General features: G+C 63.3%; 53 protein-coding genes and 1 rRNA gene (1 of these 54 running past the window's edge). 14 read left to right on the plus strand and 40 right to left on the minus strand.

The features are described from left to right. The 6 genes from EDF61_RS00005 to argH all read right to left on the minus strand — a co-directional run. Positions 1-79, minus strand: a 16S ribosomal RNA gene (locus tag EDF61_RS00005); the annotation flags it as partial. A gap of 522 nt (positions 80-601) precedes the next feature. Beyond that, positions 602-1921, minus strand: coding sequence for a tyrosine--tRNA ligase (tyrS, locus tag EDF61_RS00010; protein ID WP_105658122.1), 1320 nt, complete (start codon positions 1919-1921; stop codon positions 602-604). Between the two features lie 190 nt (positions 1922-2111). Further along, positions 2112-4394 carry a HelD family protein gene (locus EDF61_RS00015; RefSeq protein WP_105658123.1) on the minus strand — a complete coding sequence of 761 codons (2283 nt, stop codon included), beginning with the start codon at positions 4392-4394 and terminating at the stop codon, positions 2112-2114. A 248-nt stretch (positions 4395-4642) separates the two neighbouring features. Then, entirely contained in the window at positions 4643-5182 is a 540-nt protein-coding gene (locus EDF61_RS00020; protein ID WP_105658124.1) for an adenine phosphoribosyltransferase, read from the minus strand. A gap of 105 nt (positions 5183-5287) precedes the next feature. Beyond that, complete coding sequence (locus EDF61_RS00025) at positions 5288-6028, minus strand: maleylpyruvate isomerase family mycothiol-dependent enzyme (RefSeq protein ID WP_105658125.1); 741 nt, start codon at positions 6026-6028, stop codon at positions 5288-5290. 119 nt (positions 6029-6147) lie between these two features. Next, positions 6148-7563 carry an argininosuccinate lyase gene (argH, locus tag EDF61_RS00030; protein WP_105658126.1) on the minus strand — a complete coding sequence of 472 codons (1416 nt, stop codon included), beginning with the start codon at positions 7561-7563 and terminating at the stop codon, positions 6148-6150. Positions 7564-7815: 252 nt separating this feature from the next. On the opposite strand from argH, the gene EDF61_RS00035 reads away from it, so the two are divergent. Beyond that, the gene (locus EDF61_RS00035; protein ID WP_105658127.1) at positions 7816-8367 is read left to right on the plus strand and encodes a macro domain-containing protein; all 552 of its coding nucleotides are present in this window, start codon (positions 7816-7818) and stop codon (positions 8365-8367) included. Between the two features lie 80 nt (positions 8368-8447). Here EDF61_RS00035 and EDF61_RS00040 read toward each other — a convergent pair whose 3' ends face one another. From EDF61_RS00040 to argC, 7 genes are all read right to left on the minus strand, one after another. After that, positions 8448-10301 (minus strand): HNH endonuclease signature motif containing protein, encoded by a 1854-nt coding sequence (locus tag EDF61_RS00040; protein WP_133832935.1) that lies wholly within the window; start codon positions 10299-10301, stop codon positions 8448-8450. A 99-nt stretch (positions 10302-10400) separates the two neighbouring features. After that, entirely contained in the window at positions 10401-10904 is a 504-nt protein-coding gene (locus EDF61_RS00045) for an arginine repressor (RefSeq protein ID WP_105658129.1), read from the minus strand. Between the two features lies 1 nt (position 10905). Then, positions 10906-11865, minus strand: coding sequence for an ornithine carbamoyltransferase (gene argF / locus EDF61_RS00050; RefSeq protein WP_105658130.1), 960 nt, complete (start codon positions 11863-11865; stop codon positions 10906-10908). A 52-nt stretch (positions 11866-11917) separates the two neighbouring features. After that, positions 11918-13177 (minus strand): acetylornithine transaminase, encoded by a 1260-nt coding sequence (locus EDF61_RS00055; protein ID WP_208294207.1) that lies wholly within the window; start codon positions 13175-13177, stop codon positions 11918-11920. Continuing rightward, entirely contained in the window at positions 13174-14109 is a 936-nt protein-coding gene (argB, locus tag EDF61_RS00060; protein WP_105658132.1) for an acetylglutamate kinase, read from the minus strand. Before argB ends, EDF61_RS00055 begins: the two co-directional genes overlap by 4 nt. 21 nt (positions 14110-14130) lie before the next feature. Further along, positions 14131-15345 carry a bifunctional glutamate N-acetyltransferase/amino-acid acetyltransferase ArgJ gene (gene argJ, locus EDF61_RS00065; RefSeq protein WP_105658133.1) on the minus strand — a complete coding sequence of 405 codons (1215 nt, stop codon included), beginning with the start codon at positions 15343-15345 and terminating at the stop codon, positions 14131-14133. Then, a complete protein-coding gene (gene argC, locus EDF61_RS00070) occupies positions 15342-16373 on the minus strand; it encodes an N-acetyl-gamma-glutamyl-phosphate reductase (RefSeq protein WP_133832936.1) in 1032 nt (343 codons plus the stop codon). Before argC ends, argJ begins: the two co-directional genes overlap by 4 nt. A gap of 181 nt (positions 16374-16554) precedes the next feature. Here argC and EDF61_RS00075 point away from each other — a divergent pair, with 181 nt between their 5' ends. The 4 genes from EDF61_RS00075 to ppk2 all read left to right on the plus strand — a co-directional run bounded on the left by EDF61_RS00075 (position 16555) and on the right by ppk2 (position 24046). After that, positions 16555-17523, plus strand: coding sequence for a quinone oxidoreductase family protein (locus EDF61_RS00075; protein WP_208294208.1), 969 nt, complete (start codon positions 16555-16557; stop codon positions 17521-17523). Between the two features lie 244 nt (positions 17524-17767). Then, a complete protein-coding gene (locus EDF61_RS00080) occupies positions 17768-21703 on the plus strand; it encodes a Pls/PosA family non-ribosomal peptide synthetase (RefSeq protein WP_133832937.1) in 3936 nt (1311 codons plus the stop codon). Between the two features lie 13 nt (positions 21704-21716). Then, positions 21717-23018 carry a M1 family metallopeptidase gene (locus EDF61_RS00085; protein ID WP_133832938.1) on the plus strand — a complete coding sequence of 434 codons (1302 nt, stop codon included), beginning with the start codon at positions 21717-21719 and terminating at the stop codon, positions 23016-23018. A gap of 131 nt (positions 23019-23149) precedes the next feature. Then, the gene (ppk2, locus tag EDF61_RS00090; RefSeq protein WP_105658137.1) at positions 23150-24046 is read left to right on the plus strand and encodes a polyphosphate kinase 2; all 897 of its coding nucleotides are present in this window, start codon (positions 23150-23152) and stop codon (positions 24044-24046) included. 22 nt (positions 24047-24068) lie between these two features. Here ppk2 and EDF61_RS00095 read toward each other — a convergent pair whose 3' ends face one another. Together EDF61_RS00095 and EDF61_RS00100 are read right to left on the minus strand one after the other, a co-directional pair. Further along, complete coding sequence (locus tag EDF61_RS00095; RefSeq protein ID WP_105658138.1) at positions 24069-24749, minus strand: 4'-phosphopantetheinyl transferase family protein; 681 nt, start codon at positions 24747-24749, stop codon at positions 24069-24071. Continuing rightward, positions 24749-26263 (minus strand): DUF5129 domain-containing protein, encoded by a 1515-nt coding sequence (locus EDF61_RS00100; protein WP_166650644.1) that lies wholly within the window; start codon positions 26261-26263, stop codon positions 24749-24751. The genes EDF61_RS00095 and EDF61_RS00100 overlap by 1 nt, the downstream gene beginning before the upstream one ends. 294 nt (positions 26264-26557) lie before the next feature. Here EDF61_RS00100 and EDF61_RS00105 point away from each other — a divergent pair, with 294 nt between their 5' ends. Further along, on the plus strand, positions 26558-27079 hold the full coding sequence (locus EDF61_RS00105) for a phosphoribosyltransferase (RefSeq protein WP_105658140.1): 522 nt from the start codon (positions 26558-26560) through the stop codon (positions 27077-27079). A 60-nt stretch (positions 27080-27139) separates the two neighbouring features. Here EDF61_RS00105 and EDF61_RS00110 read toward each other — a convergent pair whose 3' ends face one another. Further along, positions 27140-27613 (minus strand): GNAT family N-acetyltransferase, encoded by a 474-nt coding sequence (locus tag EDF61_RS00110; RefSeq protein WP_133832940.1) that lies wholly within the window; start codon positions 27611-27613, stop codon positions 27140-27142. Positions 27614-27732: 119 nt separating this feature from the next. On the opposite strand from EDF61_RS00110, the gene EDF61_RS00115 reads away from it, so the two are divergent. Then, on the plus strand, positions 27733-28716 hold the full coding sequence (locus tag EDF61_RS00115) for a GNAT family N-acetyltransferase (RefSeq protein WP_133832941.1): 984 nt from the start codon (positions 27733-27735) through the stop codon (positions 28714-28716). On the opposite strand, the gene EDF61_RS00120 is transcribed toward EDF61_RS00115, so the two are convergent. Further along, positions 28705-29412, minus strand: coding sequence for a hypothetical protein (locus EDF61_RS00120; protein ID WP_133832942.1), 708 nt, complete (start codon positions 29410-29412; stop codon positions 28705-28707). The genes EDF61_RS00115 and EDF61_RS00120 overlap by 12 nt on opposite strands. Positions 29413-29539: 127 nt before the next feature. Here EDF61_RS00120 and EDF61_RS00125 point away from each other — a divergent pair, with 127 nt between their 5' ends. From EDF61_RS00125 to EDF61_RS00135, 3 genes are all read left to right on the plus strand, one after another. After that, a complete protein-coding gene (locus EDF61_RS00125) occupies positions 29540-29812 on the plus strand; it encodes a hypothetical protein (RefSeq protein ID WP_133832943.1) in 273 nt (90 codons plus the stop codon). Positions 29813-29856: 44 nt separating this feature from the next. Continuing rightward, positions 29857-30444, plus strand: a complete 588-nt coding sequence (locus tag EDF61_RS00130; protein ID WP_133832944.1) for a hypothetical protein — start codon at positions 29857-29859, stop codon at positions 30442-30444. Between the two features lie 81 nt (positions 30445-30525). Further along, positions 30526-31008, plus strand: a complete 483-nt coding sequence (locus tag EDF61_RS00135; RefSeq protein ID WP_133832945.1) for a GNAT family N-acetyltransferase — start codon at positions 30526-30528, stop codon at positions 31006-31008. Here EDF61_RS00135 and EDF61_RS00140 read toward each other — a convergent pair. The 9 genes from EDF61_RS00140 to infC form a co-directional block, all read right to left on the minus strand. Further along, complete coding sequence (locus EDF61_RS00140) at positions 31005-31214, minus strand: hypothetical protein (RefSeq protein ID WP_105658142.1); 210 nt, start codon at positions 31212-31214, stop codon at positions 31005-31007. The two genes, EDF61_RS00135 and EDF61_RS00140, sit on opposite strands and share 4 nt — an antisense overlap. Positions 31215-31367: 153 nt before the next feature. Further along, complete coding sequence (gene pheT / locus EDF61_RS00145; protein WP_133832946.1) at positions 31368-33911, minus strand: phenylalanine--tRNA ligase subunit beta; 2544 nt, start codon at positions 33909-33911, stop codon at positions 31368-31370. A 3-nt stretch (positions 33912-33914) separates the two neighbouring features. Next, positions 33915-34994, minus strand: coding sequence for a phenylalanine--tRNA ligase subunit alpha (gene pheS, locus EDF61_RS00150; protein WP_105661889.1), 1080 nt, complete (start codon positions 34992-34994; stop codon positions 33915-33917). A gap of 142 nt (positions 34995-35136) precedes the next feature. Then, positions 35137-35778 (minus strand): LppM family (lipo)protein, encoded by a 642-nt coding sequence (locus EDF61_RS00155; RefSeq protein WP_133832947.1) that lies wholly within the window; start codon positions 35776-35778, stop codon positions 35137-35139. A 72-nt stretch (positions 35779-35850) separates the two neighbouring features. Continuing rightward, on the minus strand, positions 35851-36291 hold the full coding sequence (locus EDF61_RS00160; RefSeq protein WP_133832948.1) for a (deoxy)nucleoside triphosphate pyrophosphohydrolase: 441 nt from the start codon (positions 36289-36291) through the stop codon (positions 35851-35853). After that, a complete protein-coding gene (locus tag EDF61_RS00165; protein ID WP_133832949.1) occupies positions 36281-37195 on the minus strand; it encodes a TrmH family RNA methyltransferase in 915 nt (304 codons plus the stop codon). Before EDF61_RS00165 ends, EDF61_RS00160 begins: the two co-directional genes overlap by 11 nt. Positions 37196-37306: 111 nt before the next feature. Beyond that, entirely contained in the window at positions 37307-37957 is a 651-nt protein-coding gene (gene rplT, locus EDF61_RS00170) for a 50S ribosomal protein L20, sunset domain variant (RefSeq protein ID WP_105658148.1), read from the minus strand. Between the two features lie 104 nt (positions 37958-38061). After that, positions 38062-38256 (minus strand): 50S ribosomal protein L35, encoded by a 195-nt coding sequence (rpmI, locus tag EDF61_RS00175; RefSeq protein ID WP_013348480.1) that lies wholly within the window; start codon positions 38254-38256, stop codon positions 38062-38064. Between the two features lie 165 nt (positions 38257-38421). Continuing rightward, positions 38422-39072 carry a translation initiation factor IF-3 gene (gene infC, locus EDF61_RS00180; protein ID WP_388023856.1) on the minus strand — a complete coding sequence of 217 codons (651 nt, stop codon included), beginning with the start codon at positions 39070-39072 and terminating at the stop codon, positions 38422-38424. 330 nt (positions 39073-39402) lie between these two features. Between infC and EDF61_RS00185 the strand changes: the two genes are divergently transcribed. Next, on the plus strand, positions 39403-39768 hold the full coding sequence (locus EDF61_RS00185; protein ID WP_133832950.1) for a DUF1844 domain-containing protein: 366 nt from the start codon (positions 39403-39405) through the stop codon (positions 39766-39768). Positions 39769-39866: 98 nt separating this feature from the next. Continuing rightward, positions 39867-40418 carry a GNAT family N-acetyltransferase gene (locus EDF61_RS00190; RefSeq protein ID WP_105658150.1) on the plus strand — a complete coding sequence of 184 codons (552 nt, stop codon included), beginning with the start codon at positions 39867-39869 and terminating at the stop codon, positions 40416-40418. Here EDF61_RS00190 and EDF61_RS00195 read toward each other — a convergent pair. From EDF61_RS00195 to EDF61_RS00225, 8 genes are all read right to left on the minus strand, one after another. After that, on the minus strand, positions 40415-41752 hold the full coding sequence (locus tag EDF61_RS00195; RefSeq protein WP_105658151.1) for an MFS transporter: 1338 nt from the start codon (positions 41750-41752) through the stop codon (positions 40415-40417). The genes EDF61_RS00190 and EDF61_RS00195 overlap by 4 nt on opposite strands. A gap of 41 nt (positions 41753-41793) precedes the next feature. Further along, entirely contained in the window at positions 41794-42675 is an 882-nt protein-coding gene (locus EDF61_RS00200; protein WP_105658152.1) for an SseB family protein, read from the minus strand. 221 nt (positions 42676-42896) lie between these two features. Further along, positions 42897-43634, minus strand: a complete 738-nt coding sequence (gene priA, locus EDF61_RS00205) for a bifunctional 1-(5-phosphoribosyl)-5-((5-phosphoribosylamino)methylideneamino)imidazole-4-carboxamide isomerase/phosphoribosylanthranilate isomerase PriA (protein ID WP_105658153.1) — start codon at positions 43632-43634, stop codon at positions 42897-42899. A 27-nt stretch (positions 43635-43661) separates the two neighbouring features. Continuing rightward, positions 43662-43811, minus strand: coding sequence for a CG2302 family histidine operon protein (locus EDF61_RS18670; RefSeq protein ID WP_166650645.1), 150 nt, complete (start codon positions 43809-43811; stop codon positions 43662-43664). 2 nt (positions 43812-43813) lie between these two features. Then, a complete protein-coding gene (gene hisH / locus EDF61_RS00210) occupies positions 43814-44449 on the minus strand; it encodes an imidazole glycerol phosphate synthase subunit HisH (RefSeq protein WP_105658154.1) in 636 nt (211 codons plus the stop codon). After that, positions 44450-45070 (minus strand): imidazoleglycerol-phosphate dehydratase HisB, encoded by a 621-nt coding sequence (gene hisB, locus EDF61_RS00215; protein WP_013348471.1) that lies wholly within the window; start codon positions 45068-45070, stop codon positions 44450-44452. It abuts the gene before it with no gap. 22 nt (positions 45071-45092) lie between these two features. Next, entirely contained in the window at positions 45093-46199 is a 1107-nt protein-coding gene (locus EDF61_RS00220) for a histidinol-phosphate transaminase (protein WP_105658155.1), read from the minus strand. An 81-nt stretch (positions 46200-46280) separates the two neighbouring features. Beyond that, the gene (locus tag EDF61_RS00225; RefSeq protein WP_105658156.1) at positions 46281-46634 is read right to left on the minus strand and encodes a LysM peptidoglycan-binding domain-containing protein; all 354 of its coding nucleotides are present in this window, start codon (positions 46632-46634) and stop codon (positions 46281-46283) included. Between the two features lie 258 nt (positions 46635-46892). Here EDF61_RS00225 and lexA point away from each other — a divergent pair, with 258 nt between their 5' ends. Further along, positions 46893-47612, plus strand: a complete 720-nt coding sequence (gene lexA / locus EDF61_RS00230) for a transcriptional repressor LexA (RefSeq protein ID WP_133832951.1) — start codon at positions 46893-46895, stop codon at positions 47610-47612. Between the two features lie 56 nt (positions 47613-47668). Here the strand turns inward: lexA and EDF61_RS00235 are convergent, their stop codons facing one another. The 3 genes from EDF61_RS00235 to hflX form a co-directional block, all read right to left on the minus strand. Beyond that, positions 47669-48748, minus strand: a complete 1080-nt coding sequence (locus EDF61_RS00235; protein ID WP_133832952.1) for a glycoside hydrolase family 76 protein — start codon at positions 48746-48748, stop codon at positions 47669-47671. Between the two features lie 105 nt (positions 48749-48853). After that, positions 48854-50851 carry an ATP-dependent DNA helicase gene (locus EDF61_RS00240; protein WP_105658159.1) on the minus strand — a complete coding sequence of 666 codons (1998 nt, stop codon included), beginning with the start codon at positions 50849-50851 and terminating at the stop codon, positions 48854-48856. Then, a complete protein-coding gene (gene hflX, locus EDF61_RS00245) occupies positions 50844-52412 on the minus strand; it encodes a GTPase HflX (RefSeq protein WP_105661882.1) in 1569 nt (522 codons plus the stop codon). The genes EDF61_RS00240 and hflX overlap by 8 nt, the downstream gene beginning before the upstream one ends. A 419-nt stretch (positions 52413-52831) precedes the next feature. Between hflX and EDF61_RS00250 the strand changes: the two genes are divergently transcribed. Beyond that, complete coding sequence (locus EDF61_RS00250; protein ID WP_105658161.1) at positions 52832-53437, plus strand: class I SAM-dependent methyltransferase; 606 nt, start codon at positions 52832-52834, stop codon at positions 53435-53437. 69 nt (positions 53438-53506) lie between these two features. Here the strand turns inward: EDF61_RS00250 and dapF are convergent, their stop codons facing one another. The 3 genes in view from dapF to miaB are tightly spaced (at most 32 nt apart) and all read right to left on the minus strand, a layout consistent with a single transcriptional unit that may run on beyond the window. Then, a complete protein-coding gene (dapF, locus tag EDF61_RS00255; RefSeq protein WP_133832953.1) occupies positions 53507-54442 on the minus strand; it encodes a diaminopimelate epimerase in 936 nt (311 codons plus the stop codon). A 32-nt stretch (positions 54443-54474) separates the two neighbouring features. After that, positions 54475-55377: a tRNA (adenosine(37)-N6)-dimethylallyltransferase MiaA gene (miaA, locus tag EDF61_RS00260; protein WP_133832954.1), complete on the minus strand. Its 903-nt coding sequence runs from the start codon at positions 55375-55377 to the stop codon at positions 54475-54477. A 4-nt stretch (positions 55378-55381) separates the two neighbouring features. Next, positions 55382-56384, minus strand: partial view of a tRNA (N6-isopentenyl adenosine(37)-C2)-methylthiotransferase MiaB gene (gene miaB, locus EDF61_RS00265; protein ID WP_133832955.1) — the 3' portion only. The gene runs 527 nt beyond the window's last position; the window shows 1003 of its 1530 coding nt (coding positions 528-1530); the start codon falls outside the window, past its right edge — the gene reads right to left on this strand; its stop codon occupies positions 55382-55384.

The following is a 56384-nucleotide window of genomic DNA, read 5'->3' on the forward strand; positions in this document are numbered from 1 at the left end:
CTGGGCTTCATCGTTCGACTTGCATGTGTTAAGCACGCCGCCAGCGTTCATCCTGAGCCAGGATCAAACTCTCCATAAAAAAATAAAAAGCCACCGGCAACCCCTTGGAAAATAAGGGCGAAGCCAATGAAGTCCTGGCGAATAATAAAACACTCAAGAACACTGCACGGGGGTGCAATGCCTCAAGCAAATGTTATGTATTCACCAAATAAAAATATTCGGTATCAACAAACTTGGCACACTATTGAGTTCTCAAACAACAAACACTCTCGACACCACAACCACCAATCCATCGATGACTGCTTCGCTCCGGAGCAACTTTACAAGCCTACCACCAAGTTGACTGTTGTCAACTCGACGTTTCAGTCTTGTTCACCCCGCCGTTTCCGTTTCACCCTTTCAGGCTGTCCGGATCAGCGGCGCGAGATAAAACTCTACACGGGTTCAGCCACGACGCAAAATCGGCCTACGGGTCGAATTTCAGCCACTAATCCTACCTTGACTAGGGATTATCATAATTAGGTACAACAAAACCGCCGGAAAAGTGTCTTGGTTCACAAGCTTTTCCGGCGGTTTCGTGTAGTGCGGTAGTTACTGGGCCCTACTTGGCCAGTTCAGCCACTGCCATGTTCTTCTTGCCGCGGCGCACGATCGCGTAGCGGCCATGCAGGAAGTCCGCCTCGGCCAGTTCAGTTTCGATGCCGCCAACCTTGCCGTTATTGACGTAGGCGCCACCTTCAGTGACCGTACGGCGTGCTTCGGACAATGACTTGCTCAGGCCCGAGGCAACCAGGACATTCAAAATGCCCAGATCGTCCGCAGCAACCTTCGCCGAAGGCAGCTCCGCGATAACCGATTCCAAGGTAGGAAGATCAATCGCGCCCAGATCGCCATTGCCGAAGACCGCAGCCGAAGCGGCGATCACCTGCTCGGTAGCCTGCACACCGTGAACCAGGGAAGTGACTTCCCAGGCCAAGGTGCGCTGGGCGACGCGCTTGAACGGGCGCTCTGCAACTTCGGTTGCCAGTTCCGCGATCTGCTCGCGGGTCAGGAAGGTGAATACCTTCAAGCGGTCGATCACATCCGCGTCGGAGGTGTTCAGCCAGAACTGGTAGAAGGTGTACGGGCTGCACATTTCGGCATCCAGCCAGATGGCGTTGCCCTCGGACTTGCCGAACTTGGTGCCGTCGGAGTTGGTGATCAGCGGGGTGCCGTAGGCGTGCACCGAGTTGCCCTGGACCTTGCGGATCAGGTCGGTGCCGCTGGTCAGGTTGCCCCACTGGTCCGAGCCGCCGGTCTGCAGGGTGCAGCCGTACTGGCGGTTCAGCTCCAGGAAGTCGTAGCCCTGCAGCACCTGGTAGGAGAACTCGGTGTAGCTGATGCCCTCGTCGGAGTTCAGTCGCGCGGCGACGATCTCCTTCTTGATCATCGTGCCCACACGGAAGTACTTGCCCACATCGCGCAAGAAGTCCAAGGCCGACAGCTGCTGCGTCCAGTCCAGGTTGTTGACCAGCTGCACCGCGTTCTCGCCCTCATCGGAGAGGAAGCGGGAAACCTGCGCCTGGAGCTTGGCGACCCACTCGGTCACCGTCTCCCTGGTGTTCAAGGTGCGCTCCGCAGTTTGGCGCGGGTCGCCGATCAGGCCGGTGGAACCGCCAACCAGGGCCAGCGGCTTGTGGCCGGCCAGCTGCAGGCGGCGCATATTCAGCAACTGCACCAGGTTGCCCAGATGCAGGGACGGCGCAGTCGGATCGAACCCGCAATAGTAGGTCACAGACTCTTCGGACAGGGCTCGTTCCAGCTCGGTTTCGTCGGTGGACACGTGCACCAGGCCGCGCCACTTGAGTTCCTGCCAGACGTTCTCGAAAGATGCGTCGTTGCTCTGTCCCGCAATCACGGGATTCTGCTTCGTATCAGACATGCTCACTGTGACCATTTTCTGTCTTCGTTCTGCCCCGAGTGCCCGCGTTGCTGCTTGCGTGCACCTGTGATCGCACCGGGAGTTGGGGTTGCCTTCCCGGCGCATGGGTTTAAGGTTATCGCTTGGTGGCAGGCTCGTGCCACTTCCCCGGCCCGCCCCTTGGTCACATAGCCGACCCCGCGGTGCGCTGCTAGCTTTCCAGGCCTTCAGGCAGTTCGCGGGTGTGGACCACGCGCAGGCGCTGGGTGGTACGGGTCATCGCCACATACAAATCGCCCACGCCGCCGTCCACCTCGTCGACCAGCTCGGCCGGTTCCAGGATCAGCACGCCGTCGAATTCCAGGCCCTTGGACTCGCGCGCGGTGATCACCACGATGTCCTGGCTCAATCCGCCCGAACCGGCGCCAACGCGGTCGCCATGCACGTCCTGGACCGCCGCGCGGATGCGGGCCAGATCCTGCTGAGGCACGATGATCGCCTGCAGTCCCCCGGCCGAGTACTCCAGCTCCTCGCCCAGCGCGGCCAGGACCGCATCCTGGACTTCGGCCTCGGTGGTTTTGGTCAGCACCGGTGGCCAGTCGCCTTCGCGGACCGCCTGCGGGGTGGTGATCCGCAGGCCGGCGGCCTGGGCCACGCGCACCGCCGCGTCGGCGATCTGCGCCGGTGTGCGGTAGTTGACGGTCAGCTCTTCGAGCTCGAAGCGCTCACCGAAGAACGGCTCCAGGGCCTGGGACCAGCTGCTGGCGCCCGAGGCGGCCGAGGTCTGGGCGATGTCGCCCACGATGGTGAAGGACTTCATCGGGCAGCGGCGAACCAGCAGGCGCCACTGCATCGGCGAAAGCTCCTGCGCCTCGTCGACCACGATGTGCCCGTAGGCCCAGGTGCGATCGGCGACGGCGCGTTCGGCGGCCGTGAGCCGGGCCGCAGTTTCCTGGTTCACTCCGGCCACCTGCTCCGCGGTGACCACACCGTCGATGCCGGCGTTTTCCAGCATGGTGTGCATATTGCGCAGCGCGGCCTTGGCATTTTCCACGTCGGCCTCGTACTGGGCGGTGTGCGTGCCGGCCAGCGGGTCGGCGAACTCGCCGAGCAGCCCGGATGCCTCATCGAGCAGCGGCACATCGGCCTCGGTGAACGGCGAGCCGGCCCGGCGGTACAGGGCGTCGCGGTCCGTTTCCTTCAGGTGCGGGGCCGCGGCGGCCAAAAGGTGCGGGGTGGCGAACAACTCTGCCACCAGCTGCTGCGGGGTCATCGGCATCCAGCACAGGTTCAGCGCCACGCGCACATCGTGCGATTCGCGCACTTCCTGGGGCAGGTAGGAACGGTCGGTGGTCGAGGACTGCCCGGCCGATTCCTCCAGCTTGCGGCGCAGCTGTTCGGCCAGGTCCCCCACCAGCACCTTGACGAAGGTTTCGCGCGCCTCGTTGTAGGGCTTGTGGGTGTGGCGGGCGCGTTCGCGCGCGTTCTTGACCATTTTCGGGGTCAGGGTCAGGCGGGTTCCCTCCACCACCAGGGTGCGGGTTTCCGGAATCAGCCGCTGGCGGTTGCGCACCGCAGTGGCGATCACCCTGGCCATGGACAGCTGGCCCTTGAGCCGGGCGACGGTGCGGTTGGTTTCCGGCACGGCGTGGATGCCGTGGTAGAGCTCGCCCACCGAGGACATGACCACGCCGGTCTCGCCCAGCGAGGGCAGTACGCGCTCGATGTAGCGCATGAAGGAAGTGGACGGGCCGACGATCAGCACCCCGGCGTTCTTCAGCCGTTCGCGGTACTCGTAGAGCAGGAACGCCGCGCGGTGCAGGGCGACGGCGGTCTTGCCGGTGCCCGGACCGCCCTGGACCACGACGGCGCCGGGCAGCTGCGCGCGGATGATCGCATCCTGCTCGGCCTGGATGGTGCCGACGATATCGCCCATGCGGCCGGTGCGCTTCTCGCGCAAAGCGGCCATCAGCGCGCCCTCGCCGTGGTGGGTGTGCCCCTCATCCAGCCAGGTCTCGTCGAGCACGTCGTCCTCGATGCCGGCCACGGTCCGGCCCTTGAGCATCAGGTGGCGGCGGCGGCGCACCCCGCGCGGATTCAGCGCGGTCGCCTGGTAGAAGGGGGCCGCTTCGCTGGCGCGCCAGTCGATCATCAGCCGGTTCAGGTCCTCGTCGGACAGGCCGATGCGGCCGATGTAGCGAGGAGTGCCGGAGGATGAGCCGTTGCCGGCTTCCTGCCCCTGGCCGTTGGCTGCCATATCCAGGCGGCCGAAGACCAGGCGGTCCTCGACGGCGTCGAGCTGGGCAATCCGGTCCTCGTAGAGGGTGGCGAAAGAGTCGCGTTCGGACATGTTCTGGAAGGTGCCCACCGCCCCCTGGGCCCGGGTGCGCTCAAGCTGCTCCACCTTTTCGGCGCGCAACTCGTCCAGCCGCGCGTACAGGCGGCCCACATAGTCGGATTCAGCTAACAGATCGGCCTCGATCGTATCGGTCAACCCAGTTTCCCCTCGCGCTCAAAATGTGCCCCTGCGCAAAGCACAGGGCCCTACGTAAAACGGTTCCCACGTAAAAACACAGGACAGATAATGATACGCGCCTTTGGCCCGGCGCAGGTAATCGCGCGCACCGGTGCCAAGCGCTGGCCGGGCCCGCTGCCGGGCTGTTCGCCAGCGGCGTGGAAGCGTGGCGGTTTGTTACCTGCGCGCCGCTTCCCGGCTGCCGCTTCGGCACCGCGCTGCCCGGCTCAGGAGTGGACGACCTGCAAGGAGAGCACCTTGTGCCCCGGCAGCTTGGCCCGTCCTTCGAGGCCATCGAGTTCCAGCACGACGCCGACGCCGGCGATCCTGGCACCGGTCTGCTCCAGCAGGCGGACCGCTGAACCCACGGTGCCGCCGGTGGCCAGCACGTCGTCGAGAATCAGCACGCGGGTGCCCGGGGCGATCTCGTCCTTGTGCACCTCCAGGCAACTGGTGCCGTATTCCAAGGTGTACTCGTCGCGGTAGACCTCGCGCGGCAGCTTGCCGGCCTTGCGGATGGTCAGCATGCCCTTCCCCGAGGCGTAGGCGGCGGCCGCCGCCAGCACGAAACCGCGGGCTTCGAGGCCCGCGACGATGTCGAACTGCCCCTCGAAGGGGGCGATCAGCTCGTCGACCATGCGGCGCAGGCCGGTCGGGTCGGCGAAGACCGGGGTGAGGTCCTTGAAGGAGATCCCTGGCTGCGGGTAGTCGGGCACGATCTCGCACAGTCGATCCAGCAGGTCGCTAATGCTCTCAGAAGTAGTCACGCCTAGTAATTTTAGTCCCTCCGCGCGCCGCACGCCGCACGATCGTGCATAATCATGAGCACATTTTGGGCGGTGTCCATGCGGTACGGCGGTTAACCATCCAGGCTAGCGGTTCATCAAGCGATCGCTGGGCCAGGGCAGCAGCTGCGGGTCCGCGGCCCCGTCGGCGGCCGCGGTAACCTGCACCGGCCCGGCCGCAGGGCGTCCGGCCATCCATGCGGCCAAGTCGAAATCGGCGCCCGAGAGCACCCACGATTTCGCCCCGTCCCCGAGCACCATCCGGGGTTTGCCATGCGGCTGCAGCACCAGACGGGTTCCTTCCGGAACGCGGGCTTCGAGCGCCCGGAACAGATGCGCGCTGAATGCCGGCGGCCAGCTGGCGGCCGGGCGCAGGAATTCGTCCAGGTCGGTGGCGTGGATCAGCATCTCTCGCCAGGTCGCGTACATCAGGTCCGCGGCCTTGGCCCCCGGGCGGTACCCCACCGGCTGCTCCCACGTGGCTTCGGCACCAGGCAGGGTGGCGCGCAACTGGGCCAACGCGTCGGCGGCCAAGGCGCGCAGGGACTCCGGGCGCATCAGCGCGGTCATGTTGATCGCCTCGATCCGGCCCTCGGCGCCCCCGTCGTACATCAGCGGCGGCCGCTGGGCTCCGGCGTTCTCGAACTGGCGCACGGCGGCCTTCGCGAAGGAGGCCAGATGCGCGATCAGCTGGGCGGTGCTCCAGCCCGGCAGCGAACTGGGCTTGCTGTACTGGGTGTCGGGAACCTCCCGCACCTGTACGGAAAGTTCATCCAATGCGGTGGTGACCTGCGCGATGAGTTCGGCAGGGGCCAGGAGTCGAGTCATGAATCACACTTTAGCGCGAACCGGGCGCAAATGCGCAAGGGCTCGAAGCCGTGGTTAACGCGCAAGCGGCCGCCGGGCAGGATTCTTCCCGCGCGGCGGCCGCTTGGCCCTGCCCGGTGCTACTTGGCCCAGGCCTTGATCTGGTCGAGCTGTCGCTCGAACTCGGCGAGCTGCGCTGCGACCGCGCTCGGGGCGGTGCCGCCCTGGCCGTTGCGGGCGTTCAGCGAACCCTCGGTGGAGAGCACCTCGCGCACCGCCGGGGTCAGGTGCTCGGAGATGCCGGCGTATTCCTCGTCGGTCAAGTCCCACAGTTCCACGCCGCGCGATTCGGCCAGCTGCACCGCAGCGCCGGAGAGCTCGTGGGCATCGCGGAACGGCACGCCCTGGCGGACCAGCCATTCGGCGATGTCGGTCGCCAAGGCGAAGCCCTGCGGGGCCAGATCCGCCATGCGCTCGGTATTGAAGGTCAAGGTGCCCATCATTCCGGCGACCGCCGGCAGCAGGATTTCCAGGGTGTCCGCGGCGTCGAATACCGGTTCCTTGTCTTCCTGCAGGTCGCGGTTGTAGGCCAGGGGCAGGGCCTTGAGGGTAGCCAGCAGGCCGGTCAGGTCGCCGATCAGGCGCCCTGCCTTGCCGCGGGCCAGCTCGGCGATATCGGGGTTCTTCTTCTGCGGCATGATCGAGGAGCCGGTGGAGAAGGAGTCGTGCAGCTTCACGAAGCTGAATTCCTTGGTGGCCCAGAGGATGACCTCCTCCGAGACGCGCGAGAGGTCCACGCCGATCATGGCCGCGATCCAGGAGAATTCGGCGAACACGTCGCGGGCGGCGGTGCCGTCGATCGAGTTGTGCACGGCCGAGTCGAAGCCCAGCTCGGCGGCGACGAAGTTCGGATCCAGGCCCAGGGTCTGGCCGGCCAGCGCACCGGAACCATAGGGCGACACGGCGGCACGCTTGTCCCAGTCGACCAGGCGCTGCACATCGCGCAGCAGCGGCCAGGAGTAGGCCAGCAGCAGGTGCGAGAGCAGGATCGGCTGGGCATGCTGCAGGTGGGTGCGCCCGGGCATCGGCGCATAGGGGTGCGCCTTGGCCTGCTCGACCATGGCGTCAAGGGTGTCGATCACGCCGCGGGCGATGATCCGCGCGTGGTCGCGCAGGAACATCCGGCCCAGGGTGGCGATCTGGTCATTGCGCGACCGGCCGGCGCGCAGCTTGCCGCCCAGGGCGGTGCCGGCGCGCTCCAGCAGGCCGCGTTCCAGCGAGCCGTGGACGTCTTCGTCGGTTGGCGCTGCGACATAGGCCTCGGAGATGACGTCGGCTTCGAGCTGGTCCAGGGCGGCGATCATGTCTGCCAGCTCGGCATCGGTGAGCAGGCCCGCGCGGTTCAGCACCTTGGCATGGGCACGGGATCCGGCAATATCGTAGCTGGCCAGGCGCCAGTCGAAGTGGGTGGACTTGCTCAGCGCTGCCATTGCATCCGCTGGGCCGCCGGAGAAGCGACCGCCCCAGAGCGATCCTTCATTTGTTGACGAGGCCATGGCCCGTTCCTTTCTGCCGGAGAAAATTGACGTTGCACCCTACTCTAGCAAAGCTTTATGCAATGTAACTCATATTTATGCAACGGTGTGCCGATTCATGCATCACATGCTTATCACTGCGGCCTGCTCTGCGGGGCCTGGCCAGGCTCCGGAACACGCAGGAAACCTTAAGTTTTGCCTCTTCCAGTACTCAGCGCCCGGGCGTATGGTGTGATCATAGAGCCGATACGGAACGTTCTTCGGAGGTACCCAATGGAAATCCAGCTGTACCGGGGTGATATCACCACCCTTCATGTTGATGCCATCGTCAATGCGGCCAATCCTTCGCTGCTCGGTGGAGGCGGCGTCGACGGCGCGATCCATGCAGCTGCTGGTCCCAGCCTGCTGGCCGCCTGCCGGGAAATTCGGGCCAACCGCTACCCCGACGGGATTCCTTCGGGCATTGCCGTCGTCACCAAGGCCGGCAACCTGCATGCCAAGTGGGTCGTCCACACCGCGGCCCCCAACTTGGCGCTGATCAAGCCGAACCCCAAGATCCTCGACGACTGCTTCGTGAACTCCCTGTATGTCGCGGCCCGCCACGAGGCCCACTCGGTCGCGTTCCCGGCGATTGGCGCAGGGGCGTTCGGGTGGGATCCTGAGCAGGTTGCCAGCATCGCCCATGCAGCGATCAGCCGGTGGATCGAGACCAATAAGCATATTTCGCCGATCCACAGGATCATCCTGGTTGCGCATACCGATGAGGTCCAGGCCGCCTTCGAGCGGGCCTTCTCGCTGGATGCAGTGGAGGATATTGCCGCCTGACCGGATCCGAATGGCATTAACGCACGAACTCTGCCGCGCACTCCCAGTCGAGGGCGCGGCAGTTTTGCGAGGTCGGGCAGCTAGGTGCGGGCGAAATAGGTGTTGCGCCGCGGCAGCTGCTGCGGATCCAGATGCTTGGGCAGGATGACATGGGGCAGGCCCTTGATCTTGACCAGTTTCAGGTAGCCGCTGTGGACCATGGTGTGGTGCAGTGCGCAGAGCGGGCAGCAGTCCTGGAGTCGGGTATGGCCGCCCTTGGCCCACGGTTTGAAGTGGTGGAATTCGATCAGCGCCGGGTCTGCCGCGCAGCCTGGGACCAGGCAGCCGCCGTCCCGATCGCGGGCGGCAAGTTTCATCCAGCGCGGGAAGAGCCGGGCGTCGCGGCCGATATCCGTGACCACCCCGTCGGCGTTGTAGATCGGGCTGATCACCTTGGCTTCGCACAGCATGGTGCGCAACTGGGGCGCGGAAATTTGCACGCCGTGCGCGCTGATGCCGGTGAGCGATGCGAGATCCTGGAGATCCTCGAAGCGCGCGTGCACCACGATTTCGGGGGTGATGCGCTTGCCCTGGCTGTCGGGGCCGATATTGCGCAGGATTGCGTTCAGCGCATTGAGCCGGCGTTCGGGCACCGAACAAGTTGCCGGCAAGCCCGGCAGTGGTGTGCCCGGCGGGTTCGGCGGGTCGGGATCTGGCGCGGCATCATCCGCAGGAGCTGGCAGGCCAACGCCCGCCCAGTCCGGAGCAGGTTGGTCGCTGTTCCAGAGGTGCTCAGCGGGTTCTTCCCACCCGGCCTTGCCATCAGGCGCTTGCTCGCCGCCGTCGGATTCCGGGACGGGGTCGGGCTCCGGGCCGGGGTGTCCGCTGGAAGACGGCTCTGCGGTATCGCCGTGCTCATCGCCGGAAGGGCTGTCGCTGGCGGCGCCTGCGGCCTGGCGGGCGGCGGCGCCGGCCTTGGTGCGCTTGTTGTCGGCCTGCGTGATCAGCGATTCCCAGAGTTCCGCGTCGATCTCCCGGACACGGACGATGAATTCATGGACCCCGTTGACCACCTTGCTGCGGAAGAGGCCCAGCTTCGGGGTCGTAGCCTGGTCGTGCGCGTCCTTGTACTCCTTGATCAAGCCATTGATGCGCTTCTGCCGGATGCGGATCTGGTCTTCCCTCAGATGCGCGGCGGCATGCTCCTCCAGCAAGGTGCCGTCGGCGGCCTTGGCAGTGGCCGTGGTGGGCAGGCCGTCGAAGGTGGTGTCCTCGGGTTCGAACTTGTCCAGCGCGCGGGCGATTTTCAGCACCTCGCGGGGATCCGGCGTGCTGTGCAGGCCAGGCAAAGCCCAGCCGGCCGGCGACAGCAAGGCCCCCGTGGACGGATCTGCGACTGGCGTGCCTGGGGCGGGGGTGCCGGCGAAGTGTTCTGCGAGCAGGGTGAAACGCGGGGCGCAGGCAGCGCCGGCGATATCCTTGCGGGCGTGGACCAGATGGGCATCCTTGACGCGGCGGTCGGCCTCGAAATAATTCACATCCAGCATCTGGGACAGGACGGTGGCCGCATCGAGGTAGAGGGTGCGGCCGGGCGCGAATTGCGCAGGGGCGCTGAAATCGGTGGTGCCCGCGCGCAGGTGGTCGAATTCGGCGAGGTCCAGGGCGTGGGCGGCGCTGGTCTCCACCTGGCTAGCCGCCATCACGACGGTGCGGGCGGCTTGCCGGCTGAAGGCTTCGGCGAAGTGGGCGTGGGCTAGCGCGAGGCGCGGATCGGCGCAGCCCGAGGCCTGGGCGCAGAGGTTCTGGAACAGCAACAGGCACGCGGCTTCGGCGCGCAGCAAGCTGGCGGCGTCCAGCGGGGTGCCGCTGGCCAGCTGCTGCGCCACGGTCCCCAGGCTGGCGGCCAGTGCGGGTCCCGCGGTGCTCGTGGCGCTGGCGCTCTGAAGTGGTTCCATGCCCCGATCATCGGGCGCCATCTCGACCGGCATGGCAAAGCCGCCGCGGACTGTGGAGAAGTTCGCGGCGGCAAGCGCCCGATGGACTGGCGGCGCCGGTCAGCGCGGCTCGGCCAGCTGCAGGAAGCGGGCGGCCACTTCGGCGCCACCGTCGGCCGCGCGGGTGGTGACCATGATGGTGTCATCCCCCGCGATGCAGCCCAGGATCGAGGGCATCTGCGAGTGGTCGATGGCCAGGGCCAGCAGGTTCGCCGCGCCCGGCGGGGTGCGCAGCACCACGATATTCCCGGAGGCCTCGGCGGTGACCAGCTGCTCGGCGCAGATCTTGGCCAGGCGCGCGTCGAGCACTTCCTGGGTGATCGCGGTCTTCGGGGAACGGTCCCCGCCTTCCTGGCGCACCGCGTAGATCAGCTGCCCGGAGTTGTCGCGGATGCGCACCGCTCCGATTTCCACCAGGTCGCGCGAGAGCGTGGCCTGGGTGACTTCCAGCCCGTCGTCTTTGAGCAGGCCGAGCAGCTCGGCCTGGGACTTGACCGAGTTGTTGCCCAGGAACGCGCGGATGCGGGCCTGGCGGGCGGTTTTGGTGCTTGGCTGGGCGGACATCCTAGAGCTCCACTCGTGGATCTTCGGCCAGGCCGGAGGCGACCATCAGCCAGGCCATCACGGCCTTCTGCGCGTGCACGCGGTTCTCGGCCTCGTCGAACACGACCGACTGCGGGCCATCGATCACCTCGGCGTCGATCTCGTAGCCGCGGTAGGCCGGCAGGCAATGCAGCACGATCGCGTCGTCCTTGGCCAGCTTCATGGCTTCGGCGGTCACCGAGTAGCCGGTGAACAGCTGCTGGCGTTCGGCCTTCTCGGCTTCCTGGCCCATGGACACCCAGGTGTCGGTGACGACCACGTCGGCGTCTTGCAGCGCGGCGGCGGCATCGGTGGTGATCGTGGCCGATCCCCCGGTCAGCGCGGCACGCTGCTGCGCGGCCTCGATGATGCGGGCTTCGGGCAGGTAGCCCTCGGGGCCGGCGATGCGCACGTGCATGCCGGCGGTGACCCCGGCCAGCAGGTAGGAGTTGGCCATGTTGTTGGCCGCGTCGCCCAGGTAGGCCATGGTCAGCCCGGCGGTCTTGCCCTTGTGCTCGCGCACGGTGAGCAGGTCGGCGATCAGCTGGCAGGGGTGGTAGTCGTCGGATAGCGCGTTGATCACCGGAACCGAAGAGTTCGCGGCCATTTCTTCCAGGCCGGACTGGGCGAAGGTGCGCCACACGATGGTGGAGACCATGCGCTCGAGCACCTTGGCGGAATCGGCGATGGACTCCTTGTGGCCCAGCTGCGAATCGGCGGAGTTGATGATCAGCGGCGAGCCGCCGAGTTCGGCGATGCCGGCGTGGAAGGACACGCGGGTGCGGGTGGAGGTCTTGTCGAAGAAGACCGCGACGCTCTGCGGGCCGGCGAACGGCTGGTAGCCGTACTTGTCGGCCTTCATCGCCGCGGCCAGGTCCAGCACCTTGGACTGCTCGTCGGGGGTGAAATCCAGGTCGGTCAGGAAGTGGCGGGTTGCGCTCATGGTGTTAGTCCTTTGCTGTCGCAGGGGGTGGTCGCGAAGTTGCTGCCGGCCGCTAGCTGGCGGCGCTGATCAGCTGCGGCAGGGCCGCGATCAGGGTGCCCAGCTGCTCGGTGGTGATCACCAGCGGCGGGGCCAGGCGGATGGTCTTCTCGTCGGTGGCGTTCACGATGAATCCGGCATCCAGCGCCGCGGCGACCAGCTTCGGCGCGTTGGCGGCGGCCAGTTCGAAGGCGGTGAGCAGCCCGGCGCCGCGCACGGCGGCAATGCCCTCGACGCCTGCCAGCTGCTCGCGCAGCCAATCGCCGGTGGCGCGCACATGGGCCAGCAGGTTCTGGGATTCGATGGTGTGGATGACGGCCAGGCCGGCGGCGCAGGCCACCGGGTTGCCGCCGAAGGTGGTGCCGTGGTCGCCCGGGGCCAGCCAGGCGGTGTTCTGCTCGCCGAACACGATCATCGCGCCGATCGGGAAGCCTCCGCCCAGGCCCTTGGCCAGGGTCATCAGGTCCGGGATCACCGGGGCCGAGGCGAAGAACGCCCCGGTGCGGCCCATGCCGGTCTGCACCTCGTCGAAGACCAGCAGGGCGCCGGCTTCGCGGGTGATGTCGCGGGCGGCCTGCAGGTACTGCGCGGAGAGCATCTTCACGCCGGCTTCGCCCTGGATCGGCTCGATGAAGACCGCCGCGACGGTTTCGTCCACCGCGGCACGCAGCGCGTCGATGTCCCCGGCCGGGATCCAGCTGACGTTTTCGGGCAGCGGGGCGAAGGGCGCGCGGTACTTTTCCTTGTAGGTCAGCGACAGCGCGCCCAGGGTGCGGCCGTGGAAGGAATGCTCCAGGGCGATCACCTTGGTGCGCGGGGCCTGCGGCGTGCCGGCGTTGCGCCGGGTCAGCTTCAGCGCGGCCTCATTGGCTTCGGTGCCGGAGTTGGCGAAGAAGACCTTGGAGCCGGCCGGGGCGGCGGAGATGTCCAGCAGCTTCTCGGCCAGCGCGATCTGGCTGGGGGAAGTGAAGAAGTTCGAGACATGGCCCAGGGTGGACAGCTGGCTGCTGATCACGGAAGCCAGCAGCGGGTGCCCGTGGCCCAGGGTGTTGACCGCGATGCCGCCGAGCAGATCCAGGTACTGGTGGCCATCGGCGTCCCAGACATGGCAGCCGGCCCCGCGCACCAGCACGCGCTGCGGGGTGCCGAAGACGCCGAGCAGGGAGCTGGAGTAGCGTTCGGCCAGGGCGGCCGAGGACAGCTGCGCCAGCCCGGCAGCTTCAGCGGTTCCAGCCAGGGCGGAGGAGGTGGTTTCAGCGGCGTGCTCGCTCACTTGGCGTCCTTCTTTTGTGCGGTGGCCGGGAGCACCTGGGTGCCCACGCCGGCGGTGGTGAAGATTTCCAGCAGCATCGAGTGCGGGGCGCGGCCATCGACGATGTGGGCCTGGCCCACGCCCCCGTCGACGGCTTTGAGGCAGGCGCCCATTTTCGGGATCATGCCCGATTCCAGCGACGGCAGCATGGTGCGCAGCTCGTCGTTGGTGATCGAGCTGATCAGCGAGGACTTGTCCGGCCAGGCGGCGTACAGGCCCTCCACGTCGGTGAGGATCACCAGCTTGGCGGCGCCCAGCGCGGTGGCCAGCGCGGCCGCGGCGGTATCCGCGTTGACGTTCAGCACCGCTCCGGTGGGCTCGCCGGATTCGTCGAATTCCGGGGCGACGGTGGAGATGACCGGGATCATCCCGGCATCCACCAGCGAGTCCACCTGGTCGGTGCGCACGGTGGTGACCTCGCCGACCAGCCCCAGGTCCACGGGCAGGCCGTCCACGACCGTGCCGGTGCGCACTGCCTGCAAGGTGGCGCCGTCCTCGCCGGACATGCCCACCGAGTAGGGTCCGTGCGAGTTGATCAGGCCGACCAGGTCGCGCTGCACCTGGCCGGTGAGCACCATCCGCACCACGTCCATGGCTTCGGGGGTGGTCACCCGCAGCCCGCCGCGGAATTCGGATTCGATCCCGAGGGTGTCGAGCATCCTGTTGATCTGCGGTCCCCCGCCGTGCACCACCACCGGGTTGATCCCGGCGTGGCGCAGGAACACGATGTCCTCGGCGAAGGCGCGGCGCAGATCGTCGTTGACCATCGCGTTGCCACCGTATTTGATGACCATCGTGGTCCCGGCGAAGCGCTGGATCCAGGGCAGCGCCTCGATGAGCGCTTCGGCCTTGGACTGGGCGATGCCCAGGTTGGTGCGGGCGGTGTGGGCCATGGGAGTGTTCCTAGTTTCTGCCTAGCTGGAGTAGGCGGAGTTCTCGTGGACGTAGTCGTGGGTCAGGTCGTTGGTCAGCACGGTGGCTTCCTCGGTGCCCGCGTTCAGGTCGATCTCGATCAACACGTTGCGTTCTTCGAGCGAAACCAGGCTGCGGTCCTCGCCCACCCCGCCGTTCTTGCAGACCATCACGGAGTTGATCGACACGTTCAGCTCATCGGGTTCGAACGCGGCCTTGGTGGTGCCGACCTCGGAGAGCACCCGGCCCCAGTTCGGATCCTTGCCGAAGACCGCGGTCTTGACCAGATTGGAGCGCGAGACGGCCTTGGATACTTCCAGGGCGTCGGCCTCGGTAGCGGCGTTGAAGGTGCGGATCGCGATGGTGTGCTGCGCGCCCTCGGCGTCCTCGATCAGCTTCGCGGCCAGCTCGCAGCAGGCGTCGGTCAGCGCCGCGGTGAACTCGGCCAGGTCCGGGGCGGCGCCCGAGGCGCCGGAGGCCAGCAGCAGCACGGTGTCGTTGGTGGACATGCAGCCATCGGAGTCCGCGCGGTCGAAGCTCATCGCGGTGGCGGCGCGCAACGCGGCATCGGCCTGTGCGGAGGTCAGCACCGCATCGGTGGTGAGCACCACCAGCATGGTGGCCAGCGCCGGGGCGAGCATGCCCGCGCCCTTGGCCATGCCGCCGATGATGACCTGGCCGGAGCCCGGTGCCCCGACGATACGGGAGACCAGCTTCGGCACGGTGTCGGTGGTCATGATGCCCGCGGCGGCCGCATCGGCCGCGTTCTGGTCGTCGGCCAGCGCCCCGGCGGCAGCCTGGACCCCGGGCAGCAGCTTGTCCATGGGCAGCTGCATCCCGATCAGCCCGGTGGACGCCACGGCCACGTCGCCGGCGGAAACCGAGAGCAGCTGCGCGGCGTATTCGGCGGTCTTGTGGGTGTTCGCGAAGCCTTCGGCGCCGGTGCAGGCGTTGGCCCCGCCGGAGTTGAGCACCACGGCGTCGATGCGGCCGTCGGCCAGCACCTGCTTGGACCAGTGCACCGGGGCGGCGGCCACGCGGTTGGAGGTGAATACGCCGGCGGCGGTGAACTGCGGGCCGAGGTTCTTGACCACGACCACGTCGTTCTTGCCGGTGGACTTCAGGCCTGCCGGGACGCCGGCGGCGGCGAAGCCCGCCGGTGCGGTGACCCCGGTGGCGGCAGCGGATGGGTGGGTGTTGGTGTGCGCGAGGCTCACGGTGCAACTCCTTGCATGAGCAATCCGGTATTTTCTTCCAGTCCCAGTGCGATGTTCATCGACTGGACCGCGGCACCTGCGGTGCCCTTGGTGAGATTATCCAGTGCGGCGGTGACGATCACGCGGTTGGCGTGGGTGTCGAAGGCCAGCTGCAGCTGGACGTGGTTCGATCCCTGCACCGCCCCGGTGGTCGGCCATTGGCCCTCGGGCAGCAGGTGCACGAAGAGCTCGTCGGCATAGGCCGCGGACCAGGCTTCGCGCAGCTGCGCTTCGCTCACCTCGGGCTTGGCCTTGGCGGTGGCGGTGGTCAGGATGCCGCGCGGCATCGGGGCCAGGGTGGGTGTGAAGGAGACGGTGACCGGTTCGCCGGCGAGCTGGGAGAAGCCCTGCTCCATTTCCGGGATGTGGCGGTGGGACCCGCCCACCCCGTAGGTGCTCATCGAGCCCATGGTTTCGCTGCCCAGCAGGTTGGGCTTCAGCGACTTGCCGGCGCCCGAGGTGCCCGAGGCGGAGACGATAACCACGTCGTCGGCTTCCAGCAGGCCAGCGGCGAAGCCCGGAGCCAGGGCCAGCTGCGCGCCGGTCGGGTAGCAGCCCGGGACGGCCACGCGCTTGGTGCCCACCAGCTTTTCGCGCGCACCGGGAAGTTCGGGCAGGCCATAGGGCCAGGAGCCGGCATGCGCCGAACCGTAGAATTTCTCCCAGGCCTCGGCGGATTCCAGCCGGTGGTCCGCGCCGGCGTCGATGACCAGGGTGGATTCGGGCAGCGCCGCGGCCACGGCGGCCGATGCGCCGTGCGGCAGGGCCAGGAACACGACGTCGTGCCCGGCGAGGTTTTCCACGGTGGTGTCCAGCAGGACGCGATCGGCGAGCGCATGCAGGTGCGGGGCGATCGAGCCGAGCCGCTGCCCGGCCTGCGAATGCGCGGTGATCGCGCCAATCTCTACTTCTGGGTGGGCCGCGAGGATGCGCAGGACCTCGCCACCGGCGTATCCACTGGCGCCGGAAACAGCTACTGAAATCGTCATGACCTGATTCTACCGCGAAATATTCATGCAGGCTAATAAATATTCATAAAATTCTTCGTCACGTAACCCGACATCCGCCCCACGGTGCCCGCGCAGCGCTCCGAAGTCCTAAACTGGCCCTAGAGACCGTCCCGGCATCGCGTGCCGGGATCGAAACACGCAGCTTAAGGAGCGCGGCACTATGCAGCAGCAAGCCATTGTGGTTCACGAACCGACCGATGCCAGCGGGCTGGTCCCGGATCAGATCCCGGTCCCTGCCCCGGGCCCGGGCCAGCTGCTGGTGAAGGTCGCGGCCACCGGCGTGAACTTCATCGAAACCTACCAGCGCAGCGGCGTGTACACGGTGGACTACCCCTTCACCCCGGGCAGCGAATTCTCCGGCGTGGTGGAGCAGATCGGCGAGGGCGTGCAGAATTACCAGGTGGGCGACCGGGTGGCCACCGCCTCCGGCTCCCGGGGCTACGCCCAGCACGCGCTGGTGGAAGCCAAGCGCGCGGGCAAGGTGCCCGATGCGGTGAACCTTAACATCGCCGCCGCGCTGCCGCTGCAGGGCATGACCGCGCACTACCTGGTGCATTCGAGCTACATGGTGCGCTCCGGCGATACCGTCTTGACCTACGCGGGCGCTGGCGGCGTGGGCCTGATCCTCACCCAGCTGCTCAAGCTCAAGGGCGCCACCGTGATCACCACCGCCTCCACGCAGGAAAAGAAGGACCTGGCCAAGGCGGCCGGAGCCGACTACGTGGTGGATTACGACCAGGTGGCGGACACCGTCGCGCAGGTCACCGGCGGCGCGGGCGTGCACGCGGTCTACGACGGCATCGGCAAGGACACCTTCGAGACCTCGCTGGCAGCCCTGCGCCGGCGCGGCACCCTGGTGCTCTTCGGCGGGGCCAGCGGCCAGGTCCCGGACTTCAACCTGCAGCGGCTGAACGCCGGCGGTTCGCTGAGCGTGACCCGGCCGAAGCTCGATGACTTCCTGGCCACCGAGCAGGAGCTGCACTGGCGCTTCGGCGATATCTTCGGCTGGGTCGCCACCGGGGACATCGATGTGCGCATCGGCGCCGAGTTCCCGCTGGCCGAAGCCGCCGCGGCCCATGCCGCGCTGGAATCGCGCGCCACCACCGGCAAGGTCATCCTGGTTCCCTAGCGATGGCCGGGCATCCGCAGGCTGGGCATGCCGGCATTCACCGCGCGCTCGTTGCTGCCGCCGGTCCGCAACAGTTGAGAGATGCATGACACTTCAATCAAATTTTTCCGCTCTTAACCCGTAACACGCTTTAATGGTGACTGGAACCCTTGCGTTCCACCCCTCCAGGATCCACTTCACTTCTGGGACGCTCTCCCCCAGCGACCCATCTTGCACTCTTAGTGAAGGGACGGATCCGATCAGCATGGACAACGAACGAACTCCAGCGCCGGATGCACCAATCCATCCACCCCAGTTCCCCTCCGGAACCCTGGCGCCGGCTGCGCGCACCCTCATGGACATCCTGCAGGCCACCGCCCAGGCTCATCCCGATGCGCCGGCCATTGACGACGGCGAACGCGTAGAGAGCTACGCGGAGCTGCTCGAGGAGGTCAAGAACAAGGCCCGGCGGCTGCATGCCCAGGGCCTGGGCGCCGGCGACCGCATCGGCGTGCGCGTTGAATCGGGCACCCGGCACCTGTATGAATGGATCCTCGCGATCATGTGGGTTGGGGCCGCCTATGTCCCGGTCGATGCCGATGACCCCGACGAGCGCGCCAAGACCGTGTTCACCGAGGCCGAAGTCGCGGGCATCATCAAGGGACGCGATACCGTCGTGGCCGATAGCCAGCGCCCCAAGCCCTTTGCGAACCCGCGAATGCCTGGACTGGAAGATGACGCATGGATCATCTTCACTTCCGGTTCCACCGGCAAGCCCAAGGGCGTCGCGGTCACCCACCGTTCGGCAGCTGCCTTCGTGGATGCCGAAGCGAAGATGTTCCTGCCCGGCGATCCGCTGAACACCACCGACCGGGTACTCGCCGGACTGTCGGTCGCCTTCGATGCCTCCTGCGAGGAAATGTGGATCGCCTGGCGCAACGGCTCCTGCCTGGTCCCGGCCCCGCGCGCCCTGGTGCGCAGCGGCATGGACCTGGGCCCGTGGCTGATTTCCCGTTCCATTACCGCCGTTTCCACCGTGCCCACCCTGGCGGCGCTGTGGCCGGCGCAGGCCCTGGACTCGGTGCGCCTGCTGATTTTCGGCGGCGAGGCCTGCCCGCCGGAACTGGCCGGGCGGCTAGCCACCGAAGGCCGCGAAGTCTGGAACACCTACGGACCGACCGAAGCGACCGTGGTAGCTTGCGGCGCCACCATGGACGGCAGCGTGCCGGTGCGCATCGGCCTGCCGCTGGACGGTTGGGATCTGGCGGTGGTTGATACCGAGGGGATCCCGGTCGCCGAGGGCGAATCCGGGGAGCTGATCATCGGCGGCGTGGGACTGGCCCGCTACCTGGATCCGGAAAAGGACGCCGAGAAGTACGCGCCGATGCCCACCTTGGGCTGGGAGCGCGCCTACCGCTCGGGCGATATGGTCATCAATGACCCGCTGGGCCTGATCTTCATCGGCCGCGTGGATGACCAGGTGAAGATCGGCGGACGGCGTATCGAGCTGGGCGAAATCGACGCCGCGCTCAACTCCCTTCCCGAAGTTTCTTCCGCCGCGGTAGCGGTACGCGAGACCGCCACCGGCAACAAGGTCCTGGTCGGCTACCTGCAGGCAGCGGAAAACTACGATCTGGGTGCAGCGCGCACCCGCTTGCTTGCCGACCTGCCAGCGCCGATGGTGCCGATCCTGACGGTGATGGGCAGCCTGCCGATGAAGACCAGCGGCAAGGTGGACCGCAATGCGCTGCCGTGGCCGTTGCCGGGCGCCGAACTGGCTGCCGAGGGCTCCGGCCTGCCCGAACTCGATGAGACCGGGCAGTTTCTTGCCGAAGCTTGGCGCGGCGCGCTGGGTGCTTCGGCCGCCGGCCTGGACGCCGATTTCTTCGCTTCCGGTGGCGGGTCGCTGGCCGCGGCCCAGCTGGTTTCGGCACTGCGTGCCCGCTACCCGGACCTGACCGTCGCGCAGCTCTACGACTACCCGCGTTTTGGCGCACTGCTCGAATACCTCGGCGGCCAGCAGCAATCCGTGACGCCGGCGCAGCCGCGCACGGTCAAGCGCACCCAGCGGGGAACCCAATGGGCGCAGTCCCTGGCCGCCGTGCCGCTGTTCATCCTCTCGGGCCTGCGCTGGTTCACGTACCTCATGCTCGGACACCTGTTGCTGGTGTTCCTCGGTGTTTTCGAGGCGCACCTGCCGACCCCGTGGTACGTGCTTGCCGGCCTCTGGCTGGTCTTCGTGACCCCGGTAGGGCGCATGGGCCTGTCCATCGCGGCCACGAAGCTCTTGCTCCGCGGCTTGAAGCCGGGGACCTACCCCCGCTCGGGTTCGGTGCACCTGCGCCTCTGGGTGGCCCAGCACATCGCCGACGTGGTCGATCCGGTGTCCTTGGCGTCCGCTCCGCTGCTGCCTTGGTATGCGCGGATGCTCGGTGCGCAGATCGACCGCACCGCGACCATGCACACCCTGCCACCGGTCACCGGCATGCTGCGAGTCGGCCCCGGAGCCTCCATCGAGCCCGAGGTGGATATCTCGGGCTACTGGATCGACGGGGACAAGCTGCACGTGGGCACCATTGAGATCGGCGCCCACGCCTCCATCGGCGCCCGCAGCACCTTGGCCCCCGGGGCAGCCATCGGTGCGCACACCATCGTTGAAGCCGGATCCGCGGTCTACGGCCAGGCCCGCAGCCATTCCCGCTATGCCGGTTCGCCGGCGCAGCGCGAAGGCAAGGCCAAGCCGAAGTGGCCAACGCAGGAACCGGAGCACAAGGCGCTGCCCCGTATCCTGGGCGGCATCGGTTCCATGGCGTTGAACCTCGCACAGTGGCTTCCGGTGATCGCCGCGTTGCTGGCCATTGCCCCGGTACTTGGCAGCGCGCAATCGCTGGCCGGGATCGGCTGGCGGTTCATTCCGGCCGTGCTGCTGGGCGCCACCGTGTGGTTCCTGGCCACCATGGTGCTGACCATCGCCATTGTCCGGCTGCTTTCCATCGGCCTGGCAGAGGGGTGGCATCCGGTCACTTCCCGCGTTGGCTGGCAGGCCTGGGCTACCGAACGCGTCTTGGATACCGCCCGCGACCTGCTCTTCCCGCTCTATGCCTCGCTGTTCACCCCGATCTGGCTGCGCCTGCTCGGTGCCAAGGTGGGCCGCGATGTGGAGATCTCCACGGTGCTGCTGATTCCGAAGATGACCACCATTTCCTCGGGTGCGTTCCTGGCCGATGACACCATGGTTGCTTCCTATGAGCTCGGTGGCGGCTGGATGCACATTGCCCCGGTTCGCGTGGGCAAGAAGGCCTTCCTGGGCAACTCCGGCATCCTGCATGCCGGGCGCCGGGTGCCCAAGCGCTCGCTGATCGCGGTGCTGTCGGCCACGCCGAAGAAGATGAAGGCCGGCACCTCGTGGATCGGCTCGCCCCCGCACAAGCTGCGCCGCACCACCGTGGAAGGCGAATCGGATCTGACCTACCGCCCAACCCTGAAGCTCAAGGCGATGCGGGCGGGGTGGGAGCTGACCCGTGGCCTCGCGGTGTTCACCACGGTCGGAATTGCCGGCGGCGTGCTTTGGGCGCTGTCCGCCTTGACCGCCTACTTCAACCCGCTGGTCGCGATCCTGCTTTCCGGCGCGGTGCTGGTCCTGGCCGGAGCAGTCGCCGCCCTGGTGGCGGTCGCCGCCAAGTGGCTGGTGGTTGGCGTGATCCGCCCGGGCGAGCACGCATTGTGGAGTTCCTTCATATGGCGCACCGAAATGGTGGATTCCTTCACCGAGCTGGTCTGCGCCCAATGGTTCGCCCGCTTGGCTTCGGGCACCCCGGCCTTGGTCTGGTTCCTGCGCGCGCAGGGGGCAAAGATCGGCCATGGCGTGTGGTGCGAGAGCTACTGGTTCCCGGAAGCGGACCTGGTGACATTGGAAGACCACGCCACGGTGAACCGCGGCAGTGTCCTGCAAACCCACCTGTTCCACGACCGGATCATGTCCATCGACGCGGTGTCCCTGGGCGCCGGGGCAACGCTCGGCCCGCACAGCGTCATCCTGCCCGCCGCGCGGATCTCCGAAGGCACCACCACCGGGCCAGCCAGCCTGGTGCTGCGCGGCGAGGTGCTTCCGGCAAATACCTACTGGCGCGGTAATCCGGCGGTACGCTGGAACATCGAACCCGAGACCAAAGCCGAGCAACCGGCTGACCAACAAGCCTGAGGATTCCCCGCCGATGCCCCACCGCATACTCGATGAGTACACCAAGCACCATGGGTCCCCGACGTACACGGTGGAGCACTATGACCTGTCGTTGGTCATCAAGCTCGCCAGCAACCTGCTCGATGGCCGGGCCATGCTGCGCATCCGCGCCGTGGAGGATATCAATGAGGTCGCGTTGAACCTCAGCGGCTTGAAGATCATCAAGGCCACCTGCCAGGGGCGCAAGGTGCCGGTGGCCAAGAAGCACCACCGGATGGTCGTTTCCCTGCCAGCAGTGGTGAAAGCCGGCGAGCGCGTGGAGCTGAACCTGCGCTATGCCGGCAGCCCGCAGGCAGAAAACGGGCTGTGGGGCGAGCTTGGCTGGGAAGAGCTCACCGATGGCATCCTGGTCTCCGGCCAGCCAGTAGGCGCCTCGACCTGGTACCCGTGCAACGACCACCCCAGCCACAAGTCCAGCTACCGCTTCGAGATCTCGGCGGATGCCGGCTACCGCGTCGTGGCCAATGGCCAGCTGGTGGACCATCGCCGTTCGGCCAGCCGCGAGATGTGGGTCTACGAGCAGCGTGAGCCGATGGCCAGCTACCTCGCCACCGTGCAGATCGGCCGTTATAGCCAGATTCCTTTCGATGAAGGCGGCCACCTGGTGGCCTACTCGGTTCCGGGAACCGAGGTGCCGGTGCGCGGCGCGTTCGCGAAGCAGACGGCGATGGCCGAGCTGTTCGAGCGGAAATTCGGCCCGTACCCGTTCGAGAGCTACAAGATCGTCGTGGTCGATGACGAGCTGGAGATCCCGCTCGAAGCCCAGGGCCTGAGCATCTTCGGCAAGAACCACTTGTCGCTGCAGTGGGAAGCCCAGCGCCTGATCGCCCACGAGTTCGCGCACCAGTGGTTCGGCAACTCCCTGACTCCGGGGCGCTGGAAGGATATCTGGCTCAACGAGGGTTTCGCTTGCTTCAGCGAATGGGTGTACTCCGAAGAAGCCCAGGTGATGGCGTTGGACGAGCGTGCCCGCCACGCGTGGGCCATGCTCGAAGGCTTGCCGCAGGACATCATGGTCGGGGACCCCGGGCCCCAGGACATGTTCGATGACCGGGTGTACAAGCGCGGAGCGCTGGCCCTGTATGCGCTGATGCGGCGGCTGGGCGAAACGGACTTCTACACGATGCTTCGCCAATGGACCGCCACGCATCAGCATTCGACGGTGAGCACGCAGGAATTCGCTGACCTATTGGGCCACTACGCACCGGCGGAAGAGATCCAGGACATCCTGGACGCATGGCTGTTTTCCGAGGCGCTTCCGCCCTTCCCTGCCTGATCGGCGCACGGTGCCATGATGTTCCGGCCAGGTCCGCAGGGCTGTTGTCCTTCATCACAAATAACCCTCTGGCTTGGTCTTGTTCAGCATTTGTTCACAAGCTGTTCACCGGATGGCTCTACGGTCATTGCATGACTGTAGAGATCCCCCTGCTCGATGAAGCCTTCCAGGGCTATTCCGTCCTCGATAACGACGATGACGATCCGGTGCTCGTCCGCGCCGATGGAAGCATCGTCGATACCTGGCGGGAGAACTACCCGTATTTCCAGAAACTGGATCGCGCCACCTACGAGGCTGAAAAGCGGGCACTGCAGATCGAGCTGCTGAAACTGCAGAAATGGGCGAAAGCCCATGGCCGCCGGATCATGATCGTTTTCGAAGGCCGCGATGCGGCCGGCAAAGGCGGCACGATCAAGCGTTTCACCGAACACCTGAACCCGCGTGGCGCCCGCGTGGTGGCCTTGGAAAAGCCGAGCGAGCGCGAGTCCACCCAGTGGTACTACCAGCGCTATGTGCAGCATTTCCCCTCGGCGGGCGAGATCGTGCTCTTCGACCGCTCCTGGTACAACCGTGCCGGCGTCGAACGCGTGATGGGATTTTGCACCGAAACCCAGGTGGACCACTTCCTGGAGCAGACTCCCGCCTTCGAGAAGATGGTCGTCGACGAGGGCATCGACCTGGTGAAGTTCTGGTTCTCGGTGTCCGCCAGCGAGCAGCTGACCCGATTCACCATCCGCCGCATCGATCCGGTGCGCCAGTGGAAGCTCTCGCCCATGGATCTCGAGTCCCTGGATAAGTGGGAAAAGTACACCCAAGCCAAAAAGGAAATGTTCCTCAAGACCGATACGGAGCATGCACCGTGGACCGTGGTGAAGTCCAACGACAAGAAGCGCGCCCGGTTGCAGGCGATGCGCCACGTGCTGAACCTTTTCGAGTACAAGGGCAAGGACCACCACCTGGTAGGCTCCCCCGATCCGAAAATCGTGGGCCGCGCGGCCAAGGTGATTACCCACGGCGAAGAATTCTAGATCCGTTCCCGGTGCACCGCTGCTAGGGAACGATGACGCAGGTCCCCAGCAGCCCTTGGCCGCGCGGTCCTTCGGCGATCCAGCGACCGCTCATCGATGCGAGAGCATGCTGCGCGGCAACCGGTCCCGTAGCCCGGATTCCGGCGTGGAAACGGTGGGACTGCGCATCGACGCGAATCTCGCATTCCAGGAAATCCAGCCACTGCCTGGTCAGTGGGAACCACGCCTTGAAGATGCTTTCCTTGGCGCTGAAAATCAGCCGGTCCCAGGCGATGCCCGGATGGTGCGCCGATAGCTCGGCGGCCATCACCTGCTCTTCGGGAAGCAAGATGATGTCGAGGATTTCTGCCGGCAGCGGAGCATGCAGTTCGGCGTCGATGCCAAGGCCGCGAATATCGCTGGTGGAGGCTACTGCCGCTGCACGGAAGCCAGCGCAATGGGTCATGCTCCCCACCACGCCAGCTGGCCAGATCGGTGCCCGTTTTTGATCTGGAACCAAGGCAACGCCCGCATAGCCCAGTTGTGCCAGCGCTCGGCGAGCGCAGACACGGACAGTACGGAATTCCTGCTGCCGCTCAGGCACCGCCTCGGCGATGTACCGTTCTTCTTCCCCGTAGGATCGGCCGTCTTCCAGCTCGGTACGCGACTGGACCACATGTACCGAAGACGGCAGCAGTTCTGCGAAGATATCGTTGCCTTCCATCAGAAGCGCGAAGATCCGCCAGCGCCGGAGAAGCTTCCGCCACCAGAGTATCCGCCGGAGACTCCGCCCGACGAGCTCGCTGCTTCACGCGACTCAGCCACTGCGCTGACGCCCGCGGAATATCCGTGGTGGTAGCCACCCACGCGCCAATACATCGATGCGGGATTCAAAACGTCCAGGATGGTGCCGGAACGGCCGTCATATGCCCCGGATTCATAGCGGGATTTCTTCAATGCCGATTGCATGTCGGCCTTCTCTTCGGCACTTTCCGCATACACTTCGATTTGAGCTTGGGCGAAGACATCCAGCTTTTCGGTCAATTCGGCACGCAACTCCGATAATCCATCGAGCGCTTGATCCACCGTGATCGATTCTTCCTTCAGCTGCACTGACAGTTCGCCGAGCTGCGTGGTTGCCATTTCCCGGTAGGAAGCCAAGGCGGCCGCGCTGCCCATCAGTTCCGGCTCTACGTCGTTGAGCAACTCCCTGATCTCGTCGAGGTCCTCTTCTAGCGGCTCGGTCTGTGCATGCCACGCCTCTTCCCAGGATGCTGAACGGGTATAAAGCGCCGCCGCGGCAATGATGGCGTCATCGGTCAGGTCCAGGGACTGCGCTGTTTCGCGGAATTCCTTGGCGAAGCGAACGCCTTCGGAGCCGGACCGCTCCTTCTTGCCCGAGTCTTCCAGTGCCTGCTGCGCTGCAAAACAAGCACGGTATTTGGCCATGAACTTGGTGAAGCGCTGCTCCAGCTCGGCTGCATGCCCTGAAGCCGACGGCAGCGTACGAGCCGCCAATTCGGTTTCTTCCAGATCCATCGTGACGTTGGTCAGGTGCAAGGTCCCCTGATGCAGTTCTTCCGCGAAAGTTTTCCGACGCGTTGACCGAGTGTGCAGTGCGACGCCGCCGATAATGGCAGCCACGAGGCCTCCGACGCCCGTGGATATCCACAAGGCCGGGTGCTGGTACCAGGGCCGATTCATGATCACGGCCGCCTGATCGGCTACCGCAATGACGCCGTCGGTCCACCGGGATAGATTGAAGTCGTCGTAGCCGGCTTCGTGGATGCTCTCCATGGAGCTCTCTGAGACCTTGCGGTCTTCGCCGAAGTACGTGCCGATCTGTCCATCTCCTTCTCCTTCGATGGACAAGGTGATGATGAACAGGCCGTCGGCCCAGTAGTCGCCATAGTCTTCGGGCTTCCCTGATATCCATTCCGGATGGGATGACTTGGCGTATTCCAGCGTCTTGGTGTTGATGTCATCGGAGTATTCTCCGTTGCGGGCGTAGATTGCCACGTCCGTGGGCTCGTTGAAATCGAGCTCGTCCAGTGCATCACGCAGCCGCTGCTCATTGAGCTTGCCGGTGGAATCCTCGATGGTGACTGATTCCAGGTTCTGCCCGGCCACGACCTGCACACCGGTGGCAGCTTGCGCGGCAGGCAGGGCGCCAGCCAGCCCCAAGGAAAGTGCCGCTGCGGTACCGGCTAGTCGAATGCTCCGGGTTCGTGGGCCCACGATGCGTCTCCTTCTTTCGAGTTCCGGGTTATCTCCGGCTGATGGCCTTTCTCCTATCCTAGCGAGCCGGGGTGTGGCATCGATCATCCTTAAGACGGCTTTCGGCGCATTGGGGCCGCAACGCGCTTGTTCCAACCGGGATTCGCCGAAAAGTGATGGATTCCTCAAGCAGGTGCATTGCATGCCTATTCATGCCTAATCAACGGATGGGAATCCTCCGGGCATGGGAGGAAAAAATGATCGATTGGTTTGAACTGGACAGCACCGCACCAAATTCGGGGCTAAAATTGCAGAATGACTAGCATTGACGATTCCGGGGCATCCGTCCTTTCAGAACCAGAGCGCGAGATCCTCACTTGGGACACCTTCGGTGAAGCTTCCCGCGAACTGGCACAGACCATTGTCGACGACGGCTTCGAGCCGGACATCGTTCTGGCAGTAGCACGAGGCGGCCTGCTGCTGGCCGGCTCGATTTCCTACGCTCTGGGCGTCAAGGCCTGCGGTGCGCTGAACGTGGAGTTCTACACCGGCATCGGCACCGTCCTGCCGGAGCCAGTGGTTCTTCCTCCAATGCTGGACGATGGCCACCTGCGCGACAAGAAGATCCTGATCGTTGACGATGTCTCCGACTCCGGCCGCACCCTTGAAAAGGTTGTCGATCTGGTGTCCGCCTGGGGCGCCGAGGTCAAGACCGTCTGCCTGTACACCAAGCCGCGCACCATCATGGTCCCGGATTACGAATGGCGCCGCACCGACAAGTGGATTACCTTCCCATGGTCGGATCTGCCACCAGTTACCGCTGGCGCAGCCAAGTAAAGTATTTGAATTTCAGCAGGGAACGGCGAGCTTTCGCCGTTCCCTGCTTTTGTTTTGAAGCTACTGCCGCGGGCGCAGGTCCAGGCTGAATCCGGGGCATTGCGGAAAGTCCCCGGTGAAGTCGGCTTCCATCCCGAAGGACTCGTAGAAGGCAATTGATTCGGGGGTGGCTTGCCAGTCCAAAATCATCGGAACCGTGCGTTGCCTAGCCCAGTGGAAAACTTCTTCAACCAGCTTCTTTCCGGTACCCGTGCGCCGGGCGGCAGGTGCCACAAATAAGTCATGCAATCGGCCAACGCTGAACGGGGCGCGCAGCCCCCGTCCGTAGTCCTGGGCCGCCGCATAGCCCGATAGCCCCTGGACGGATTCGGCAACGCAGATGAACCAGCTGGAATCCTTTACCAGCGACTGGAAATTCTTTTCAAAGTCTTCTGCGTCCAGCCCTAAACTCGGCGTAAACAGACGCGCCAGACGGTAGATCTCCGCGGTATCGCCTGATCTGGCGCGACGAATGCTATTCGAAGTAGTACTCATGCATCGATCCTAGAAGCGTTTTCGGTGCGCCGCGTGCGCCCCATGAATTTTTCCCGTTCATTATCATCTTCCGGCAGCGCCTGGCGGAAGTCAGCGAAGCGAGGCCATAAGATGTTGGCATGCGAATTGGCAGCCTCAGCGTTTTCGACGACGACGCGCTTCGCGCTGCCAGCCGAATCGAGGCTGCCGCGAACGAGAAGGCCCGTCCTGGTTGGCAAGGAATCGGTGTCGAGGCTCGAATGCTCCAGTGGCGTGCCGCTGACGGATGGAGCAAGAACCTCCGCGGTGCTTGGGAAGGTTCTTCCTTACTCGGCTTCTCGGCATCGATGACCCACCACTCCGCTCCCGACACGTCGTGGATCTATGTTTGGGTCGATCCCATCCACCAGTCGCGTTCCATCGGAAGCGCGCTAGTTTCCGCTGCTGAAGAGATTAGCCCTTCATCGGTGAAACGATTCGTCTCCAGCGCCTACCGCGGCACTTCCGCTGAACTTGGTGCCCTGGAACAGGAATTCGTTGCCCCGCTTGGCTACCACGTAGCTACTACTGAAACCGTGCTGGAGCTGGACCTTGATTCCTGGACTCCTTGGTGCCAAGGAGCCACTCGTGGCTACGAAGTTTCGACCCACGTCAACGGCGTTCCGGAGCACCTGCGAAAACAAGTTGGACAAATCAAGGGGCTCGTAGATGCGCAGGCTCCAAATGGCGAATTAGGCTGGAGCGAGTCAGCGGTTTCCGCGGAAGAATACGCTCAGGAAATCACGCAATGGATCGCCCAAGGTTCCACGGCCATTGAATCCATTGCGCTGGACAAGCACGGTGACGTGGCTGCGTGGACCTGCCTTGTTGTTGCGCCGGCACCGGAGAGCCCTTCGAATATCGACGGGACGCTCGTTCTTCGCCAGCATCGAGGACATCAGCTCGGGACAGCGGTGAAGGCAGCTAGCCTGGACGCTGCCAAACGTCTGGGGACGATTCACCGGGTAAGAACAAGCAGCGACGACCAGAATACTTGGATGCATGCGATCAATGAGAAAATCGGCTTTGTGCCGGTCGAGCATGAAGCGGTCTATCAAAAGAAATGCTCGCCTCTAGGCGGCTGATCCCTTTCCTTGCGGGCGAGCCGCAAATCGCAGCTCCAGCTGATGCAAGTACTTGCGTGGCAGGACCGCGGTCATGAGTGCGCCGCTAGGAAATTCCACCCCGGCCGCGTAGATGTACGGGTCGGTGTCGATCTCAGCACCTGCGGTTTTACTATCCTCAATCTGGACCTCTGCGTGGCCGTTGACCGTCTTCTCGGTCAACATCATCGGCGGTATCGCCGACGATTCCTGAGGCAATCCGAGCTCCTGCCGAAATTGGTTGATAAGTACGTAGTTGGCATGATCAACCAGCGCTGCGGCCAACGGCTGAGCTGCTTCTGCATCACGCGTCCATGTAGTTCTTACGGCCTCAAATAATTGCGGATAGTTCATGCGACGGACGTATTCTTCCAGCCACCGCGGCCGCTTGTACTGGTGAACGGAGCCAGGCACCACCCCTTCGACTGCACCTTGCTCCAAGCCACCCAGGAATTTCGATCGATCATCCGCAGCATCCCAAAGGGTGTAGCTGACAGTCACACTCATATCGCACAGACCATGGTCGTCATAGTTGTCTTGAATACTCAGGTATCCCGCATCGTCCGACAGTGGCTGTGCGCGCAGTCCCATTATCGCAACAGGCATGAGCTTGAGTTGTTCTGCTTGTGCCAAGCGTGGATCCGGCGTGGCCGCATCAACACGTCCATCCTTTCTCATGCCTTTAGCATGCTCCGATATCTAGTTCTTGTCCATGAATGGGACCTCCAGATGGGCGTTCGGTGCAGGCTTAAATCACCCGAAATTCCAATCACGTCAGTTCCCAAAGGTCTGGCAGGATAGGGTCATGGCCAATCCAGCGAAATCTCTCACCGAAGAAACCCTTGAAGTAATGAAAATGGCATTAGACCGCCGTGATGAAGTTTTTGCCATAGTGGATCAGGCTACAGACTGGGAAACTGCAATAGCTGATCTGGCTAATCTTTTCGGCGTTGATCAAGACCTCTGTGCATCAGTGATGAATTTGCAGATCAGAAGCTGGTTGCCTTCATGGCGAGCTCGCGTCGATGAAGAATTGGAAAAACATGTGGCTACGCGCATACAGGGATCGGCCCCGTAATTGGAAGAGTTTGAAAGGTTCGGAGCGCAAATGTGGATTCGAACATGACTGCCAACTCGACAAGCAAAGAATCCGTTGCAGCGGAATATTCGATTGATCCACAGACGCTGCGTGAAATTGTTACCGACGTTTCAGCCGTGGAGGCAAGAATCCTCCATCTGGAAGAACTCGGGACACCAGGCGAAGCAGAACGCATCGGGTGGCTGAGAATGACCGGGCGACTGGAAGAAGCCGAAGAGCTGGCATGGAGCTGCCTGCGTCGAAGCGGCTTTGCCAGCCAGGATTTCGCGAGCAGCAATGCACTGCCCTATTCTGGCGTTGCTGCAGCGCTTCGCTTAGCCCATGTTCTGCATTGGCAGGGTCGTTTCGAACTCGCCCAGGCAATCTTTGAGTCAGCGCGAGCGTCTATTCAGAATAGGGACTGCTCCTCCGCTGCAGAGAAACACGTCGCCACCACCCTTGAAGCTTTTGCCCTGCAACACCATGGCAAGCTCTATTTCGACCGGGGCCTGATCGGCCAAGCCCTGGACTGTTTCCGCAGTTCCCTATCCCTAAGGCAGAGGCTGAATGCCTCTGAAGATCAACTCGCATCTTCGCGTCTGGCGATAGCAGCAGCGGAATCCCGCATCTAGGGCTGGCCTTGTACCTTTTCGGGAAAGCTACGGCCAATGAAACAAGTTTGCCCGCGCTTCGTTCCCGCATAGGCTGAACCCATGGGTCCTTCACTGCTGCTAACGCCAATGACCGAGGGGGATGCAGATTTCGTTGCGCGCCTGGCTGCAGACGAACGCGTCATGGCCCATATCGGCGACGGAAGCACTTGGAGCCTGGAGTACACCGCGCAACGCGTGGATCATGCCCTGAGCAGTCCGGAGATCTCCTGGTTTATCGCGCGCCGCCAGAATTCTCCGGTTGGACTTTTCACCGCTACCGAACGCAGGCATGCCACCGAAATCGGCTATTGGATCGCCCCGGAATGCTGGGGCCAAGGCTTGGCGAAGGAAATAGTCAGCGAGGGGCTCGCGCAATTGCAGGAAACCGGTCGAAGCGCATTTATCGCTCGTGCCGATGCCTCGAATATCGCCTCGCTGAAAGTGCTTGCCCGTTACGGGTTCATCGCGCAGGCGAAGGAAGGCCCTGGGCTCATAACGTTGACACGGGTTCTTCCCACTGTACCGGTGCCGCCAGCCAGCTAGGGCGTGTAGGTTTCCGATGGGCGGAGCCTATCGGGTGCTTCTTCCTCTACCGTAGCGCTCGGGGTCGCCGGTTCTTCGAGGTGGGTTCCGGCGCCACGCTGGATAAACAGCACCGCTGCCCAGCCTGCCGCGATGAGGACGGCAACGGCCAGGATCCCGAGGAAGAACACCAGCAGCACAGCACCGCATGACCGCAATCCCTTCACTTCAAGCCTCTTCCCTCATCTAGTCGCCTTGTCGGGATATCCCAGATCAAGTGTAGTCCTCAACCTGTCCAACCCGGGCATGGCGACAAAGCAAAATGCCCTGCCGCTTCCCGATCATCAGGAGAGCAGCAGGGCATCTGGCAGGCCAAAAGCCTAGCGCTGGGACGCGCCGAACTTCTCGGTAGCCGCAGCCACCGCCGCGGCACGAGCCTCGGACGCCTCGTCGGCGGTCAGGGTGCGGTCGGCGGCACGGAACCTCAGGCCGAAGGCCAACGACTTCTTGCCGTCTTCGATGCCCTGGCCCTGGTACACGTCGAACAGCGCGATGTCTTCGAGCAGTTCACCGGCGCCTTCGCGAAGGGCGGCAAGCACATCTCCAGCCACGACGTCCTGGTCGACAACCAAGGCCACGTCCTGGGTAGCCAGCGGCTGGGCGGACAGGTGCTGCTGGGCAACAACCACTGCAGGTGCAGCAGCCATCAGTGCGGCAGCATTCAGTTCCATGGCCACGGTACGTGCTGGCAGGTCCTGGTCCTTGAGCAGCTGCGGGTGCAGTTCACCGGCGTAGCCAACGACCTGCCCGGAAACCTTCAGTACTGCAACACGGCCCGGGTGGAAGGCCTGGTGGCTGCCCTGGGCAACCTCAAGCTCAACGCCGAGGACATCTGCCGCGCAGTGCGCCGCATCCAGCGCGTCGGCCCAGTCCCAGGCACGCGGTGCGAAGCCGGCCGCAGCCGATGCTTCGCGGCCGGTGAGAACCGCGGCCAGGTGCCATGGCTGGTCAGGGACGCCGTTGAGCAGCTCGGCCAGGACCTCATCGCTTGGCTTTTCACCTAGCGGAGGCAGAACCGAGGAGCCCAGCTGCGTACCTGGCAGGAAGACGAGGCCTCCTTCATACAGCGCCAGGTCGCGGAAGCCACGGCCGATGTTGCGGCGAGCGGTTTCCAGCAAGCCCGGCAGCAGCGAGGTGCGCAGGAAGCGGAATTCCTTGGAAATCGGGTTGGCCAGCGAAATGGCCTTGACCTCGGTACCGGCTTGCGCAGCACCAAAGGTGCTGTTCTGCGCTTCGGAAACGAACGGGTAGTTCAAGACCTCGGTCAGCCCTGCATCTGCCAAGCCCTGCAGCAGGCGGCGGCGCTGGGACTGGGCGCGGGTCAGGCCACGGCCCGGAGGGGCCACAGGCAAGGTCGCCGGGATCTTGTCATAGCCGACTACGCGGGCTACTTCCTCGACCAGGTCTTCCTTGATGTCCAAATCCGGGCGCCAGCTTGGTGCGGTGACCAGGAAGCCCTCGGCGTTCTGCTCAACGCTCGCGCCGATGCCTTCCAGCGCGGTGATGGTCTGCTCATCGGTGTAGTCCACGCCGATCAGGGCTCCAGCGAAACCTGCCGGCAGCTGGATCTGGGTGTCGGCAGGAATCTGGCCCGCGTCGGTGGCCTTGGTGGTTTCGGTGCCGCCGGCCAGCTGCACCAGCAGGTCCACGGCACGCTGGGCCGCGATCTGCATGATGCGTGGGTCCACGCCGCGCTCGAAGCGCTTGGAGGCTTCGGAAGGCAGCTTGTGGCGACGGCGCGAACGGCCGATGGACACGGTGTCGAAGTGAGCGGCTTCGATCAGCACGCGGCTGGTCGAATCCGAGACCTCGGTGGCCGCGCCGCCCATGACGCCGGCAACGCCAATGGCGCCGGACTCATCGGTGATCAGCAGGTCCTCGACCGACAGCTCGCGTTCCTTGGCATCCAAGGTCACCAGCTTTTCGCCGGCGTTGGCGCGGCGTACGGTGATCGCACCGGCCAGCTTGTCAGCATCGTAGAAGTGCAGTGGCGCGCCGAGTTCCAGCATGACGTAGTTGGAGATATCGACTACCAGCGAGATCGAGCGCATGCCGGCCAGCTGCAGGCGCGAAGCCATCCAGCGCGGGGTCGGGAGGCTCGGGTTGATGCCGGTGACCTCGCGGGTCACGAAGCGGGTGCAGCCCGGTACGCCGTAGATCGGCGCTTCGTCGCGGAGCACTACCTCATGGCCGGCTTCGGTGGCTTCCGAAACGGTCACGATCGATGCGGGATCGGTGAAGGAGGTGCCGGTGGCCAGCGCGTATTCGCGCGCTACGCCGCGGATCGAGAAGCAGTAGCCGCGGTCCGGGGTCACGTTAATCTCCGCCGCCTGGTCATCCAGGCCGAAGAGCTCGAAGACGTCGGTGCCCAGTTCCGGGTCCAGGCCCAGCTTGGACAGGACCATGATGCCGTCGTGGTCTTCGCCGATGCCCAGCTCGCGGGAGGAAGCGATCATGCCCGCCGAGGTGTGGCCGTAGGTCTTGCGCGGCGAGATCTTGAAGTCCCCTGGCAGCACGGCGCCGGGCAGGGTGACAACGACCTTGTCGCCTTCCACGAAGTTGTGCGCACCGCACACGATCCCCTGCACGCCCGAGGGGTCGATGCCCTTGCCGGTCAGGGTCTGCTCGGCGCCTTCTGGAACCACGCGAACCTGGCACCAGTTGATGGTCTTGCCATTGGAGGCAACTTCTTTTTCCAGGGAAATCACCTGGCCGACCACGATGGGGCCCGAGAGCTCATCGCTTGGACGGTGGACATCTTCTTCTTCGAGGCCGACCTTGACCAGGTCTGCCATGACGTCTTCAGCCGATGCGTCGGCTGGTACCTGCGCGTACTCGCGCAGCCAAGATAGTGGAATACGCATTGCTTAGATCTCCATCCCGAAGTGCTGGCTGAAACGGATGTCGCCCTCGATCATGTCGTGCATGTCTGGGACATCGTTGCGGAACATGAGCGTGCGCTCGATGCCCATGCCGAAGGCGAAGCCGGAGTACTCTTCGGGATCAATGCCAGCTGCGCGCAACACGTTCGGGTTGATCATGCCGCAGCCGCCCCACTCGATCCAGCGCGGTCCGCCCTTGGCACCTGGGTGCCAGATGTCCAGCTCTGCCGATGGCTCGGTGAACGGGAAGTAGGCAGGGCGCAGGCGGATCTGCGCTTCGGCGCCGAACATCTGCCGGGCGAAGTGCTCCAGGGTGCCGCGCAGGTCGGCCATGGTCAGGCCCTTGTCCACGGCCAGGCCTTCGAACTGGTGGAAAACCGGGGTGTGGGTGGCATCGAGCTCATCGGTGCGGAAGGTGCGCCCAGGGCACAGCACGTAGACCGGCACATCGCGCTCGAGCATCGAGCGGACCTGCACCGGAGAGGTGTGGGTACGCAGCACCAGGTGCGCGTCGGCAGGCTCCACGAAGAAGGTGTCCTGCATTTCGCGGGCAGGATGGTCCGGCTTGAAGTTCAGCGCGTCGAAGTTGAACCATTCGGATTCGACTTCCGGGCCCTCGGCGATTTCCCAGCCCATGCCGACGAAGATGTCGGATACACGGTCCTGCAGGACCGAAAGCGGGTGGCGGGCGCCAACGCTGCGGCGGCGGGCGGCCGCGGTGACATCCACGGTTTCTTCGACCAGGATGCGGGCGGCTTCGGCTTCTTCGAGCACGGTGGTGCGGGCAGCCAGGGCCTTGTTGACCCGTCCGCGGGCACCGCCGACGAGCTTGCCGGCAACAGCCTTCTGGGTCTTGTCCAGCTTGCCGATCTGGCGGTTGGCCAGGGACAGCGCGGACTTCTCGCCGGTGTGGGCCAGGCGCGCTTCCTTCAGCTCGTTCAGGTCGCCAGCGGCCTGGATGGCTGCCAGGGCGGCGTCGACCGCGCCCTGGATGCCGGCTTCATCGGTTGGGTGCGGAACATTGGACTCCCCGACAGGAGCTTGTTCAGTTGTCTGATCAGACATGGGATCGATCGATCCTTACTCTTATCTTGTACTTACGCGTAGAACACTTTGCTTCCATTCTATGGCTAAGGGCCCGTGATCGTTTCACCGATGACGGGCCCTTGGCGTGAAGCTTCTTACCTTGAAGCAGGATTGCTGCTCATTAATGCGATTCCTTGGCACCCCTTGGCGCGAAAGCGGCAACGAAGACGAAGGTCAAAACCAGCAGCGCCCCGCCGAATACGGCGGAGTAGAACATGGTGTGGTCGACCTTGGCGGTGGCCTGGTAGGCGGCGGCGCCCTTGATCATGTCGAAGGTGACGGTGTGGTGCTCGACGGTACCCGGGGTGTGCGAGGTGACTGCGCCGGGGAAGGTGACGTGCAGGTTCGCTTCGGTGAAGGAAGAATCCACGGTGGCTTTGTCGCCCGGCATCGAGAAGGAGTATTCCTTCCCGTCATCGCCCAGGTTGATCTCGAATCCGAAGACGCGGAATGCGTCAGCCAGCTGGACGTAGGTCATCGGGCTGGTGGTTTCAAAGCGCAGGCCGACGTTTTCGCCATCATCGATGTTGCTGTAGCTCCACTGGTCCCCCAGCTGCTGTTCCATCATTTCGATGTCGATCTGGCTCTCGAGGACTTCTTCAAAGCTGACGCCATTGAGCGTCGACTTGTGCAGGGTCAACTGCACGGCCCCGGCGACCTTGTCTTTGCCCAAGACGTTGACTTCTGCGTTCATGTTGACGCAACCAGAAAGTGCTAGGACGGCGGCGAAGGCCAGAGCGATAACGCTCATAAATCGCTTCACGAAAAGTGCTCCTCAAAATATCGGCTATAGGCACAGTGCCAGAAGTTGGCGCGGTAATAAGCTTACGGGTGTTTAGCGCTGCGCCCCGGCACGTGCCTGGGCCAGGCATGCCGCCACGATCGGCGCATCGGCCGGAATCCACGGGACGACGGCGGACAGCGAGTCATCGAGTTCCAGCCAGGCCAGCTGGTCATGCCCGTCCAGGGTCGCTGGCTCGCCCTCGGTGATCTGGGCGAACCACATGCGCATGGCAGCCTTCTCGTTCAGCTGCCACCCTTGGGGATGCGGGCCTGGGATGGGCGCGCCAAGACGCATCTGCACCCCGAGTTCCTCGCGCAGCTCGCGGTGCACGGCCTGGACTTCGCTCTCGCCGGGTTCGACTTTTCCACCGGGGAATTCCCAGAGCCCGGCAAGGGCTTGAGGGCGGTTGCGGCGCGCGGCCAGGAGCCTGGTGGGCCGGGCCAGGTCATCGACGATGGCCACGGCAACAATTTGCTTGAGTTCAGCTTCCATGGGAGTCCAGTGCGCTCCGATTCGCTGAGCGCTGGGCGCGGGCCGAAGCGTACAGGCAGACGGTGGATGCGGTACCCACGTTCAGGGATTCGGCAACACCGTAGAGCGGCACGGCCACGCGGTAGTCGGCGGCGTCCTTCTCGTGCTCCTCCAGCCCCTGGCCTTCATTGCCGAACAGCCACAGGGTTGGCGCTTCCAGCACCGGCTGTGCTTCTGGCGCTTCGGTGCCTGGCTGGCTTGCACGCAGCACGGCGGCATCCTGCAGGGTGTCCAGGTTGTGCGCCGCATAGCCGTCGGCGGCCAGGATCTGGCTTCCGGTGGTCTTCGCGGCGGCGACCAGGTGGTCGAATTCGATGTTGTTCAGCACCGGTACGTGGAACAGCGAGCCGGCGGTGGAGCGCACGGCCTTCGGATTGTAGATATCCACGCTGCCCTTGGTCAGGATCACCGCATCGGCTCCGGCGGCATCGGCGGCACGCAGGATGGTGCCGGCATTGCCCGGGTCCTGGATGCGGCAGAGCACGGCGATCAGCTTCGGCTTGGTGTCCAGCACCTCGCTCAGCTGCGGCTGGGACATGGCGACCACGGCAAGAATGCCCTGCGGGGTCTGGGTGTCAGCCATGGCGTGCAGCACTTCGCCGGTGACGATGCGGGTTGGAACCTTGGCGCTATCGAGCAGCTGCACGAATTCTTCGTGGCTCTCCAGAAAGCCGCCGACAACATAGACGCCCTGGACCAGGTTGTCGTCCTCCAGATGGGCCCTGAGTGCTTCGCGTACCGCCTGCGGGCCCTCAACGAGGTATTCGCCGGTGGCTTCGCGCCCCTTGCTCTTGGCCAGACGCGCGATGGCCTTGACTCGTTCGGCGCGTGGATTGGACATCACTTCTGGAGGAAAACTGCTCATGTCTCGAGAATACCGGTAGAAACACGCAAAGGGCGGGTCCGCGCTGTGCGCGGGACCCACCCTTCGGTGTGATCTGTCCTACCTGAGCCTCAGCTCAAAGGGAGAAGAGATTTACTTCATCTGCTGACGGGATTCGCCGCCAGCTGGTTCGAAGCCTGCAGCCTTGGCAGCTTCGATGGAGTTGAACCAGAACTCGGCTTCGGTCTGGTCGTACCAGGTCGAGCCTGGAACGTGGTACTTGTTCGAGCCGGCGTTGCCCTTGATGATGAAGCCCTCAGGTGCGTCTTCGCCTTCAACGGCCTTGACTACGCCTTCGCCCTCGACGGACTTGGCAGCAGCCTTTGGAGCCTTGGCAGCCTTAGGTGCAGCAACCTCAGCAGCGGCAGCCTTTGGGGCGTTGACGTCAGCTGGAAGTGCATCCTTGGCAAGCTTTACCAGGGTAGCGAAAGCGTTCGAGTCCGAAACAGCCAGCTCTGCGAGCATACGACGGTCAACCTCGATCTGAGCAGCCTTCAGGCCCTGGATCAGACGGTTGTAGGTCATGCCGTTGGCGCGGGATGCAGCGTTGATGCGCTGGATCCACAGGCGGCGGAAGTCGCCCTTGCGCTTACGGCGGTCGTTGAAGCTGTAAACGAACGAGTGGAGCAGCTGCTCCTTGGCCTTACGGTACAGGCGCGAACGCTGACCGCGGTAACCCTTTGCGCGTTCCAGAACGACGCGACGCTTCTTGTGGGCGTTTACTGCCCGCTTCACACGTGCCACGTGTGTACTCCTTCAAGTCAGTTCCCCAGTGCCCGCGATTTTGCGGGATGGGTGAAATCTATGGGTGGTGGGGTATTGCTTCCCCGTATTGCGAAAGGGAGAGCTTAGAGGCCCAGCATCCGCTTGATGGTCTTTACATCGGCCTTAGCGACGATCTGGTCAGAAGCCAGGCGACGGGTAACGCGCGAGGACTTGTGCTCCAGGTAGTGGCGACGGTTGGCCTGCTGGCGAGCGAGCTTACCGCTACCGGTGAGCTTGAAGCGCTTCTTGGCGCCACTGTGAGTCTTGAACTTCGGCATAGCTGCCGTTCTCCTTACGTGCTCCACCCGGTAAAGCACCGGGTGGGGATCATCCGAAGCGGGCCCCGATAAAGGTGACCGCTGTTGTTCTCTTGTAGTTGGACCTTCCCGGAAGAAGATCCTTCACCGTGAACGGTGACGGGCTCGAAAGCCCAACAGGCTTGGCTAGGCGTCGCCTTCAGCTGCCTGACGTGCCTGCTCCAACTTGGCGCGGGCTTCATCATCCATGGAAGCTGCGACATTCTGGCCCTCGGTCTCAGCCGGCGCGTCGGTGCGGATCTTTCGCTTGGCCGCGCTGCGGCCACCCGACTTCTGCTGCTGTTCGCGGCGAGCCTCTGCCTTGTTCTTCAGCGGACCAACAACCATGACCATGTTTCGGCCATCGATGCGCGGGCTGGATTCAATGATTCCAACTTCGGCGACGTCTGCTGCAAACTTTTCAAGCAAGCGAATGCCCATCTCTGGACGCTGCTGCTCACGACCACGGAACTGGATCATGGCCTTGACCTTGTCGCCGGCGCCCAGGAAGCGCAGTGCGTGGCCGACCTTGGTCTCGTAGTCGTGGGTGTCGATCTTCAGGCGGAAGCGGACTTCCTTCAAGACCGTGTTGGTCTGGTTCTTACGAGCTTCGCGAGCCTTGACAGCGGCTTCGTACTTGTACTTGCCGAAATCCATCAATTTGCACACTGGAGGCTTGGCGCTGGGTGCCACCTCGACCAAGTCCAGATCGGACTCTAGAGCAAGACGAAGCGCGTCCTCGATACGGACGATGCCTACCTGCTCGCCATTAGGGCCGACGAGACGTACCTCTGGCACGCGAATGCGCTCATTAATGCGTGGATCGCTGATGTGTCACTCCTGAAATTCGTAATCCATGACCGCAAACAAAGAAGGCCCCCGTCTGCGATTGCAGGCGAAGGCCAAAAAGAACGACAAAGCCGAACACGGGATTGCTCCTGCGTAAGCGCTTGGGGAATGCATTGCTGCAATCCTGCCGAAATACCCGGAAGCCTGGAAACGGCGACAGCGGGTGGGAGTTGGCCTCCACTTGCATGGCTCAATACTAGTACGAATCCCTCATCCAGTGCTAGCTGGAGAACTGCGAGAAGTACCGGCATCGAGTCGGTCTGTGACAAGCTTAGCAGTATGACTAACGAAGACACCAACTCGCACCAGCACGCTGTCGACCAGCAGGCGCGCGATATCGCAGAAGTTGCAGCCGTTGAAATCATCACCACGGCCGCCGTCCACCTGATGAGTGCAGCAGCAGTCAAGTGCGGACTTGCAGAGGGCGAAGATGCCAATGAGCTGAAGGATCTCGATGAGGCCCGCAAGCTGATCACCGCACTGGCAGGCCTAGTCACCGCCGGTGCGCCTGAGATCGGCTCGCAGCACGCAGCGCCTTTGCGTGACGGCCTGCGCAGCCTGCAGCTGGCCTTCCGCGAAGCTTCAATCATCCCGGATGCACCAGGCAAGGGCCCGGGCGAGAAGTTCACCGGACCGGTCAACTAGGTAATATTGGTTGAATTTTAAGAGATTAACATCATGGACTCGTTTCCCCAGGGAAACGGGTCCATTTGTTGTTTGGATCACCAAGCTAGGTTGGAATCATGCAGATGCTCGAACAACCAGTGATCGACGCCGGTGCTTTCCGGCTCCGCCCCTTCCAGCCCAGCGACATTCCTGCCGTGAGGCAGGCCTCCACGGACCCCTACATTACGCAAATCACCACGGTCCCGGCGCAAGGAACTGAAGCCGGCTATGCGGCATTCATCGAGCGCCAGCACCGCCGGGTGGCCGAGGGCAGCGGGTATTCATTTGCCATAGCCGAAACGGCCACGGATCGTGCCGTTGGGCAAATCGGCTTGTGGCTGCGCAATGCCGACCACGGCAGGGCCAGCATCGGATACTGGATCGCACCGGAGCACCGCAGGCGCGGCATTGCCAAGCACGCGTTGGCTGCGCTCGGCGCCTGGGCATTGGAGCATCCGGGAATCGACCGGATCGAGCTCTACGTGGAGCCGTGGAACGAGGGGTCGTGGCGGGCCGCTGAAGCGTGCGGCTTCCAGCGTGAAGGCTTGCTGCGCAGCTGGGAACAGGTGGGCACCGCACGCAGGGACATGTACATGTACTCGCGGCTCAGGGCAGCTCCACCAGCCTAGGCGATCGTTTCCAGGCGACGGCGGCGGGCGCGGCGAACGCGGCGGCGGATCTGCTGCGCAATCAAGGCAATCACCACGACCACTGCAGCCATGGCGCCGATGCCAAGGAAGGCCGGGGCGGGTCCGAGGTTGTCGACGAATATGCCGGTGATCGGCGATCCCAACGCGGTGCCAGCGGTCATCGCAGAGCCATACCAGCCCATGGCTTCGCCGCGACGCTTTTCGGCCACCAAGTCGGTGAGCCACTCAGAGGCCGCCGACAGCGTCGGCGCGCACAGGAAGCCGGGGAGTGCGGAGAACAGCGCCAATGACCAGGTATCCCACGCGAAGTACATGGGGATCGTCAGCACGGCCATGCTCAGCAGCAGCACCAGTGGAGAAATAACCCGCTTCATCGACCCGTAGATCAGGCCGCCGACCAGCGAAGCTCCGCACCAGAAGAAGAACACCAGACCCAGCTGGTGGCTCTGCGCCGACGCGTCCAATTCGGCCACGATGGCCACTTCTGTGCCGGTGAGCAGCATGCCTGCTCCGGCCGCGGCAATGAATACTGCCAGGACCGAAGCGCTGACCCAGTTGAAACGGTTCTTGAAGTTGCGGCCACGCTGCTTGATGCGGGCGCGGGCAGACTTCATGCCGGCTGCGATCAGCTCGCCCTCGACTTCGGGTACACCCATCGGCGCGGCCGCAATGAAGCTGGCCTCCGCCCCCAAGCGTTCCTCGTGCACGTTGGCCCGCGAGGCGATCGCCTTGGGATCATCGCTGCGCGTTGGCGGATTCAGGATCATCAGCGCCAACCCGGCAACCGTCGAGGTCACGCCGATGACGCTCAATCCAATGACGCTGCTGATCTGGGTGGCGACAATGCCGGCGCTTGCAGGTCCGACGATGAACACCAGTTCGGTGGCGGTGGCATCCAAGGCGAAGGCGGTACGGCGTTGTTCGCCGGTGGTCATGATGCCCAGCGCGGTACGCACCACTGAGAAGACCGGTAGCGCGAAGAGTCCGCCGATGAAGGCCAGCGGGTACACCCAGACCAGTGGAACATGCGGCACCGTGCACCAGACGAGTGTTTCGACGATCACCGATGGGATCATCGCGCGGCGCAATCCCCAGACATCTACGCGGGCACCGCGCCACGGGGCGCCAATGGCGATGCCCAAGGTCATGACGGCCGTGACCAGACCGGCCGAAACCCAGGATTGGCCGAGGTTGTTCACCAGATGCAGGAGCAGCAGCATGCTCAATGCGGAGTGCGGAAGTCGGGCAATCATGCCAATCAGCAACAAAAGTGAGATCTGCGGTTGACGCAAAATCTGCCAATAGCTTTTCATGCCCGGAAAGTTCCTTGTCTGGTCGAAAGGAGCCCGCCGGTTTAGTTCGGCGCGCTGTGCAAACTGAGTTCGAGGGAATCCACTGCTTCAGCGAATTCGGTGTTTTGGGACAAACGTCCGTGGATTGCGCGAGTCGTCTCGCGAGCGTCGTTCTCGCTCGTTCCGGGAGCAAAAACAAACTGCAAGTTCAGTTCCGGTCCGGGACCTCCGCCAAGGACCACTTGCCCGTCCTTGCTGCGTGAGCCGACTCCCCTGCCCGGGGCAACCTTGACGGTCTGCAACTGGCCAAAGCCTTCGGTTGCATCCTGCACTAGGTTGGCGATCTGCTGGTTCTGATAACTCGGAATCCAGTCGATCTGCTTGGCCAGGTTCCAGACCCCCGGTCGTCGAAGCACGAAGGTGAATTCGCTTCCGGGATCGAGTACCAGCAGCTGGCATTCCTCGCTGACTGCCGAGAGGGCCGCCCGCGGGGCGTAAACCGCCACTGGTCGAGCTTCCTTGTGCCAAGCCTGCAATCGTTCGACGGTCGTGAAGATCGGCAGGGCCATGCGGCCATCTGGAGCCTTGATTTTCACCAGCGCCATATCGGCTTCCTTGTCGGATGCGAAGCCGTGTTCCGTCATGGCTTCTTCGCCGAGCTGGGCTACCACCGCAACGAAAACGCGTGCCTCGGACAAGGATTTATGCACCTCGCCCTCCCCTGCGCTGCCATCGCGCAAGGCCGCCAGTGCGGCAACGACGTTGGCGTCGGCCTTGCCGTCGTCCTTGTCGAAATTATGCAGGGGGTTGCCTTCACCGCTCAGGTCCCGGCCTTCCCAGTCCTGACCGGCAGAGTCGGTGCTAGAGCCTGCCTGCGCCAGTGCAGCGACAATATGTCCCGGCAGGTGGCGTTTGGGTGCAGATTCAGGTTGCTCGGTACTCATAGCTCCATGCTATCGGTGGTTTCGGGGTTGTTGGAGGGAAGTTTCAAAACTGCAGTCATGAGCTTGGACACCCCTATCCGATGATTTCAGATTTCTTTCCCAGCACCTGCGCGCAGTCGCGGGCCCGAGGAGGGAAAGACCGGGATCCGCTTTCACGAATAAAAAAAGACGATTCAAAAGCGCGAGCTTCTGAATCGTCTTTCCCTGCTGCAGCATGGGGCCTAGCGGCGACCTGCTACATCGAGCGCTTCTTGCAAGGTGAATTGGCCCGAGTACAGCGCCTTGCCCATGATGGCTCCTTCGATGCCTTCTGGAACCAGCTCGCGCAAGACCCGGAGGTCTTCGAGCGAGGAGATGCCGCCCGAGGCGACAATCGGCTTGCTGGTCTTGGCAGCGATTTCGCGCAATAGTTCAACGTTCGGTCCGCGCAGGGTGCCGTCCTTGGTCACGTCGGTGACGACGTATCGGGCGCATCCGGCATCTTCGAGGCGGGCCAGAACGTCCCACAGGTCGCCTCCGTCCTTGGTCCAGCCGTGGCCGGACAAGGTGGTTCCGCGCACGTCCATGCCCACGGCGATCTTGTCGCCGTGGCGGGCAATGGCCTGCTTGGTCCATTCCGGGTTCTCCAGCGCGGCGGTTCCGAGGTTGACGCGGGTAGCGCCGAATTCCAGGGCCCGGTCAAGTGAAGCGTCATCGCGGATACCGCCGGAGAGCTCGACCTTGATATCCAGTTCCTTGGCAATGCGCTGGACAATCTCAACATTGCTGCCACGGTCAAAGGCTGCGTCCAGGTCGACCAGGTGCAGCCATTCAGCGCCGGCGTTCTGCCAGGAGAGCGCAGCTTCCAGCGGGTCGCCGTATCCGGTCTCGGAACCGGCTTCGCCCTGGACCAGGCGCACTGCCTGTCCGCCAGCGATATCTACTGCAGGCAAAAGTTCGAGGATTGGTTGCTCGCTCATGATGTCCTTAGTGAAGAAGTAATGTGATTAGTAGGTCAAGGACCAGGCTGCGATCAGGCTCAGGCCTGCAAGTACCCACAGCGCGATGATCCATGAGATATGGGCCTTCTGGCTCTTCAGCGAAATGGCTCCGCCAATCAGGAAGGCCCCGACAACGCCCAGAATAAGGGTCCACATGCCTAGAGCGTCCCCAACCAGTTGCGAAGCAGCTGCGCGCCAGCGTCCCCGGACTTCTCCGGGTGGAACTGCACTGCCGATAGCGGGCCGTTCTCGACGGCGGCCACGAAGGGCGTTCCGTGCGTCGACCAGGTCACCTGTGGCGGGGTCATCGCTGGCTGGGTTACGTCGAATTCCCACTTCTGAACAGCGTAGGAGTGCACGAAGTAGAAACGTTCACCCTCGATGCCGGCGAACAGCTTGGATCCTTCCGGCGGGCGTACCGTGTTCCAGCCCATGTGCGGGATGACATCCGACTGCAGGCGTTCAACCTTGCCCGGCCATTCGCCAATGCCTTCGGTTTTCACACCGTGTTCCACGCCTTCTTCAAAGAAGACCTGGTGTCCCACGCAGATACCCAAAACCGGCAGGCCCCCGGCAATGCGGCGACCGATCCAGCGCAGGGAACCGGTTTTGGCCAGCTGCTCCATGACCGAGGCGTAGGCGCCAACACCGGGGACTACCAGGCCGTCGGCGGCCACGATCTTCTTCGGATCTGCGGTCAGTTCCACTTCGGCACCGGCGGCTTCCAAAGCGCGCACAGCGGAGCGGACGTTGCCGGACCCATAATCCAGGACAACTACTGTTTTCTTTTCCACTTACAGTGCACCCTTCGTGGATGGGATCTTGTCGCCCATGCGCTCATCGCGCTCTACCGCTTCGCGCAATGCGCGCGCGAAGGACTTGAACTGCGCTTCAACGATGTGGTGCGGGTCGCGACCCGAGAGCACCTCGATGTGAGCACAGATCTGTGCGTGGAAAGTGATGGCTTCGAAGACGTGACGGGTCATCGAACCGGTGAAGTGACCACCGATCAGGTGGTATTCCTGGCCCGCAGGCTCGCCGGAGTGCACGAGGTATGGCCGGCCCGACACATCGACTACCGAACGGGACAGGGCTTCGTCCAGTGGAGCGTAGGAGGTGCCGAAGCGGCGGATGCCGGCCTTGTTGCCCAGTGCCACGCGCAGTACTTCGCCAATGGTGATCGCGGTGTCCTCGACGGTGTGGTGAACGTCGATGTGGGTATCGCCGGTTGCACGCACGGTGAGATCGATGAGCGAATGCTTGGATAGCGCAGTCAGCATGTGGTCGTAGAACGGCACCGAGGTGCTGATCTCAGAGACACCGGTGCCATCGAGGTCCAGTTCAACGAATACGGACGATTCGCTGGTCACGCGTTCCATGCGGGCGCGACGTGCGCCAATCAATTCGGCAGACATGTCTTCCTTCGCTTGTCTTTGATTACTTCTGCGAGCCGAGCAGTTCGGCAAGTCGTTCCAAGAAGGCTGTGGTTTCCGATTCGGTTCCTGCCGTAACACGCAAGGTTCCCGGGATTCCATTGTCGCGGATGATGATGCCGGCTTCCAACAGGCCTTCCCAAATCTTGTGGGGGTCTTCGACGCCACCGAAGAAGACGAAGTTGGAGTCGGAGACCGATGGCTTGAGGCCAAGTTCCTTCAGGCGCGCGACGATGCGGTCCCGCTGGGACTTGATGTCCTCGACCTGGGCCAACAGCAACTCGATGTTCTTCAAGGCCGCGATGGCGGTTGCCTGGGTCACTGCCGACAGGTGGTACGGCAGTCGCACCAAGCGGATGGCATCGGTGACTTCTGGCGCAGCGGCCAGGTAGCCTACGCGCGCACCGGCCAGGCCGAAAGCCTTGGACATGGTGCGCGAGACAATCAGCCGCTGGCGGCCTTCGAGCAGGCTCAGCGCCGAGGTGGTGCTGGCCAAGGAGAACTCGGCGTACGCCTCATCCACGATCACCATGCCGTTATGCTCGCTCATGGCTTCATATACCGCGGTGATGACGTCCAGGCCAAGGGCCGTGCCGGTGGGGTTATTCGGAGAGCAGAGGAAAACGATGTTCGGCTTGTGCTCGCGAACCTGTGCGGCTGCGGAATCGGCGGACAACGTGAAATCTGCGGCGCGTTCACCGGCGATATATTTCGTGTCAGTACCACTGGCAAGCAGCGGGTACATGGAGTAGGTTGGGCCGAAGCTCATCACGGCACGGCCGGGGCCGCCAAAGGCTTGCAGGATTTGCTGCAGGATTTCATTGGAACCGTTAGCGGCCCAGATATTGTCCTTGGTGAGCGAGTGGCCGAGGTAATCGGCTAGGAGTTCGCGAAGCTCGGTGAACTCGCGGTCCGGATACCGGTTCAACATTGCCGCCGCCTTGGCCACCTCTTGTGCAATGGCATCGACGACTGTCGGTGGCAACGGATGGGTGTTCTCGTTGACGTTCAGCTGGATGGGCACGTCAATTTGTGGTGCGCCATAAGGGGATAGCCCGCGGAGATTCTCACGCAAGGGCAGCTGACTCAAAAGTTCACTGCGGTCATTCACGCATCAAGTCTACGTGCGCAGCGCGCCTGCCGGTGAATCCGCTACGGCCACAGGTAACAAACTCGAAGCAGGCTGGGGAAGCTAGCCGGCAAGGACCGGAATCGACAAGGTTTCGCCAACCTGGATTTCGCTGCCGGTCAGGGCATTGAGTTCGGCGATGTGGCCCACTGCCGAGGTCACGTCGTAACCGGTGGCGTAATCCCGGGCCAGGCTCCACAGCGTATCCCCTGGAATAACGGTGACATCAACGGTTCCGACTCCAACAGGAGTATCGGCTGCGGCATGCGCGTCAGAGGCAAACATGGAGATGAAGAAAGCTGCGGCGATGGTGAGTGCGAAAATGGGCATACCCACAAGCACGGCCCATCCGCGACGGTTGATGCGGATCTTCAGTGGTGCCTGGGTCTGATTTGAGTCAAGTGCGACGGTTGCCATGACTTTGTCTCCTCAAGAAATTCAAGTGATGCGAATTTGTATTCGAAAGCGTAGATTCGAAAACTTGTTCGAACCTCGTATATCTGTTCTAACAGAGGTTTGCGGAACTTGTCCAGAAGTTTTCGAACAAATCTTTGAAAGAAGCTCGCTTATCTACTAAGATTTCGAAGTAGACGAGCAATGAAAACATCTCACCATCTAGCGCCGACAGTTTGGACTTACGAACTTTCGAATGATTGCTAGGGAAGGCAAAATCTCATGTCAGCTTCACAACGCACTCCCCGATCGAATGCACGTTCGCTGACGATTCGCCAAAAGAAGATCCTGGAGACGATCCAGCGGTCAATCGGCAAGAACGGTTATCCACCATCGATGCGTGAGATTGGTGACGCAGTAGGGCTCAAGAGCCTTTCGAGCGTCACCCACCAGCTGAGCCAGCTGGAAAAGCTCGGCTATATCCGTCGAGATCCACGCCGTCCGCGCGCAATGGAAATCCTGCTGCCTCTGCAGCTGGCCGAAGACGCCGAGAAGGCCGAAGTTTCGAAGGAGGTCGAGCCAGATGCCAGCGAAGACGCCAAGATCATTGAATTGAGCACTTCCGCTGACACCACCATGGTTCCCCTGGTTGGCCGTATCGCTGCCGGCGGTCCGATCCTTGCCGAACAGTCCGTCGAAGATGTTTTCTCGTTGCCTCGTCAGCTCGTAGGCCACGGCGAACTGTTCATGCTCAAGGTTTCCGGCGATTCAATGGTTGACGCTGCGATTTGCGATGGCGACTGGGTAGTTGTCCGCCGCCAGCAGACGGCGGACAACGGCGACATCGTAGCTGCCCTGCTCGATGAAGAAGCCACGGTAAAGACTTTCCGGCAGCGTGACGGGCATACCTGGCTGCTTCCGCAGAACTCGCGCTACGAACCAATTTTGGGTGATGCCGCAACGATCATGGGACGCGTCGTCTCGGTGATGCGCTCGCTCTAGAATACGTACGGTCATTGCGCTGGTGCTTGGCACCAGCGCAATTCTCGTTTAACCCGCTATTGGCCGGCGTTCAACTCGAATTGAGCGGCCGCCGAGAAGATCATCCAGCGTTGGATTGCCGCCGAAAGCCGGCGTGGTTCCTGGTCAGCCAGATGGCGCGCCGTTGCCATGACCAGCCTCCTGGCCTGCTCCCGGCTCCGGGCTTCTATGCGGACATCATTACCGGCGAGGGCCAGATATCGGCAGAGTATCCCCGCGAACAGGTTGCCGTCTCCCCCGCTGTTGAACGAGAGGACCCCGGCAGCAGTTGACAGCGATTTCGTGGTGGCATCGATCAGTACTTTAGCGTGAGCCAGATCAGCAGGCTCGCCAAGCTCAAGCAATGCCCCGAGCACCAGGCCCTGGTTATAGGTGTAGACCGCTGGTTCCACGGCGTGTCCCTGCGTGGTCAACCGAAGTCCGTCCAGATACAGTCCTCGCTCCACGCTGAACAGATTCTTTTCCAGCCACTGGAGAAGCTCTCGCGCGGTCTCTTTCTCCCCGGTACGGGCAAAGAACAGTGCCGCCGGCGCGTTGGCTGGCGTGTTCTTGAAATCCCGCTTTCTGGACCAGTACAGGCCGCCGTCCAGCACCCCATCCATGCCGGCATGGAGCTGCCGTCCCAGCGTCCGAACTGCCGCCTCGGCAGGACGGCTCCTGTGTCCCGTCACCAGCTGCGTGAACTCTGACAGGCGGCCGCTGGCCAGGGCAAGCCAAGCCATGTCGTCGAAGAAGTAGTTGGGCAAGATCCCGAAGTTTCGAATTCGAATGCCGCGCAATAGGCCGTTGGCCCGGGCAAGCGCTTCGCGCGCCCGGTGTTCGTTGCCTTCGTCCCAGTACGATCGGCCCTCATCGATGATGGCATCCAGATAGTGCGCCTGCCACCAATAGTTCCACTCCGCAAGCGGGTGCGCGAAACCATTGAGATTGCTGAGCATGCTTCCGTCGCGCAACCGATGCGCTTTGCTGTAGCTCTGTCCAATCCACGTTCCGGGCAACCCCATGAGGCGATGCCCGAACCGCTGGTGGGTGTCGATCGCGGCTTGGTGCGCCAATTCCTGCATGGACTCCATGGTGCCTTCCGATTCGAGCTTCATCAGTTCTTGTCACAGACCTTAGTGCATCTGGAAGCATCATGCTGGTACCGGTTAAAGAACTTGAGCTGTCCCGAAGGACAGCTCAAGTTCATACTCTGGCCGCGGCTATTTCCCGCCCGGGTTCAATCGCTTGAGAACACCAGTGATGACCTTCTTATCGACAGTCGGCCACATCGGCGGCAGGGTAGCTTTCAAGAAGCTGCCGTACCGCGCCGTGGCCATGCGCGAATCAAGGATCGCCACAACGCCCTTATCCCCGACCGAACGAATCAAGCGCCCAGCACCCTGGGCCAGGCGAATCGCCGCATGGGTGGCGGCAACCTGCATGAAGCCATTTCCGCCATGCTTGGCCACGTCCTCGGAACGGGCCTTGGAGATAGGATCATCCGGGCGCGGGAAAGGAATCTTGTCGATGATGACCAGCCGGCAAGAATCGCCTGGCACGTCTACGCCCTGCCACAAGGTCATGGTTCCAAACAGGCAGGTGTCGCGTTCGCTGCTGAACTGTTCGACCAGCGACTTCATGCTGGCTTCACCCTGGCACAAGATTTCCACGTCCAGGCGCTCGCGCAAGATGCTTGCCGCTTCCTCGGCGGAACGCTTGGAAGTGAACAGCGCCAAGGCGCCGCCACCGGAGGCCTTGATGAGATCTTCGATCTCATCCAGCGTCTCCGCCGCCAGTTGGCGTCCTGGCTTGGGCAGGTGCTTGGCCACGTAGAGGATGCCCTGCTTGGGGTAATCGAAAGGGCTGCCAACATCTACGCCGGTCCATGATGGAGCGCCGGCGCCCATCAGGCCCAAGGAGCCTGCTACCGAGTCGAACTGCGAGCCAATGGCCAAGGTGGCGCTGGTCAATACGACCGTGCGCCCGTCGAAGAGGCCCTCGCGCAACTTGCCGGCCACCGACAACGGTGCCACGTTCAAGGTTGCAGGCTGGCTCTCATCGGCCTCGACGTAGCCCCGGCCTTCGACAAACTCCCGCGGACGGGTGGTGTACAGGACCTCGCGGCGTTCTTCGGATTCGAGCATGCGAATCGCATCATCCATCACTGCCTGCAGCTGGGAGCGGGCAGTCTGGCGGCCGCCATCGGCCGGTGCATTGGCTTCGGGCTTGGACAGCGCCAGAGCCAGCCGGGCCTGCTCCACGATGTCGTTCAGGGCAATGCCCATGTCTTCGCGCAGACCATGTTCCAGCAAGCCTGTCGGCAACCCGGTCAACGACTTTTCCAGGCGGTTTGCGGCCTTGACCATCTCATCCGCATTGATACCGCAATGGCGCTTGGCACCGCCAGCGGCGGTAAGCACCATGCGCGAGGAGAGCGCGCCCGAAACCGAGCTGGTCACGCGATCTTGCAGTTCGTGGGCCTCATCGATGATCGCGACTTCGAAGTCCGGGAGAACCGAAAGCCCCTCGAAGGCCGAAACCGCCAGCAACGCATGGTTCGTAATGACCACGTCGGACTCGGCGGCACGGGCACGCGCCATTTCCGAGAAGCATTCGTCCGCCATCGGGCACTTCTGCGAGCCGAGGCACTCCATGGCCGAAACCGAGACCTGCTTCCAAGCCTTGTCACTAACCCCGGGCACCAGTTCATCGCGGTCACCCGTGTCGGTCTCTTCGGCCCATTCACGCAGTTTCATTACTTCGCTAGCCAGCGGCGAGTAAGTTGTGCCGGCAGGTATTGCCGGCTCGTCCATGGAAAAAAGAGTGCCTTCGTCATCCGGGTATCCGCCGCCGAGCTTGTACTGGCACAGGTAGTTCGAGCGCCCCTTGAGCAGCGCGACATCCATCGGGCGCGAGAGCTTGCCCTTGAGCGAGTCGAGTAATCGCGGTACGTCACGGCCGACAATCTGCGATTGCAGCGCCAATGTCGCGGTGGAGACGATCACTGGCTTGGCGCTGGTTTGCGCGTGGGCCAGTGCCGGAATCAGGTAGCCCATGGACTTGCCCGTTCCGGTACCGGCCTGCACCAGCAAATGCTTTTCGTCTTCCAACGCGCTGACCACGTGCTTGACCATTTCCTGCTGGCCGGTGCGCATGGCGCCGCCCATGGAAGTGACCGCGGCCTCCAGGAGCCCCAGGGCCTGCTCTTGCTTATCCATGAAGGTTGAAGGTCTCCAACTCTGCAGCAAAGGAATCGCGCACCTTGACGATCAGCCGGGTGCCCTCCTCCAGGTGTTCGCTTTCCAGGATCTCGGATTCGCTCTGGTGCAGCTTGGCGATCAAATCCCCCCGGTTGTAGGGAATGAGTACCTCAAGCTGGACTCCGGGGCGTGGAATCGAGGAACTGATCTTTTCCAGCAGCTCCTGGATGCCTTCACCGGTATGCGCAGAGACAACCACAGTGTTGGATTCCTTGTTGCGGATGCGTTCGATAACGAACGGATCAGCCACATCAGCCTTATTCACCACGATGATCTCTGGGATGTTCAACGCGTCGACTTCGCCGAGCACGGTGCGCACGGCCTGGATCTGCCCTTCGGGATCCGGATGGGACCCGTCAACGACGTGCAGGATGAGATCCGAATCGGCGATTTCCTCCAAAGTGGAACGGAAGGCTTCCACCAGCTGGGTCGGAAGGTTGGAAACGAATCCCACGGTATCGGCCAGGGTGTAGGTCAGCCCGTCTTCGGTCGCCGACTGGCGAACGGTCGGGTCCAGGGTAGCGAACAGCGCGTTCTCCACCAGCACACCGGCGTTGGTCAGTCGGTTAAGCAGCGATGACTTGCCAGCGTTGGTGTAGCCGGCAATGGCTACGGCCGGAACCTCATTGCGCTTGCGGTTGGCACGCTTGGCTTCGCGCGCAGGCTTCATGGCCTTGATCTCGCGGCGCAGCTTCGCCATGCGGTCGCGAATGCGGCGGCGGTCCATTTCAATCTTGGTTTCACCCGGTCCACGCGAACCGATACCGCCACCGGCGGCACCCACGCGGCCACCGGCCTGGCGGGACATCGATTCTCCCCAACCGCGAAGGCGCGGCAGCAGGTATTCGAGCTGGGCCAGTTCAACCTGCGCCTTGCCCTCTCGCGACTGGGCATGCTGCGCAAAGATATCCAGGATCAGGCTGGTGCGGTCGATCACCTTGACCTTGACGATATCCTCCAAGGCGCGACGCTGCGAAGGAGCCAGCTCTGCATCGACAACCACGGTATCGGCGCCAGTGGAAGCAACAATTCCGCGCAGCTCTTCAGCCTTGCCCGAGCCGAGGAAAGTCGATGGGTCCGGCTTGCTGCGACGCTGCACCAGCCCGTCCAGGACCTCCGAGCCGGCGGTCTCTGCCAAAGCGGCGAGCTCACGCAGAGAATTCTCGGCGTCGGTGACGGTGCCGTCGCTCCAGATGCCAGCCAGCACGACGCGTTCCAGGCGCAGCTGGCGGTACTCGACTTCGGTGACGTCTTCCAGTTCCGTGGACAGGCCTGCGACGCGGCGCAGCGCACGGCGGTCGTCCAAATCTTCCTGGTCCCCGTCGAAATGGGTGAGGCCGGAGGAAAAACGGTTCAGTGCAGAGGCTTGCCCGGCGAAGATGGAACTCTCTTCTTCGCCGAAGTGCTGGACCTGCGGGCTCTGCGCATCGTCGGCTGCGAGGATTCGATCGATGGCGGCCTGGATCTGGGCATCATCCATAGATGCCGAATCGTGCTCGTGTGACTCGGAGTTAGTCATGGTCTCCTTAGAAGTACTTCGCTTTCCAGAATAGTGCGGGTGGGCCCCACTTTGCGACGTGGCGCGTTCAGTTTCGGTTGGTTCATCAAACATTCGTGGTCCTTTGCAAGGAGTAAAGGTCTATGAGCAGACAGGTGAATGCATGGTTACCGGTGAGCAAAGGCGAATGCGGGGTTCCAAAAAGAAGAACTGCCAAGAAGGGGAAATGACTTTGCTGTCTGCTGATTCATGCAGGTGGGCGCGCAAGAAGTGCACGGCCAGCTCGTGGAATCGCGGGTAACCAAGAGGATTACGTATTAGACGAAAATGAAAGTCATAGGGAAAACTCTATCAGTGATATCGTGTCGTGCCTATATCGCTTTGCTCACGTTGGAGACCCTGTTCTTTGGGGTAACCGTACTGGGCGATAAACTTTGCCTATGACCTCGGATCACTACTTCACCGCCAGCCCGGCCTCGGCAGACGAACGTCGCACCATCGAAGTCGAGCTCAATGGCTCGCTGCGCAAAGTGCAGACGGCCTCCGGCATTTTCTCCCCTGCCGGGCTGGATAAGGGCACAGCGGTATTGCTGCAGTACGTGCCGGCCCCTCGCGGACGCATCCTGGATATCGGGTGCGGCTGGGGGCCCATCACCTTGGCCGCTGCCGAGCAGTCCCCGCAGTCCGAGGTCTACGGCGTCGACGTCAATGAGCGTTCCATCGATCTGGCCCGCTTGAACGCCACGGCGTTGGGCTTGTCCAACGTTGTTGTCGGCACTCCTGAATCCGTGGATCCGAACCTGGAATTCGACACCATCTGGTCCAACCCGCCCATTCGCATCGGCAAGGATGCCCTGCATGAGCTGCTGATGCTGTGGTTGCCCCGTTTGGCGCCGGGCGGCGAGGCCTGGATGGTGGTGCAGAAGAACCTTGGCAGTGACTCGTTGCAGAAGTGGCTGGTTGAGCAGCTTCCCTCGGAGTGGAAGATCACCCGCGAAGCGACCGCCAAGGCCTTCCGCGTGCTGAAGGTAGCGCGCCCGGCCTAGAGGACCGAAGGCAAACCGCAGATCCGCTAGCCGAGCCAATCTGCGGTTCTGCGAAGAACCGGATCAGTTCTACTGCGCACCGAGGATCCCGCGCGCCACCAGATCCGCGGGGCCGCTGAGGATCGTATCTTCTCCGCCGCTTGCATTGCCGCGGAATTCAACGCCGACCACGCCGCCTGGCACCGCAACAGCCCACTGGTTGATCAGCGCGGTGCTGCGCGCCCAGTAGCGTACGGCAGCTGCAGCCGCGCAGGCACCGGTACCGCAAGAGAGGGTCTCGCCTACCCCGCGTTCATGGACGCGCATCTGGACCTGGGCAACTCCGTCTTCTTCAATCAGCGGTTCGGATGGAACCACGAATTCCACGTTGGTGCCGTGGGCAGGAACGGGAGATACCTCTGGTGCCTGGAACAGGTCCAATTCTTCGAGCATTCGGGCATCGGGCAACGCCACAACGGTGTGCGGATTGCCCATGGTGATGCTCAAGGCCGGCAGGGCCTGTTCCCAGCCACGCGGCTTGACCATGGAGTCCACGGATTTTTCGGCCGCGTCCTGCTCGAAGATCAGGCCCCAAGGACCCAGGTTCACTGCGTAGCCATCGACCAGGCGGGTAATTTCCTTGACCCCTGCACGGCTGCCGATTTGGAAGCTTTGCCCCACCTGGAGGCTCACCAGCCCCTCGGCAATCAGGTAGTGCGCGAAGGCACGCACGCCATTGCCGCACATTTCGGCGATGGAACCGTCGTTGTTCCGGTAATCCATGAACCAGTAGGCCTTGGGGTTCTCCAGGAACTGCTCTTCGTATCCCGGAACCTTGGAGGTTGGCACGGCACGGATGAGCCCGTCGCCGCCAATGCCGAAGCGGCGATGGCACAGGGCCGCTACCTGTTCGGGGGTGATGTCGAGCTTTGCTTCAGGGTCTGCAACCAGTACGAAGTCGTTGCCGGTAGCGTGGCCCTTGGCAAAATGTTGTCCAGCCAGCTGTCCTAGTTCGGTGCGGTACATCAATGCTCCTAGAGTTTTCCTGCGTATGTTGGCTAGCCAATGATCTTCAGCGTTTTTTCCAGCAGTCCCGGTTCGATCGGGTTCAGCCAGTTGACCCGCTGGTCTGCATTGAACCAGGTGATCTGCCGTCGCGCGAACTTGCGCGTGGCGATGATCGTCTGGTCGATGGCTTCGGCTCGGGTGATCAGCGCATCCAAGTAGTCAATGTACTGCTGGTACCCGATGGCACGCGAAGCGGTCTTGCCTTCGCGTAATCCTTGTTCAAGAAGTCCTGCGACTTCTTCGGCTAATCCCATGGCATCCATCTTGTGCACGCGGGCCTCCAGGGCTTCGTGCAATGCATGCCGGTCATAGTTCAAACCGATCTGGATTGCCGGTGCGGCATACTCGCGTTGCGGCATGAAGGAGCTGAAGGCCCGCCCGGAAATCTCGTAGACTTCAAGGGCCCGGATCGCGCGGCGCAAATCCAGGTTGCGCCCAGCTGACACCGGGTCCACCTCGGCCAATCGGCGGCGCAGGGGTCCGTCGCCTTCGGCCTCGACCTCAGCCTCCAGCCGTTTCCTGACCCCGGGATCCGTCGGCGGGAAATCGATGACGTCAAGTGCTGCGCGTACATACAGTCCAGAGCCGCCGACCATCACCGGAATCTTGCCGCGGGCCTGGATTCGGGCGAAGTGGTCGCGGGCTTGGGCTTGGAAGGCCGCGACGGACGCTTCCTCGGTGATGGCCATGGTGTCGAGCAAATGATGCTCGATGCCGCCACGTTCATCCACCGGCAGCTTCGCGGTGCCGATATCCATGCCGCGGTAGAACTGCAGGGCATCTGAATTGACGATTTCCCCGCCCAGTTCCCGGGCCAGGGCAATAGCCAAATCTGACTTGCCGGTGCCGGTGGGGCCGACGATGGCGATGACCGGCAGGTTCGAATTGGTCATGTACTTAGCTACGCACTTTCAAGGTTGGCATGCCCAAGCTCGTGCGGCCGATGGAACCGTTCGCAGCTGGGGAAGGTACCCCGCAGCTTTCGGCTTGGGCACGGTCCCAGGCATCCCCGGCACGCGAACGGCGCAGGGAGTACTGGTCAGCGGTGGGATCGGAAATCAGGTGGAATGATGCCACTTCGGTAATAGGCAGGGTGACCAGATCGCCTGGGCGCGGGGCTTGGGCTCCGTCAGGCACAGAGAAGTGCACCAGGCGCTGGTCCTGCGAGCGTCCGGACAGGCGCCGGGTTTCCCCGGACTTGCGTCCGGACTGCTCGGTGGCCATCACTTCTACGGTACGGCCCAGCTGCTTCGCATTCTCTTCCTTGGCAATGCGGTCCTGGAGCGCGGTCAGTCGCTCGTAGCGTTCCTGGACCACGGCCTTGGGCAGCTGGTCTTTAAGTTCGGCTGCCGGTGTTCCCGGCCGCTTGGAATACTGGAAGGTGAATGCCGAGGAGAATCGCGACGCTTCAACCACGTCGAGGGTGGCTTGGAAGTCCTCTTCGGTTTCGCCCGGGAAGCCAACGATGATGTCGGTGGTGATTGCCGCATGCGGGATGCGTTCGCGAACCTTTTCCAGGATGCCCAGGAATTTCTTGGACCGGTAGGAGCGGCGCATTTCCTTGAGCACCCTGTCCGAGCCGGACTGCAGCGGCATATGCAGCTGCGGCATCACGTTCGGGGTCTCGGCCATGGCATCGATGACGTCATCGGTGAAGGCCGCTGGGTGCGGGCTGGTGAAGCGCACGCGTTCGAGTCCTTCTATTTCGCCGCAAGCGCGCAGCAACTTGCCGAAGGCCAAGCGGTCTCCGAATTCCACGCCGTAGGAATTCACGTTCTGGCCCAGCAGGGTCACTTCGATGGCCCCATCATCGACCAGGGCCTGGATTTCGGCGAGGATCTCGCCCGGGCGGCGATCGCGCTCCTTGCCGCGCAAGGATGGGACGATGCAGAAGGTGCAG

The organism is Arthrobacter sp. JUb115 (assembly GCF_004365035.1).
Lineage (GTDB): Bacteria > Actinomycetota > Actinomycetes > Actinomycetales > Micrococcaceae > Glutamicibacter.

What these genes read in the sequence shown, in the direction of transcription:
- tyrS (WP_105658122.1), bottom strand. Translation starts at nt 1,921, where the DNA reads ATGTCTGATACGAAGCAGAATCCCGTGATTGCGGGACAGAGCAACGAC.
- EDF61_RS00025 (WP_105658125.1), bottom strand. Translation starts at nt 6,028, where the DNA reads ATGACTCGACTCCTGGCCCCTGCCGAACTCATCGCGCAGGTCACCACC.
- argH (WP_105658126.1), bottom strand. Translation starts at nt 7,563, where the DNA reads ATGGCCTCGTCAACAAATGAAGGATCGCTCTGGGGCGGTCGCTTCTCC.
- EDF61_RS00035 (WP_105658127.1), top strand. Translation starts at nt 7,816, where the DNA reads ATGGAAATCCAGCTGTACCGGGGTGATATCACCACCCTTCATGTTGAT.
- EDF61_RS00040 (WP_133832935.1), bottom strand. Translation starts at nt 10,301, where the DNA reads ATGGAACCACTTCAGAGCGCCAGCGCCACGAGCACCGCGGGACCCGCA.
- EDF61_RS00045 (WP_105658129.1), bottom strand. Translation starts at nt 10,904, where the DNA reads ATGTCCGCCCAGCCAAGCACCAAAACCGCCCGCCAGGCCCGCATCCGC.
- argF (WP_105658130.1), bottom strand. Translation starts at nt 11,865, where the DNA reads ATGAGCGCAACCCGCCACTTCCTGACCGACCTGGATTTCACCCCCGAC.
- argB (WP_105658132.1), bottom strand. Translation starts at nt 14,109, where the DNA reads ATGGCCCACACCGCCCGCACCAACCTGGGCATCGCCCAGTCCAAGGCC.
- argC (WP_133832936.1), bottom strand. Translation starts at nt 16,373, where the DNA reads ATGACGATTTCAGTAGCTGTTTCCGGCGCCAGTGGATACGCCGGTGGC.
- EDF61_RS00075 (WP_208294208.1), top strand. Translation starts at nt 16,555, where the DNA reads ATGCAGCAGCAAGCCATTGTGGTTCACGAACCGACCGATGCCAGCGGG.
- EDF61_RS00080 (WP_133832937.1), top strand. Translation starts at nt 17,768, where the DNA reads ATGGACAACGAACGAACTCCAGCGCCGGATGCACCAATCCATCCACCC.
- EDF61_RS00085 (WP_133832938.1), top strand. Translation starts at nt 21,717, where the DNA reads ATGCCCCACCGCATACTCGATGAGTACACCAAGCACCATGGGTCCCCG.
- ppk2 (WP_105658137.1), top strand. Translation starts at nt 23,150, where the DNA reads ATGACTGTAGAGATCCCCCTGCTCGATGAAGCCTTCCAGGGCTATTCC.
- EDF61_RS00095 (WP_105658138.1), bottom strand. Translation starts at nt 24,749, where the DNA reads ATGGAAGGCAACGATATCTTCGCAGAACTGCTGCCGTCTTCGGTACAT.
- EDF61_RS00105 (WP_105658140.1), top strand. Translation starts at nt 26,558, where the DNA reads ATGACTAGCATTGACGATTCCGGGGCATCCGTCCTTTCAGAACCAGAG.
- EDF61_RS00110 (WP_133832940.1), bottom strand. Translation starts at nt 27,613, where the DNA reads ATGAGTACTACTTCGAATAGCATTCGTCGCGCCAGATCAGGCGATACC.
- EDF61_RS00115 (WP_133832941.1), top strand. Translation starts at nt 27,733, where the DNA reads ATGCGAATTGGCAGCCTCAGCGTTTTCGACGACGACGCGCTTCGCGCT.
- EDF61_RS00120 (WP_133832942.1), bottom strand. Translation starts at nt 29,412, where the DNA reads ATGAGAAAGGATGGACGTGTTGATGCGGCCACGCCGGATCCACGCTTG.
- EDF61_RS00125 (WP_133832943.1), top strand. Translation starts at nt 29,540, where the DNA reads ATGGCCAATCCAGCGAAATCTCTCACCGAAGAAACCCTTGAAGTAATG.
- EDF61_RS00130 (WP_133832944.1), top strand. Translation starts at nt 29,857, where the DNA reads ATGACTGCCAACTCGACAAGCAAAGAATCCGTTGCAGCGGAATATTCG.
- EDF61_RS00135 (WP_133832945.1), top strand. Translation starts at nt 30,526, where the DNA reads ATGGGTCCTTCACTGCTGCTAACGCCAATGACCGAGGGGGATGCAGAT.
- pheT (WP_133832946.1), bottom strand. Translation starts at nt 33,911, where the DNA reads ATGCGTATTCCACTATCTTGGCTGCGCGAGTACGCGCAGGTACCAGCC.
- pheS (WP_105661889.1), bottom strand. Translation starts at nt 34,994, where the DNA reads ATGTCTGATCAGACAACTGAACAAGCTCCTGTCGGGGAGTCCAATGTT.
- EDF61_RS00160 (WP_133832948.1), bottom strand. Translation starts at nt 36,291, where the DNA reads ATGGAAGCTGAACTCAAGCAAATTGTTGCCGTGGCCATCGTCGATGAC.
- EDF61_RS00165 (WP_133832949.1), bottom strand. Translation starts at nt 37,195, where the DNA reads ATGAGCAGTTTTCCTCCAGAAGTGATGTCCAATCCACGCGCCGAACGA.
- rpmI (WP_013348480.1), bottom strand. Translation starts at nt 38,256, where the DNA reads ATGCCGAAGTTCAAGACTCACAGTGGCGCCAAGAAGCGCTTCAAGCTC.
- EDF61_RS00185 (WP_133832950.1), top strand. Translation starts at nt 39,403, where the DNA reads ATGACTAACGAAGACACCAACTCGCACCAGCACGCTGTCGACCAGCAG.
- EDF61_RS00190 (WP_105658150.1), top strand. Translation starts at nt 39,867, where the DNA reads ATGCAGATGCTCGAACAACCAGTGATCGACGCCGGTGCTTTCCGGCTC.
- EDF61_RS00195 (WP_105658151.1), bottom strand. Translation starts at nt 41,752, where the DNA reads ATGAAAAGCTATTGGCAGATTTTGCGTCAACCGCAGATCTCACTTTTG.
- EDF61_RS00200 (WP_105658152.1), bottom strand. Translation starts at nt 42,675, where the DNA reads ATGAGTACCGAGCAACCTGAATCTGCACCCAAACGCCACCTGCCGGGA.
- priA (WP_105658153.1), bottom strand. Translation starts at nt 43,634, where the DNA reads ATGAGCGAGCAACCAATCCTCGAACTTTTGCCTGCAGTAGATATCGCT.
- EDF61_RS18670 (WP_166650645.1), bottom strand. Translation starts at nt 43,811, where the DNA reads ATGTGGACCCTTATTCTGGGCGTTGTCGGGGCCTTCCTGATTGGCGGA.
- hisB (WP_013348471.1), bottom strand. Translation starts at nt 45,070, where the DNA reads ATGTCTGCCGAATTGATTGGCGCACGTCGCGCCCGCATGGAACGCGTG.
- EDF61_RS00225 (WP_105658156.1), bottom strand. Translation starts at nt 46,634, where the DNA reads ATGGCAACCGTCGCACTTGACTCAAATCAGACCCAGGCACCACTGAAG.
- lexA (WP_133832951.1), top strand. Translation starts at nt 46,893, where the DNA reads ATGTCAGCTTCACAACGCACTCCCCGATCGAATGCACGTTCGCTGACG.
- EDF61_RS00235 (WP_133832952.1), bottom strand. Translation starts at nt 48,748, where the DNA reads ATGAAGCTCGAATCGGAAGGCACCATGGAGTCCATGCAGGAATTGGCG.
- EDF61_RS00240 (WP_105658159.1), bottom strand. Translation starts at nt 50,851, where the DNA reads ATGGATAAGCAAGAGCAGGCCCTGGGGCTCCTGGAGGCCGCGGTCACT.
- hflX (WP_105661882.1), bottom strand. Translation starts at nt 52,412, where the DNA reads ATGACTAACTCCGAGTCACACGAGCACGATTCGGCATCTATGGATGAT.
- EDF61_RS00250 (WP_105658161.1), top strand. Translation starts at nt 52,832, where the DNA reads ATGACCTCGGATCACTACTTCACCGCCAGCCCGGCCTCGGCAGACGAA.
- dapF (WP_133832953.1), bottom strand. Translation starts at nt 54,442, where the DNA reads ATGTACCGCACCGAACTAGGACAGCTGGCTGGACAACATTTTGCCAAG.
- miaA (WP_133832954.1), bottom strand. Translation starts at nt 55,377, where the DNA reads ATGACCAATTCGAACCTGCCGGTCATCGCCATCGTCGGCCCCACCGGC.